At 61.7% G+C, this 57,671-nt stretch carries 49 protein-coding genes and 1 other RNA gene (2 of these 50 cut by a window edge); 34 read left to right on the top strand and 16 right to left on the bottom strand.

The annotated features are described in order from the left end of the window. The 3 genes from HK439_RS14650 to HK439_RS14640 all read left to right on the top strand — a co-directional run. Positions 1 to 249, top strand: partial view of a DMT family transporter gene (locus tag HK439_RS14650; RefSeq protein ID WP_209011821.1) — the 3' end only. 762 nt of this gene lie to the left of the window's left edge; only the last 249 of its 1,011 coding nucleotides appear in the window; its start codon lies beyond the left edge, outside the window; it ends in the stop codon at positions 247 to 249. Beyond that, a complete protein-coding gene (locus HK439_RS14645; RefSeq protein ID WP_190292259.1) occupies positions 246 to 956 on the top strand; it encodes a DUF4386 domain-containing protein in 711 nt (236 codons plus the stop codon). The genes HK439_RS14650 and HK439_RS14645 overlap by 4 nt, the downstream gene beginning before the upstream one ends. A gap of 115 nt (positions 957 to 1,071) precedes the next feature. Continuing rightward, entirely contained in the window at positions 1,072 to 1,485 is a 414-nt protein-coding gene (locus tag HK439_RS14640; RefSeq protein ID WP_190292258.1) for a PACE efflux transporter, read from the top strand. 39 nt (positions 1,486 to 1,524) lie between these two features. Here the strand turns inward: HK439_RS14640 and HK439_RS14635 are convergent, their stop codons facing one another. From HK439_RS14635 to HK439_RS14625, 3 genes are all read right to left on the bottom strand, one after another. Then, positions 1,525 to 2,277 carry an SDR family oxidoreductase gene (locus HK439_RS14635; RefSeq protein WP_190292257.1) on the bottom strand — a complete coding sequence of 251 codons (753 nt, stop codon included), beginning with the start codon at positions 2,275 to 2,277 and terminating at the stop codon, positions 1,525 to 1,527. An 82-nt stretch (positions 2,278 to 2,359) separates the two neighbouring features. Next, positions 2,360 to 2,983, bottom strand: a complete 624-nt coding sequence (locus HK439_RS14630; protein ID WP_190292256.1) for an FMN-binding negative transcriptional regulator — start codon at positions 2,981 to 2,983, stop codon at positions 2,360 to 2,362. A 72-nt stretch (positions 2,984 to 3,055) separates the two neighbouring features. Beyond that, positions 3,056 to 3,652, bottom strand: a complete 597-nt coding sequence (locus HK439_RS14625) for a TetR/AcrR family transcriptional regulator (RefSeq protein ID WP_209011820.1) — start codon at positions 3,650 to 3,652, stop codon at positions 3,056 to 3,058. A gap of 102 nt (positions 3,653 to 3,754) precedes the next feature. Between HK439_RS14625 and HK439_RS14620 the strand changes: the two genes are divergently transcribed. The 6 genes from HK439_RS14620 to sbmA all read left to right on the top strand — a co-directional run bounded on the left by HK439_RS14620 (position 3,755) and on the right by sbmA (position 9,124). Continuing rightward, on the top strand, positions 3,755 to 4,567 hold the full coding sequence (locus HK439_RS14620) for an MBL fold metallo-hydrolase (protein ID WP_190292255.1): 813 nt from the start codon (positions 3,755 to 3,757) through the stop codon (positions 4,565 to 4,567). Between the two features lie 15 nt (positions 4,568 to 4,582). Continuing rightward, positions 4,583 to 4,774 (top strand): DUF1127 domain-containing protein, encoded by a 192-nt coding sequence (locus HK439_RS27365; RefSeq protein ID WP_190292254.1) that lies wholly within the window; start codon positions 4,583 to 4,585, stop codon positions 4,772 to 4,774. 10 nt (positions 4,775 to 4,784) lie between these two features. After that, positions 4,785 to 5,234, top strand: coding sequence for an ester cyclase (locus HK439_RS14610; RefSeq protein ID WP_190292253.1), 450 nt, complete (start codon positions 4,785 to 4,787; stop codon positions 5,232 to 5,234). A gap of 220 nt (positions 5,235 to 5,454) precedes the next feature. Continuing rightward, positions 5,455 to 7,026, top strand: a complete 1,572-nt coding sequence (locus tag HK439_RS14605) for a metallophosphoesterase family protein (RefSeq protein WP_190292252.1) — start codon at positions 5,455 to 5,457, stop codon at positions 7,024 to 7,026. After that, positions 7,023 to 7,658 carry a LysE family translocator gene (locus HK439_RS14600; RefSeq protein WP_190292251.1) on the top strand — a complete coding sequence of 212 codons (636 nt, stop codon included), beginning with the start codon at positions 7,023 to 7,025 and terminating at the stop codon, positions 7,656 to 7,658. Before HK439_RS14605 ends, HK439_RS14600 begins: the two co-directional genes overlap by 4 nt. 209 nt (positions 7,659 to 7,867) lie before the next feature. After that, positions 7,868 to 9,124 carry a peptide antibiotic transporter SbmA gene (gene sbmA, locus HK439_RS14595; protein ID WP_190292250.1) on the top strand — a complete coding sequence of 419 codons (1,257 nt, stop codon included), beginning with the start codon at positions 7,868 to 7,870 and terminating at the stop codon, positions 9,122 to 9,124. A gap of 25 nt (positions 9,125 to 9,149) precedes the next feature. On the opposite strand, the gene HK439_RS14590 is transcribed toward sbmA, so the two are convergent. Next, positions 9,150 to 10,064 (bottom strand): LysR substrate-binding domain-containing protein, encoded by a 915-nt coding sequence (locus tag HK439_RS14590; protein ID WP_190292249.1) that lies wholly within the window; start codon positions 10,062 to 10,064, stop codon positions 9,150 to 9,152. 224 nt (positions 10,065 to 10,288) lie between these two features. On the opposite strand from HK439_RS14590, the gene katG reads away from it, so the two are divergent. Continuing rightward, positions 10,289 to 12,460 (top strand): catalase/peroxidase HPI, encoded by a 2,172-nt coding sequence (gene katG, locus HK439_RS14585; RefSeq protein WP_190292248.1) that lies wholly within the window; start codon positions 10,289 to 10,291, stop codon positions 12,458 to 12,460. Positions 12,461 to 12,541: 81 nt separating this feature from the next. Here katG and tsaA read toward each other — a convergent pair whose 3' ends face one another. Next, positions 12,542 to 13,066, bottom strand: a complete 525-nt coding sequence (gene tsaA / locus HK439_RS14580) for a tRNA (N6-threonylcarbamoyladenosine(37)-N6)-methyltransferase TrmO (protein WP_190292247.1) — start codon at positions 13,064 to 13,066, stop codon at positions 12,542 to 12,544. 308 nt (positions 13,067 to 13,374) lie between these two features. On the opposite strand from tsaA, the gene HK439_RS14575 reads away from it, so the two are divergent. From HK439_RS14575 to HK439_RS14540, 8 genes are all read left to right on the top strand, one after another. Next, a complete protein-coding gene (locus HK439_RS14575) occupies positions 13,375 to 14,460 on the top strand; it encodes a DUF2336 domain-containing protein (RefSeq protein WP_190292246.1) in 1,086 nt (361 codons plus the stop codon). A 189-nt stretch (positions 14,461 to 14,649) separates the two neighbouring features. Beyond that, positions 14,650 to 17,031, top strand: coding sequence for a mechanosensitive ion channel family protein (locus tag HK439_RS14570; RefSeq protein ID WP_209011819.1), 2,382 nt, complete (start codon positions 14,650 to 14,652; stop codon positions 17,029 to 17,031). 150 nt (positions 17,032 to 17,181) lie between these two features. Continuing rightward, positions 17,182 to 17,751 (top strand): hypothetical protein, encoded by a 570-nt coding sequence (locus HK439_RS14565; protein ID WP_190292245.1) that lies wholly within the window; start codon positions 17,182 to 17,184, stop codon positions 17,749 to 17,751. A gap of 212 nt (positions 17,752 to 17,963) precedes the next feature. After that, a complete protein-coding gene (locus HK439_RS14560) occupies positions 17,964 to 18,974 on the top strand; it encodes an ArsR/SmtB family transcription factor (protein ID WP_190292244.1) in 1,011 nt (336 codons plus the stop codon). 2 nt (positions 18,975 to 18,976) lie between these two features. Next, the gene (metF, locus tag HK439_RS14555) at positions 18,977 to 19,891 is read left to right on the top strand and encodes a methylenetetrahydrofolate reductase [NAD(P)H] (RefSeq protein ID WP_190292243.1); all 915 of its coding nucleotides are present in this window, start codon (positions 18,977 to 18,979) and stop codon (positions 19,889 to 19,891) included. 22 nt (positions 19,892 to 19,913) lie between these two features. Beyond that, a complete protein-coding gene (metH, locus tag HK439_RS14550) occupies positions 19,914 to 23,639 on the top strand; it encodes a methionine synthase (protein ID WP_328804168.1) in 3,726 nt (1,241 codons plus the stop codon). 116 nt (positions 23,640 to 23,755) lie between these two features. After that, positions 23,756 to 24,355 carry an FMN-dependent NADH-azoreductase gene (locus HK439_RS14545; RefSeq protein WP_190292241.1) on the top strand — a complete coding sequence of 200 codons (600 nt, stop codon included), beginning with the start codon at positions 23,756 to 23,758 and terminating at the stop codon, positions 24,353 to 24,355. A gap of 764 nt (positions 24,356 to 25,119) precedes the next feature. Then, positions 25,120 to 26,163 (top strand): DUF2336 domain-containing protein, encoded by a 1,044-nt coding sequence (locus HK439_RS14540; RefSeq protein ID WP_209011818.1) that lies wholly within the window; start codon positions 25,120 to 25,122, stop codon positions 26,161 to 26,163. A gap of 7 nt (positions 26,164 to 26,170) precedes the next feature. Here HK439_RS14540 and HK439_RS14535 read toward each other — a convergent pair whose 3' ends face one another. After that, entirely contained in the window at positions 26,171 to 26,797 is a 627-nt protein-coding gene (locus HK439_RS14535; RefSeq protein ID WP_190292239.1) for a LysE family translocator, read from the bottom strand. A gap of 109 nt (positions 26,798 to 26,906) precedes the next feature. Here HK439_RS14535 and HK439_RS14530 point away from each other — a divergent pair, with 109 nt between their 5' ends. Further along, the gene (locus HK439_RS14530; RefSeq protein WP_190292238.1) at positions 26,907 to 27,692 is read left to right on the top strand and encodes an extensin family protein; all 786 of its coding nucleotides are present in this window, start codon (positions 26,907 to 26,909) and stop codon (positions 27,690 to 27,692) included. 155 nt (positions 27,693 to 27,847) lie between these two features. Here the strand turns inward: HK439_RS14530 and HK439_RS14525 are convergent, their stop codons facing one another. After that, positions 27,848 to 28,279 (bottom strand): BA14K family protein, encoded by a 432-nt coding sequence (locus HK439_RS14525; protein ID WP_190292237.1) that lies wholly within the window; start codon positions 28,277 to 28,279, stop codon positions 27,848 to 27,850. A gap of 241 nt (positions 28,280 to 28,520) precedes the next feature. Here HK439_RS14525 and HK439_RS14520 point away from each other — a divergent pair, with 241 nt between their 5' ends. Then, positions 28,521 to 29,291 (top strand): HugZ family protein, encoded by a 771-nt coding sequence (locus HK439_RS14520; protein ID WP_190292236.1) that lies wholly within the window; start codon positions 28,521 to 28,523, stop codon positions 29,289 to 29,291. On the opposite strand, the gene HK439_RS14515 is transcribed toward HK439_RS14520, so the two are convergent. The 6 genes from HK439_RS14515 to HK439_RS14490 form a co-directional block, all read right to left on the bottom strand. After that, entirely contained in the window at positions 29,288 to 30,013 is a 726-nt protein-coding gene (locus HK439_RS14515) for an STAS/SEC14 domain-containing protein (protein ID WP_190292235.1), read from the bottom strand. The genes HK439_RS14520 and HK439_RS14515 overlap by 4 nt on opposite strands. 242 nt (positions 30,014 to 30,255) lie before the next feature. Beyond that, complete coding sequence (locus tag HK439_RS14510; protein WP_190292234.1) at positions 30,256 to 31,221, bottom strand: molybdate ABC transporter substrate-binding protein; 966 nt, start codon at positions 31,219 to 31,221, stop codon at positions 30,256 to 30,258. A 116-nt stretch (positions 31,222 to 31,337) separates the two neighbouring features. Further along, on the bottom strand, positions 31,338 to 32,588 hold the full coding sequence (locus HK439_RS27255; RefSeq protein WP_190292233.1) for a PhnD/SsuA/transferrin family substrate-binding protein: 1,251 nt from the start codon (positions 32,586 to 32,588) through the stop codon (positions 31,338 to 31,340). Positions 32,589 to 32,744: 156 nt separating this feature from the next. After that, on the bottom strand, positions 32,745 to 34,493 hold the full coding sequence (locus HK439_RS14500; protein WP_190292232.1) for a methyl-accepting chemotaxis protein: 1,749 nt from the start codon (positions 34,491 to 34,493) through the stop codon (positions 32,745 to 32,747). Between the two features lie 415 nt (positions 34,494 to 34,908). After that, positions 34,909 to 38,493 carry a hydantoinase B/oxoprolinase family protein gene (locus tag HK439_RS14495; protein WP_190292231.1) on the bottom strand — a complete coding sequence of 1,195 codons (3,585 nt, stop codon included), beginning with the start codon at positions 38,491 to 38,493 and terminating at the stop codon, positions 34,909 to 34,911. Between the two features lie 225 nt (positions 38,494 to 38,718). Further along, on the bottom strand, positions 38,719 to 39,405 hold the full coding sequence (locus HK439_RS14490; protein ID WP_190292230.1) for an MBL fold metallo-hydrolase: 687 nt from the start codon (positions 39,403 to 39,405) through the stop codon (positions 38,719 to 38,721). Positions 39,406 to 39,606: 201 nt separating this feature from the next. Here HK439_RS14490 and HK439_RS14485 point away from each other — a divergent pair, with 201 nt between their 5' ends. From HK439_RS14485 to arsH, 7 genes are all read left to right on the top strand, one after another. Continuing rightward, positions 39,607 to 40,602, top strand: coding sequence for a TRAP transporter substrate-binding protein (locus HK439_RS14485; protein WP_190292229.1), 996 nt, complete (start codon positions 39,607 to 39,609; stop codon positions 40,600 to 40,602). 71 nt (positions 40,603 to 40,673) lie between these two features. Next, positions 40,674 to 41,231 (top strand): TRAP transporter small permease, encoded by a 558-nt coding sequence (locus HK439_RS14480; protein ID WP_190292228.1) that lies wholly within the window; start codon positions 40,674 to 40,676, stop codon positions 41,229 to 41,231. Next, positions 41,231 to 42,535 (top strand): TRAP transporter large permease, encoded by a 1,305-nt coding sequence (locus HK439_RS14475; protein ID WP_190292227.1) that lies wholly within the window; start codon positions 41,231 to 41,233, stop codon positions 42,533 to 42,535. The genes HK439_RS14480 and HK439_RS14475 overlap by 1 nt, the downstream gene beginning before the upstream one ends. A gap of 56 nt (positions 42,536 to 42,591) precedes the next feature. Then, complete coding sequence (locus HK439_RS14470; protein ID WP_190292226.1) at positions 42,592 to 43,125, top strand: winged helix DNA-binding protein; 534 nt, start codon at positions 42,592 to 42,594, stop codon at positions 43,123 to 43,125. Positions 43,126 to 43,222: 97 nt separating this feature from the next. After that, a complete protein-coding gene (locus tag HK439_RS14465; protein ID WP_190292225.1) occupies positions 43,223 to 43,555 on the top strand; it encodes an ArsR/SmtB family transcription factor in 333 nt (110 codons plus the stop codon). A 4-nt stretch (positions 43,556 to 43,559) separates the two neighbouring features. Beyond that, positions 43,560 to 43,964 (top strand): arsenate reductase (glutaredoxin), encoded by a 405-nt coding sequence (gene arsC / locus HK439_RS14460; protein WP_190292224.1) that lies wholly within the window; start codon positions 43,560 to 43,562, stop codon positions 43,962 to 43,964. After that, positions 43,961 to 44,701, top strand: coding sequence for an arsenical resistance protein ArsH (arsH, locus tag HK439_RS14455; RefSeq protein ID WP_328804167.1), 741 nt, complete (start codon positions 43,961 to 43,963; stop codon positions 44,699 to 44,701). Before arsC ends, arsH begins: the two co-directional genes overlap by 4 nt. Positions 44,702 to 44,704: 3 nt before the next feature. On the opposite strand, the gene HK439_RS14450 is transcribed toward arsH, so the two are convergent. Further along, positions 44,705 to 46,891, bottom strand: coding sequence for a putative bifunctional diguanylate cyclase/phosphodiesterase (locus HK439_RS14450; protein ID WP_190292223.1), 2,187 nt, complete (start codon positions 46,889 to 46,891; stop codon positions 44,705 to 44,707). Between the two features lie 283 nt (positions 46,892 to 47,174). On the opposite strand from HK439_RS14450, the gene HK439_RS14445 reads away from it, so the two are divergent. The 4 genes from HK439_RS14445 to HK439_RS14430 all read left to right on the top strand — a co-directional run bounded on the left by HK439_RS14445 (position 47,175) and on the right by HK439_RS14430 (position 50,154). Next, complete coding sequence (locus HK439_RS14445) at positions 47,175 to 47,867, top strand: TerB family tellurite resistance protein (protein ID WP_190292222.1); 693 nt, start codon at positions 47,175 to 47,177, stop codon at positions 47,865 to 47,867. Then, positions 47,864 to 48,628: an N-acetylmuramoyl-L-alanine amidase gene (locus tag HK439_RS14440; RefSeq protein ID WP_190292221.1), complete on the top strand. Its 765-nt coding sequence runs from the start codon at positions 47,864 to 47,866 to the stop codon at positions 48,626 to 48,628. Before HK439_RS14445 ends, HK439_RS14440 begins: the two co-directional genes overlap by 4 nt. A gap of 262 nt (positions 48,629 to 48,890) precedes the next feature. Further along, on the top strand, positions 48,891 to 49,484 hold the full coding sequence (locus HK439_RS14435) for a lytic transglycosylase domain-containing protein (protein WP_209011817.1): 594 nt from the start codon (positions 48,891 to 48,893) through the stop codon (positions 49,482 to 49,484). A 280-nt stretch (positions 49,485 to 49,764) separates the two neighbouring features. Further along, positions 49,765 to 50,154: a hypothetical protein gene (locus HK439_RS14430; protein ID WP_190292220.1), complete on the top strand. Its 390-nt coding sequence runs from the start codon at positions 49,765 to 49,767 to the stop codon at positions 50,152 to 50,154. A 35-nt stretch (positions 50,155 to 50,189) separates the two neighbouring features. On the opposite strand, the gene HK439_RS14425 is transcribed toward HK439_RS14430, so the two are convergent. Beyond that, complete coding sequence (locus tag HK439_RS14425; RefSeq protein ID WP_190292219.1) at positions 50,190 to 51,797, bottom strand: Na/Pi cotransporter family protein; 1,608 nt, start codon at positions 51,795 to 51,797, stop codon at positions 50,190 to 50,192. 247 nt (positions 51,798 to 52,044) lie between these two features. Between HK439_RS14425 and HK439_RS14420 the strand changes: the two genes are divergently transcribed. After that, the gene (locus tag HK439_RS14420; RefSeq protein ID WP_190292218.1) at positions 52,045 to 53,586 is read left to right on the top strand and encodes an AMP-binding protein; all 1,542 of its coding nucleotides are present in this window, start codon (positions 52,045 to 52,047) and stop codon (positions 53,584 to 53,586) included. Between the two features lie 27 nt (positions 53,587 to 53,613). Here HK439_RS14420 and HK439_RS14415 read toward each other — a convergent pair whose 3' ends face one another. Further along, entirely contained in the window at positions 53,614 to 54,201 is a 588-nt protein-coding gene (locus HK439_RS14415) for a TetR/AcrR family transcriptional regulator (protein WP_190292217.1), read from the bottom strand. Positions 54,202 to 54,579: 378 nt separating this feature from the next. Between HK439_RS14415 and HK439_RS14410 the strand changes: the two genes are divergently transcribed. Next, complete coding sequence (locus HK439_RS14410; RefSeq protein ID WP_190292216.1) at positions 54,580 to 57,285, top strand: DUF2339 domain-containing protein; 2,706 nt, start codon at positions 54,580 to 54,582, stop codon at positions 57,283 to 57,285. Between the two features lie 47 nt (positions 57,286 to 57,332). Beyond that, an RNA gene (rnpB, locus tag HK439_RS14405) (RNase P RNA component class A) lies at positions 57,333 to 57,671 on the top strand; it runs 49 nt beyond the window's last position.

The following is a 57,671-nucleotide window of genomic DNA, read 5'->3' as shown; positions in this document are numbered from 1 at the left end:
GCCGTTCTGGGCCAGACCCTGAGCCTGGTGCAGTGGCTGGGTGCGGCCGTCGTCCTCGCCTCGGTCTGGGCCGGTCAGCATGTGGGACGCGCCCGGCCCGGCTCCGGACATTCAGGCTCCGAACGTACAGACCCGGAACCTTCCGGCCGCGCCCTTTTTGCCAAGTGCAATTCCGTCGAAGCGGTGGTACCTGATACTGTAGGCGGTGGACTGGGGTCCCTTGAACGACAGTACGAAGCTTCCGAATGACCGATTCCGATTTTCCACCACCCAGCGGGCCGGTTCCCGGCGGACGCCTCGCCGGCGTGCTTTATCTTGTAATCATTGCCTGCGGCATCGGGAGCGAGGTTTTCCTGCGGGCGCCGTTGATGGCGGCAGGCGGACTTCCAAGCGTCAGTCCCGCGGAAGTCGCGAGCAGTCTGCGCTGGAGCCTTGCCGCGGACACGATCATGGTGCTCGCCGATGTGGCGCTGGCGCTCGTCCTGTTCCAGCTCCTGAAACCGGTGAACGCGGCAGCTGCAATGGCGGCCATGGTGTTCCGTCTTGTCCAGGCCGCGATCCTGGGGGCCAACCTGCTCAGCCAGCATATGGCGGTCCTCATCCTCGAAGGCGCCGGGCTCCAGGGCATGGGGCCGGGCGCGCCGGCGCGGCTCTGGCTTGAACTGCACGGGGCGGGCTACGACATGGGCCTGTTCTTCTTCGGCATCAATTGCCTGATCACCGGGTACCTGCTGTTCATCTCCGGCTGGCTGCCGAAAATTTTCGGCATCGGGCTGGTCGCCGCCGGCCTGGTCTATCTTACCGGCAGCACCCTGCGCGTTCTCGCCCCCGCTCTGTCGGACGATTTCGCACTCGCCTATGCGATCCCGCTGGCCGCCGAACTCGCCTTCGCCCTGTGGCTTGTCGTCATGGGGCTCGGGCCGAAGCGGGCCAAGGGGCAGAAGCAGCCGAGCTAGGCCTCCCTTGCCAGCAGGGCGCGCTCTGGATATTCCTTTTTTCAGAGGACGACCTCTGCCGTCCGGGCAAACAGTTTCATCGGGACGCCCCGATCATCCGATTGGGGCTTTTTTCATGCGCACGACACCGGACCGGATCCGCCACGCCGTCAGTTTCGAGATCATCGGCCTCTTGCTGGTGATGCCGCTCGTCTCCTGGCTGTTCGGCCTGCCCATGCAGGAAACCGGAGTGATCGGCATCGGCGGCTCGATGGTGGCCATGCTGTGGACCTACCTGTTCAATCTGGGCTTCGACCTGGTGCTCAGGCGCTTTACCGGGCGCACGGACAAGGGCCTTATCCTGCGTGTCTTTCACGCGGTGCTTTACGAGGTGGGGCTCGTGCTCGCCCTGATGCCGGCGATCGCCTGGTATCTCGGCATCACGCTTTGGCAGGCGCTTTCGATCGACATCGTCTTTGCCCTGTTCTTCATGGCCTATGCGTTCTTTTTCAACCTGGCCTACGACTGGCTTTTCCCGGTGCCGGAATGAAACCCATTCCGGCACCGAAGATCGGACGGGATGCCTTCGTCAGGTCTTGTTGATGGAATTGCCGCCGTCGGCAAGCAGGGCCGCGCCGGTCACGAAGGACGACTGATCCGACAGAAGGAAAAGGGCTGCCTGCGCGATTTCCTCCGGCTCCGCCATGCGTTTGAGGGCGTGAAGTCCGCGGACGAACTCGTGAAACGCGGGGTCGTCTCCGGCCATGTCCGTCTTCGTACCACCGGGCAGGAGCGCGTTGACGCGAATGCCTTCGGGCCCGTGTTCGGCCGCGAGAACCTGCGTCAGCCCGACCAATCCGGCCTTGGCGGCCGCATAGGCCCCCATGCCCGGAAAGCCGACGGTGTGGCCGACGAAGGAGGAGGTGAAGACGATTGAGCCGCCCTCCTGCTTCTTCAGTTCGGGAATTTGATACTTCGCCGCATGGAAGGCGCTGGTCAGGTTGGTGGCAAGCACCTGGTGCCAGTTGTCTGCGGACATGTCCGGGACCGGTCCAAGCGCCCCGGTTGTCCCTGCGTTGTTGAAGGCGCCGTCGAGCCGGCCGAAGCGGGAGACGGCGAGATCGACGAGGTCCTTCGCAAACCTCTCCTCGCAGACGTCCCCGGCCAGCCAGGCCGCCTTGCCTCCCGCTGCAGTGATCCGCTCCGCCTGCTCTTTCAGAAGGGGAGCGCGCCTGGCGCCGAGCACGACATTCGCGCCCTCGCCTGCGAAGAGAGCGGCTGCCGCAGCGCCGATGCCGCTGCTCGCTCCGGTGATGATGATCGTCTTTCCGTCCAGGGGCATTTGCGTTCCTCCGATGTGTTGGGGACCATCGGTTTAGGAACTTGAGGGGGCCCGAAGCGACCCGATTTGCGATGACCGGATTTTAACGCGGGATCAGAGCGGCCATTTCACGGGCCTTTGGGTCGGCTTCCTCGGAAAGGCCCTTCGCCACGCCGGCACGGTCCGCATCGGGCTTGTTCTGGCTGAACTTCTGCTTTCCCTCCAGCCGCGAGATTTCAAGCCGGAGGCCGACGATGCCGCGCATTTGCGCCTGGACGAATTTTTCGGGCGCATCGGAGACCGACCAGGGCGCGGATCTGTTTTTCTCGTTCCGGTCGGTCAGGCCGGTCAGGACCTCCAGAAGCCGGTCCGGGTCTTCGAAGAATTCCGGTGTCCCATAGGCATGGACCGCGCCGTAATTCCAGGTCGGGACGACCTTGTGGTGCTCTGCCTTGGATGCGTACCAGTTCGGGCTGATATAGGCGTCCGGACCTGGGAAGATCACCAGCGCTTCCGCCTGCGGCGCCAGTTTCCACTGCGGATTGGGGCGGGCCAGATGGCCGTAGAGCGTGCCGTTCGGGCCTTCGCTTTCCTTCAGGATCAGCGGCAGCGGCGTTCCGATCAGGCCGTCTTCGGTCATGGTGACCAGCGTGGCCAGTCCGGTGGCCCGGATCATGCCGTGAATGGTGGCGAGGTCTTCCTGGGCGAAAGCGGGGGGCGTGTACATGGCGGCCGTCTGGTTCTTTCTCGTTAAATCGGCAGGAAGGCTAGCTGAAAAAGCCGGCCTGGATAAGAGGGGTTAGTTCCGCTCAGTCCCGGTAAGCCAATCCATGACCAGGCCGGCTTTCTCCTTTTCGCTCAGGCCCTGGCTTTCGAGATCGGCCCAGGTCGCAAATTGCAGTCCATGCCGGACCGTTGCGGCGAGAGCCGGATTGCTGCCCTTCGGATCGAGCGCGGCGATCAGGTCGTCGCCGACCGATTTCAAGAAGGCGGCGATCTCGGCCATGGGCTGCTGAAGGGCAGGGACCTCGTCGACATCGCGGTAAGCGGCGGTCCACATCCGATCGGTGCGTGAATAGTAGCCGTAAAACGCGCTGATCGCGGCTTTGAACCGGCTGCGTGCATCCGCGATGTCGGCCCAGTCCCCGGGATCGGGAGGTGGATTCAGGCTCAGCCAGTGGGACGTGCAGGCCTGAAACACGGCGGTCTCATCAGGGAAGTGCCGGTAGACCGTCAGGCGCTGGACCCCGGCCCGTTCGGCAATGGCGCTGATGGTTGTCGCTCGCGGGCCGACTTCCTCATGCAGGTGCATCGCCGCTTCGACGATCTTTTTCCGTGTTTCTTCCTGGGATTTTGCGCGATCGCGCATCCGATAGGTGCGTTTGGCTTCACTCATTCAGTGAACATGACTGATCATTTAAATATTGACAAGGAAATTCTCCATCGCTAAATGCAAAATTGAATGAACAATTATGTTCATCGAAAATGGAGAGTTGAAATGGAAACATTGACTCAGCCGACCCAGTCCCCTGTGCAGAGCGTCACGGGGAACTGGATGGCGCTGCAATCGACCTTTCCTGTGCCGGGGCTCGGCGTCTTGCCGGTGAATGCGTTCTTGCTCAAAGACAGTGAACCGCTGCTGGTGGATACCGGGCTTTCCGCCCTGTCGGACGATTTCATCGACGCACTGGCCAGCGAGATCGCACTCACCGATCTGCGCTGGATCTGGCTCAGCCACACGGATCCCGATCATATCGGCAATCTCGATCGGATCCTGGACCTGGCGCCCAACGCCCAGGTGGTGACCAATTTTCTCGGGGCCGGGAAGATGGGTCTTCTGGGAACCGGCTCGCCGGACCGGTTCCGGCTGCTCGAACCGGGCGAGGTCTTCGAAGCCGGCGGACGGCGCCTTCACCAGGTCAGGCCGCCTTATTACGACGCGCCGGAGACCATGGGGTTTTTCGATGAGACGGACCGGGTGCTGTTTGCCGCCGATGCCTTCGGCGCTCTTTTGCCGGAACCGGCCACAAGCATCGAGCAGATCGCCGCAACGGACCTCAGGGAAGGGTTGGTCGGCTGGTCCACCATCGATGCGCCATGGCTGGCCCAGATGGACCAGGCAACACTCGCAGGCATCCTCAAGGAACTCGAAAGGCTCGATCCGCGCCACGTCCTGTCAGGGCACCTGCCGGTCGCGCATGGCATCCAGTCGCTGACCGACATTCTGCGAACGGCCTATGGCCGCGGATCGTCTTCCGCCGTCAATGCCGATCATGCGGCCGAAGTCGAAGCCGTGCTGAACGCTCGATAGATCGGAGGGAAACCGATGAGTCTATTGCCGAAAATCGGGAGGCCCCGGCGACGCGCGCGGTCCGGACTGTTTTCCGGCCTGATCTGTCTTGCGGCACGCGAAGTCCGCCTCCGCCGCGATCACTCGCAGCTTGAGGCCATGAGCGATCGCGATCTGGCCGATATCGGCCTCGATCGCGGTCAGCTTCATGGCGATCGAACTCTTTGAAGGAAAAACAATGTCCACGAACAAGATTGAACGGAACGAAACCACCGTCCAGCGCTTTCTGGCAGGCACCCATTCCCCGGATATCGAGGATGTTGCTGTCATCGATGACACCGTCGTACCCCACATCGTTTGTCACGGATTTCCCGGATTTCCGGGGGGCGAATTCGAGGGGCGGGAGAAATACAAGGCCTTTTTCCGCTTCTTCAGGCAGGCGTTCACCGACATGGAATTTACGACCCACAAGACGCTGGCGACCGAAGACTTCGTGTCCGCTCACTGGCAGATCTGGGTGACCCACAGCGAGGAGTTCCAGGGCATTGCGCCCGACAACGCGCGCGTGACCGTCGATGGCGTCGCGCTTTATCGGATGGAGGACGGACAGATCGCCGAGACCTGGCTCACCATCAACGAACCGCTGCTGATGTCGCAGCTCGGCAAAGGAAACGCCCGTGCGGCATGAGCCGCGCCGGAGGCGCCCGCATCAGCGTGCGTCTCCGGCCGGTGCCAGATGACAGGCGCTGCGGGGGAGGATTGCCGGGGCAATACGCGTATAAGTCGTGTTTTCTTCTCATGTACCGGAAGCGTGCTATTGTGCCGGAGTTGATCCGGCGGTTCCCATGTGTCGCGGTATTCCTCCGGCATGAAATGTTTTGCCGCTTGCCAGAACTGGACGAATACTCATGCGTGGTTTGATACCTGTTGCGCTCTTTACGTTCGCGCTTGCCGTTTTGCCCGCATCGTCCGCCCTGGCCCAGGTCCCGCCCGCCAATATCCCCCCGCTTCCGAAAGCCTCCGGTCCGAAGACGCCGCTGCTTGCGGCCTGGACCCAGTTCGTCAACGATTCAGGTTACGGAAAGCAGGCGGCGCGGGCCATCCAGGCCCGGTTCGTCGTCATGGGCGACCTTGCCGATTGCGACGGCTATGTCGCCGCAGGCCCGGCTGGACAAACGGTGGCGGCCGGACTGCGCGGGCATCTGCAGGGCTTCAATCCGGCAAACGGCGAGGGCTTTACGGTGACGATCTGCACCGCAGACCTGCCGGAAACCTGGGATGAGGCGCGGATTGAAAACACCGCCGCAGGGATGCTCACCGTTTACCCGTCCGGCAAGGAGGCGACCCTGCCCGGTCCCGCGGCGCTGACCGGGAAAACACCGCTTTCCGGTGTTGTCATGGGCGATACCGGCTGCCGGGGAAAATACGGCAATCCTGCAAAGCGGTTCTATCAGGACTGCAAGACCGACTGGCACTTTCCGGAAGTCATTGCGGATGCGGTCAGCGATGACCCTGCCTTTGTCCTCCATGTCGGCGACTACCATTATTTTTTCGAGGACGACGGCGGCTATTGGGACCAGGACGATGGCCGGGACCGGTTCGAATACTGGCTGCAGGAGTTCCTCATTCCTGCCCAGCCGCTCCTGATGAAGGCGCCCTGGATTCTGGGGCGCGGGAACCATGAGCGCTGCGAGCCGCATCGCTGGTTCGGCGAAGGCTGGCACGTGCTGTTTTCCGGCACCTCGCTGGAAGGCGCCAACGGATCGCTGCTTCGGCCCTGCTATGACCCCGATCCGTCGGGCCACGACTGGGTGGTGCCGAGCTGGGCCGTGGACCTCGATTCCAAGGCCGATCCCTGGCGGGTCGTGGTGATCGATTCAAACCAGCCGGCAGACGCCCGGAACGGATTCCTGCAGGCCGCCGCCCTGACAGAGGCGCATGAGGGACATGCGCTCTGGCTGTCGCATTATCCGCCGGTGAAGATGATTTACTACAAACCAGATCCCGACTACGGCAATGCGGGCATCAAGGCCGATGCGGCCGATGCCATGGATTGCGACGCGCCCTACGCCTGCCGCCCGAGGCTTGTTTTCTCCGGCCACCAGCACCTCTACCAGCGGATCACATGGAAAGATCAGGCCGCGGCGGAAAGCCTGCCGCAAATCGTGATTGCCGGGCATGGTGGAACCAGGATCGATCCGAACGGCTTGCCCGGCTATGCCTACGGCCCGAATGCCAATCCATCGATCAGTTGTACGCAGACATTCCCCGACAAGTTGCCGGATTCGGGCGACCCTTTCGGCTTCGGGTCCGGCGAGGCGGCCGCACTGCGCACGTCCAGCCAGAACGGATATATTGCCATTCGACGCGATCGGAAGGCGGCCGGGGATATCGGATGGACGGTGACGCCGAAATGGATCGGCACGCCTCCGGCTTTTCCGAATGCGCGTGTTGCTTGCGACGGAAAACCCCTCCAATGATCCTTCTTTCCACGCTCCTGCAGCTTTCGGTGATCCACATCCTGATGGCCATGATCCCCGGACCGAATACGGTGGTGGTGAGCTATTGTTCGGCGACCGTTTCCAGGCGGGCCGGGCTGGTGGCGGTGGCAGGCGTATCGTCGGCGACCTTTCTCTGGGTGCTTCTGAGCCTGCTCGGCGCCGGGGCCATTCTGGCGCAGGCGGGCGACGCCTTCCGTATTCTGCGTCTCGCCGGTGCGGCCTATCTCGTCTATGCCGGGATCCGCATGCTGATGTCGGGCGGCAGCCGGTCGAACACAGTTCCCCGGCAGGTCTACCGCTCGCCGTTCAAGGCCGGCTTCCTGACGACCCTCAGCAATCCGAAATCGGCGGTGTTCTGGACCAGCGTCTTTGCCCTGGTCCTGCCCGCCGGCGCACCGGTCTGGTTTTACGCAGCGGTTTTGGCGCTGATGACGGTCCAGTCGGCGCTCTGGTACGGCGGTGTAGCTCTGCTTCTGTCCACCAACCTGATCCGGACCTGGTATGCCCGGCTCGGGTCTTCGCTCGACAGGGTTGCGGGCGGCTTCATGGTGTTCTTCGGTCTGAAGATCGCCAACGACGTGCGCGCCGAGATCGCCGCCAGAATGGTCTGACGCCAGCCTCTGTTTCGGCCCTCCATTTTCCATGAGACGGCTTTGGCAAGGAGATTGCCGGTTCCGCCATGGATATTTGCCGCAAGCCTTAGATTTCGCCTGTGGTTTCTTTCCAAATATTAATTTTAAACGGTCGGATCTTGCCGCAATCTGGCGCCATTACGAATGTGCTGCTGTGATTCATTCGGCTCCTGAGACAGGATACTTCTGTGCTTCAATCCTTCTTCCCCAAGCCCAAACTGTTTTTTGGTTCCGCGATCCTTTGGTCGCTCGCCGCCATTCTCGTCTGGTACGGATATGCCGATACGCTCAGCGGGCCGCTCGGCTTCGGAGTGACGCCGGAAGGCACGCCGCCGCCTGTCGGCCTGAGTTTTTTCGTGACACCGGAGTTTCTCTGGTTCTACGTCTATTACGGAATTTGCACGCTCCTGTTCGGCAGCTTCTGGTGGTTTTTTTCGCGAAACCATCGGTGGCAGCTCTGGTCCATATGGGGCTCGTCGCTGATCATCTTCACGACCTATTTCTCCGTTCAGGTTTCGGTTGCCATCAACAACTGGCGCCGTCCTTTCGGGGATACGCTGCAGAACGCCCTGCAGGGCGATAAAGGCGTGACCGCGGGCGACTTTTACGCGCTGATGATCAGTTTCGGCGAGATTGTCTCCATCAATGTGACCCTCTTTATCCTGACCCGGTTTTTCGTAAGTCACTACGTGTTCCGCTGGCGGACCGCGATGAACGAATATTATGTCGCCAAATGGGCAAATGTGCGCCATATCGAAGGGGCCTCGCAGCGTATCCAGGAAGACACGATGCGGTTCGCGTCGATTATGGAAGGGCTGGGCGTCTCCATGATCGATGCCGTCATGACGCTGATCGCCTTCCTCCCGGTCCTGTTCAGCTTGTCCGGCTATGTGACCGAGCTGCCGATTGTCGGCGCGATTCCCGCTCCGCTGTTCACAATGGCTATTGTCTGGTCCCTTTTCGGCACTGTGCTTCTGGCGGTGGTCGGCGTAAAATTACCGGGCCTTGAGTTTCACAATCAGCGCGTCGAGGCTGCATACCGCAAGGAACTGGTCTACGGCGAAGATCATGAGGATCGCGCGGCGCCGATCACACTGGAAGAGCTGTTCGGGAATGTCCGCCGCAACTACTTCCGGCTTTATTTCCACTATGTCTATTTCAATCTGGCGCGCGCCATCTACCTGCAGGCGGACAACATATTCGCCTATTTCCTCCTGATCCCGACGATGGTAACCGGCACCATTACCTATGGTATCGTCCAGCAGATCCTGACGGCTTTCGGACAGGTGTCGTCCTCTTTCCAGTATCTGGTCAATTCCTGGACCACGATCATCGAACTGCTTTCGATCTACAAGCGCCTGCGCGGTTTCGAAGTCTCCATCGCCGAGAGGGAAGCCATCCCGCCGAGCAGTGGCGGGGATCTTGAGCCGGAGCCGCCTCAGTAGCGCTATCGGACCAAGCCGTTTTCCCTCACCCCGCCATCCGGCAGCCGGCTTCGCTCACCGTTGCCTTCAGGGTCTCCAGAAGGCTCTCGAAATCCCGGATCCGGGGAGAGGACTTGCGCCAGACGAGGCCGACGGTTCTGGCCGGCTGGGGCTCCTGGAAGCGCAGCAGATCGACCCGGTCGTCGCGCACTTCCACATCGGCGCAGATTTCCGGCAGCAGGGTGACGCCGTAGCCGGCGGCGACCATCTGCATCACGGTTGCAAGGCTGGTCGCGCCCAGTGACGGCGCCTTGTCCGGTACGGGAAGGTTCTGGCAATAGTTGAGCGCCTGGTCGCGCAGGCAATGACCTTCTTCCAGGAGCAGCAGGCTGTCCGGTCTGATCTCCTCAGGCGAAACCCGCCGGCGCAGGTCGCAATCGGGCTCTTTGGCCCGGGCAAGAAGAAACCGGTCGATGAACAGCGGTTCCGCCCTGAGAAGGGCGTTTTCGACCGGCAAAGCGATGACGATCGCGTCGAGCTGGCCCGCGAGCAGTTCTTCCGTGAGCGTTTCGGTGAGCGTTTCGCGAATCGTCAGCTTCAGTTCCGGATGGGAGCGTGCAAGCGCCGGCAGGATTTTCGGCAATAGATAGGGCGCGATCGAGGGAATGATGCCGAGGCGCAGGGCGCCGGCAAGCGGCTGGGCACGCTGGCGGGCGTAGTCCGTCAGGTCGGCCACCTCGGTCAGGATCTTGCGCGCGCGCGTGACCACTTCCTCGCCCTCATGGGTCAGGCGCACCGAGGTCGGCAGCCGTTCGACTAGCTTCACACCGAGGTTTTCCTCCAGGTCCTTGATCTGCATGGAAAGGGCCGGTTGGGACACGGCAACCGCGTCCGCCGCCCTGCGAAAATGCAGGTGCGTGGCCAAGGCGTCGAGATAACGTAATTGTCTCAAAGATATCATGGTCGATAAGAATAACTGATTGCAGTTTGGAATCAATCCAATTGGATCTGACTGTCATGGTGGTCCTATATTTTTCTCACAGTCCAACGGACGGGAGGACGACGTTCGCGGATTTGCGGTGGGAACCGCTACCAAACGGGTGCGATCGCGAACAGCACGAGGAGCCAGGTAGATCCGGTCGGAGCTATCTCGAAAATTCCGTAAGAAATTGATTGGAGAACAAGATGGACGCTAAAGTCGAAAAGTCAGGTGGATGTCCGGTGATGCACGGCGGTCTCACCGAAACCGGTGCATCGGTGATGGACTGGTGGCCGAAATCCCTGAACCTGGACATTCTTCATCAGCATGACACCAAGACCAATCCGCTGGGCAAGGACTTCAACTACCGCGAGGAGCTGAAGAAGCTCGACGTGGCAGCGCTGAAGAAGGACATGCATGCGCTGCTGACGGAAAGCCAGGACTGGTGGCCGGCCGATTGGGGTCACTACGGTGGCCTGATGATCCGTCTCGCCTGGCACTCGGCAGGCTCCTACCGTCTGGCGGACGGCCGTGGCGGCGGCGGGTGCGGCAACATCCGTTTCGCGCCTCTGAATTCCTGGCCGGACAACGCGAGCCTCGACAAGGCCCGGCGCCTGTTGTGGCCGCTGAAGAAGAAATACGGCAACAAGGTCTCCTGGGCCGACCTGATCATTCTGGCCGGTACCATTGCCTACGAAAACATGGGCCTGAAGACCTTCGGCTTCGGCTTCGGACGCGAAGATATCTGGCATCCGGAAATCGACACCTACTGGGGTGCGGAAAAGGAATGGCTGGCGCCCAGTGACAACCGCTATGGCGATGTCGCCAAGCCGGACACCATGGAAAACCCGCTTGCCGCCGTGCAGATGGGCCTGATCTACGTGAACCCGGAAGGCGTGAACGGCCAGTCGGACCCGTTGAAGTCGGCGGCGCAGGTGCGCGAAACCTTCGCCCGCATGGCCATGAACGACGAGGAAACCGCGGCTCTGACCGCCGGCGGCCACACCGTCGGCAAGGCACACGGCGCCAGTGACGCCGGTGCGCTCGGTCCGGAGCCGGAAGCAGCCGGCATCGAGAACCAGGGCATGGGCTGGATGAACCCGAACCAGCACGGCAAGGCCAGCGAAGCCGTCACCTCCGGCATCGAAGGCGCCTGGACCACCAATCCGACCAAGTTCGACATGGGCTATTTCGACCTGCTGTTCGGCTATGAGTGGGAGCTGACCAAGAGCCCGGCCGGCGCCAACCAGTGGCAGCCCGTCGGTATCAAGGAAGAGGACATGCCGGTCGATGCGAGCGATCCGTCCGTTCGCCGCATGCCGATGATGACCGACGCCGACATGGCCATGAAGATGGACCCGGACTATCGCGCCATCTGCGAAAAGTTCATGGCCGATCCGGAGTACTTCAAGGACACCTTTGCCCGCGCCTGGTTCAAACTGACCCACCGCGACATGGGTCCCAAGGCCCGTTACGTCGGTCCGGACGTGCCGGCGGAAGACCTGATCTGGCAGGATCCGATCCCGGCCGGTCCGACCAACTACGACGTCGGCGCGATCAAGTCCAAGATTGCGGCCAGCGGCCTTTCCGTCGCCGAAATGGTGTCCACCGCATGGGACAGCGCCCGGACTTACCGCGGGTCCGACATGCGCGGCGGAGCCAACGGCGCCCGTATCCGTCTCGCCCCGCAGAAGGACTGGGAAGGCAATGAGCCCGCCCGTCTCGCCAAGGTCCTTGGCGTTCTGGAGCCGATCGCGGCGGAATACGGCGCAAGCATCGCCGACGTGATCGTGCTGGCCGGCAGTGTCGGTATCGAGCAGGCCGCAAAGGCCGCCGGTTACGACGTTTCGGTTCCCTTCGCTCCGGGCCGTGGTGACGCGACCGACGAAATGACCGACGCGGAGTCCTTCGACGTGCTGGAGCCGCTTGCCGACGGCTTCCGCAACTGGCTCAAAAAGGACTATGTGGTCAGCGCGGAAGAGATGATGCTCGACCGGGCCCAGCTGATGGGCCTGACCGCGGCCGAAATGACCGTCCTGGTCGGCGGCATGCGCGTTCTGGGCACGAACCATGGCGGCACCAGGCACGGTGTCTTCACGGATCGGGTCGGTGCGCTGACCAACGACTTCTTCGTCAACCTGACCGACATGGCCTACAAGTGGGTCCCCGCGGACAAGGGCGTCTATGAGATCCAGGACCGCAAGTCCGGTTCCACCAAGTGGACTGCGACGCGGGCGGATCTCGTCTTCGGCTCCAACTCGATCCTCAGGGCCTATTCGGAAGTCTATGCCCAGGACGACAGCGCGGAGAAGTTCGTCAAGGACTTCGTTGCGGCCTGGACCAAGGTCATGAACGCCGACCGCTTCGACATTGCCTGATTGAAGGCAATCTGCCGGTCATGCAGCCGGTAAACGTTTGGTGCAACTTGAGGGGCGGACCCATCATCCGCCCCTTCTTTTTTAGAGGTCTGGAGAGCGCCGGTCCGGATGGGTGCGGTGCTCGTGCCAGCCGACGCGGGCGTCGGGCACGGAATCGTTTTTGGCGAAATACGGCTTGATGTCGATCAGCGGTGTGCCATTCAGGCAATCGAGGCCGCGGACCTTCAGGACCGGTCCCTCGCGGCCGATCAGTTCTACCACCGAGAGCGAAACCGGATTGGGGCGGATCGGGGTGCGGAGCGCAAAACAGCCATGGGTGGTGCTGTCGAAGGCGGGCGCCTGGACGATCAGGTCGCGCCGGGCCTCATGCATCCAGTAAAGAACGATCAGGTGGCTGCAGCTTTCGATCGACTGCAGTCCCGGTTCATAGTCAGCGTCCAGCGTGATCTCGCAGACCTCGGTGGAGGCGCTGCCGCTGCGCGGGCAGGCATGGCGGTCGGTCCAGGGCGTCTTGATCCGGCCGATGAACACAAGCCCGGCATCGGGTTTCAGGCCGCCGGGATCCCGGGAAAGGGCGATTTCTCCAGGGCGTGGGGCGTCAGACATCGGCAGTCTCCAAACTGGTAATTTTTCCTGATCTTTCCGGTTTCCCGGACGCAGAGCAAGCCGTCCACGAGAGAAAATATTCGTCTTTTTGCAAGAATTATTTGGCCGATTTTCGCCTTCCCGGACATAGTGATTTTCGCTGAAAATTATTTCATATCAATAGCTTGCCTAGGATATGGGCAATGTATATCGAATTACGCGCAAGTTTTAACAAAAAACATTTCGATTTCCCGGTTTTGCGTTTTTTTCTTCTTTAAAGCTGCCCTTCATCTTCGTGTCAGATTTAGTCTTCAATCGGGTAACGAACCATGTCTGATGCGTTGAAAACCGAGCTGGTGAACTTTTCGGAGCTTTCCGGTGAAGCTGGCAGCGCCCGCCGAGCGGAGCTGGCACGTCATGTGGCCACCTTGTTCGCGCTGACTTCCGACCGCTGTTCCGATGAACAGGTCGATATATATGACTCAGTCCTGATCCGGCTGGTCGATATGGTCGAGACGGAAGTGCGCAGGTTTGTCGCCGAACAGATGGCGGGTCTGCGCCGGGGGCCGGAGGAAACGATCCGCAGGCTCGCCGACGATCAGATCGAGGTCGCGGAACCGCTCCTCAAGAAATCCACCGTGCTGCGCGACGCCGACCTCGTGCGGATCGCCGACACCAGCGGCAACAGCCATCGCCTGGCGATCGCCCATCGCGATGTCCTGTCGGAAGAAGTGACCGAAGTACTGGTTCGCCGCGGCGACCTACGTGTGAAGCGCAAGATCGCCAGCAACGAAGGCGCGGTTCTTTCCGATGCCGCGATGATGACCCTGATCGGCGATTCCGCTTCCGACGCAACGCTGCAGTCCTCTCTGAGCGAGCGGGGAGACCTGGCTGAATCGCACATACGGTCGCTGGCCGCCGTTGCCGGCGAGGAAGTTCGCCGCCGCCTGAATGCCCGCGGTCAGACCACGACCGCCGAGCGCCTTGACGAGGCAACCGAGATTGCCGCGCAGCGTATGTCCAACCAGTACTGGCTCGGCCGCTACGATTTCGAAACCGCCCGCAGCCGGGTTCTGCTGCTGGCCAAGCGCGGCATGGTCTCCGAGGCGACGCTCCGGCGCTTCGCTTCCGAGGACCGGTTCCCGGAAGCGGTCGCCGCGTTCGCCTGGCTGGTCCGCTGCGGCGTGGAAGAGGTCAGCCACTGGATGGTGCGTTCCGATCCGGAGCCGTTCCTGATCACCGCCAAGGCGAGCGGCCTGTCGGCGATCACGGTCGGAGCCCTGCTGTCGATCGGCCCCTGGCGCCATCGCCTGTCGCTGGACGACCGGAGCCGGGCGATGAAAACGTTCGAACGCATGACCGTTGGCGATGCCAAGCGCAAGATGGCCCACTGGAACCATACCGTCCTGCACTGATCAGCCGATTGTATATCCCCGCAAACTGGCAGCCTGACCCTCCGGTCAGGCTGTTTTTGTTTTTGAGCCGCGCTTCTTCGGGGCAGGGGGGCTCCATCCGTCATGCACGTTAAACCATTCGTTGGTATTGGACCGGCTATGCTGACTTGGGGTAATTTGCATTTCGGCCATGGGGCGGGAGGCTGCCGAATGAATAAGTTTTTCAATTTCCGGACCTTGTCGCAGCCGCGAGCGGTTCTGGGATTTGCCTTAGCAATCCTTGTCATTGCGGCGGGTGTGTTCGTGTCCTTAGGGCAGGTCAGCCTGACAACGCCGGCCAATGCGCAAGCTGCGGTCCTTAAGCAGATCCTCAGCCAGGAGAGCGAAAAGGCGCCGGCCAAGGCACCATCCGAAGCCGCGGCGCCTGCCGCATCCGATAGCGGGAAGGCCGGGGCGGCGTCGAACGGGACGATGCCGATGGTCGAAGGATACCTTGACCGGATTTCCCGGGCGCAAACCGTTTTCAACTCCGTCCTGGAGGCCGCCCCCGGCTTCCCCGCAGCCTTTGTGTCCGCCATCAATTCCCACAATCCGTCCGCAGGTGCGGGATGGGTCTGGACGGCGCTCATGAATGCCATCATCGCCGGGCTGCTCGGACTGGGCGCGCTTCACCTGGTGGACCGCTGGGGCCGGAAGCAGTTTGCCCGGTTCTATGACGAGGAGGTCGTTCACCGGGCGGAGAAGATTTCCTACCTTTATCTTCGTGCGATCCTGATGGTGTTCGGGCTCGTGGCCTTCATTCTGGTCGCAGGCGCCGTCGTTCTGCTGTTGCACCGCGGGGTGGAAATCTCCGGCCGCACCTCGCTCGTGCTCCTGGGCGTCATGGCCCTGGTGCTTTTCGTGCGCATCATCATCCGTACGATCCTGGCGCCGGATTCGCCGCGACTCCGGCTGCTCAAGATGTCCAACGGACAGGCGTGGGGCCTTTATCTGAGCCTTGTGATCGGTGCGGCGGCTGTCGGTCTGTTCCTGGGCTTCAGCCTCTGGATGGGATTGCTCGGGCTGCCGGCCAGGGCGCAGAACCTGTCCCTGATTGCCGGGTCGCTCCTGTCCACCTTGATCCTGAGCGGCATTGCCATTGCGTACCGGCGGGTGATCGGAGACCTGATCAGAGGCAGCCAGGGAGAAGAAGCCCCCTTGTGGCGCCGTCTGCTCGGGGGCAGCTGGCACCTGATCGCGGTCGCCTATTTTGTCGTTGCGTGGGCCACAACGGCAATCCGGATGCTTCTGGACCTTCCGTCCGCATCCGGCCTCGTCGGAGCGCCGATCCTGTCGATGATCTCGGCCGCCGCCGTCTACGGCCTGCTCATTCTGCTGATCGACAAGCTGCTGCTGCCGCGCCTGGATACGGCCAAGGTTCAGGCTGCAATCGCCGAAGACATCCGGCGCATGGAAAAGTCCGAGGGCGAGGGGGACGCCGACGACCCGCACAGTGTCGAGGCGCAGGCCTTTGCGGAGGCCACGGATCGTGAAGCCGCGCGCCTGCCCTTCCGCGAATTGCTCGATCATGGCGCTCTGCTGCTGGCGGCATTTATCGGTATCGATCTGCTGGCCAACAGCTGGGGCGTATCGTTGTCATCGGAAGGCAGTTTTTTCGGCGGGTTTATCGATGTCCTGCTGGTGACCTTCCTGGGCTATATGGCCTATCGCGCGGTTGCGCTGGCGATCGATCTGCAGATCGCCAAGGAAAGCCCGGACGCCGGACACGACAGCGAAGCGGAGATCGGCGGTGCGGGAGAAAGCCGGATCGCCACCCTGCTGCCGATTTTCCGCAACTTCCTGCTGATCACGATCGTCGTCATCTCGGCGATGATCGTCCTGTCGGATCTGGGCGTGAATATCGCGCCGATCTTTGCCGGCGCCGGCGTCGTCGGTCTCGCGGTCGGTTTCGGGGCGCAGACGCTCATCCGGGATATTTTTTCCGGCGCGTTCTACCTGATCGACGATGCCTTCCGGAAAGGGGAATACATCGATATCGGCAGCGCCAAGGGCGTTGTGGAGAAGATTTCCATCCGCTCCATGCAGTTGCGCCATCACCGGGGCGCACTGACGACGATCCCCTTCGGCGAAATCCAGCATGTGCAGAACTTCTCAAGAGACTGGGCGTTGATGAAGCTGGCGTTCCGGGTCACCTATGACACGGATGTCGAGAAGATGCGCAAGATCATCAAGAAGTTCGGCCAGCAGCTCATGGAGGACGAGGAATACGGACCGATGTTCCTGCAGCCGCTGAAGTCGCAAGGCATCATGTCGATGGAAGATTCGGCAATGGTCGCCCGGGTGAAGTTCATGACGAAGCCGGGCAAGCAGTTCATCCTGCGCAAGGTCATCTATGCCGGGCTGCAGGATCTGTTCAGGGAGAACGGGATCAAGTTCGCCCATCGCCAGGTTACCGTTCATGTGGCCTCGGACAATGAAAACGCGGCGGGTGATCAGCCCGCTGTCAGCGAGGCGGCCAAGGCAGCGGCTGCCGGTGCTGCTGCCCAGGCCATGTTGGCGGACGAGGAAGACAATCCGGAGCACCAGACCTGACCACTCCCGGCCCGGCCCGTTGCGGATGTCGAACCTGGAGTTGTTGAGCCTGGTCAATTTCCGCGGGCTCCGCTTCCGCTACTCTCCTGCATGACACAATTGCTGCGATCGCCGCCAGGCGATTGCAGGCGGTTCGATGGGGGTGACGACATGTTGCGAAAGTTTGTTCTGGCGGCGGCTATCGGATTTTCTCTGCTTCAGCCGGCTTTTGCCGGAGATCTGGTGAATACGGCGAGCGAGGCGGAAGCCGCGCTCGATGCCGGAAAGAGCACGGAAGCGGTGCAGCTCATGCGCGAGGGACTCATCGAGGCCTGGAAGGCTGCGCCGCTCAGTATCGACAAGGCGCTTTTCGTCAAGGAACGGGCTGCCGGTTTTGGCCTCTACGAACCGCGGCCCGATGCGGTCTTTGCCCAGGGTGAGACAATACTTCTCTATCTGGAACCGATCGGATTTACCTGGAAACAGGAAAACGACATCTACCGGTCGGACATTGCCGTGGACTTCGAACTTCTCTCGCCGGATGGGGATATTCTTGCCGGCAAACGGGATTTCGGAGAGTTCAAATTCGCCAGTCATGCGTTCAATACGGAATACATGGCGAATATGACCGTGAACCTGACCGGTGCGCCCAAGGCCAAATATATGCTGCTGATAACCTTGCGCGACCAGCTCAATAGCGATCAGAGCGCTTCGGTGCAGTTGCCCTTCGAAATAAGGTAGGCTTTCCCTTTTGCATTTCCCGGTTGGGGCGCCGGCGGTCAGTCGGCGCCTTTTTCTCGTTAAATTGGAAGGTCTTACATGCTGCGATCCCGCGGCAATGTCTTCAGAATGCATTCACTTTCCTGACAAGGCCCGACCATTCATCTCTTGCTTCGGCTGAGTTGTTCGTATAAAGATATCTTTATATCAACGTACGAGGCTTGACGGCTGAGATGGCGGACGAACAGACACTTTCGGTAGACGCGACCTTGAACACGCTGCGGGCGATCGGGGAGGCGACACGCCTGCGCCTGATTGCCCTGCTTGCCGAGAGCGAACTGACCGTCAAGGACGCTACCGAAATCCTGCGCCAGAGCCAGCCGCGCATTTCCCGGCATCTGAAGCTGCTGGCGGAAGCCGGCCTGATCCTGCGCTTTCCCGAAGGCGGCTGGGTCTACTACCGTCTGGCGGACGGCCCGGCGGGGGATATCGCCCGCGATCTCGTGGCCCGGATCTCCGCCGAAGACCCGATCCTGATCGGCGACCAGGAGCGGTTCAAGGCGATCCGCAAGGCCAAGGCGGAGGAAGCGGCCGCCTATTTTGCCTCCAAGGCGCTGACCTGGGACCAGGAGCGCTCGTTGCATGCCGCGGATACCGACGTCGAAAAGGCAATGCTGGAGGCGCTCGGCGACAAGCCGTTCCAGACGTTCCTCGATCTCGGCACGGGCACCGGCCGGCTGCTGGAACTGTTGTCCGACCACTATGTCTCCGCGCTTGGGATCGACGCCTCCCATGACATGCTTGCGGTCGCACGTGCCAATCTTTCGCGCGCCGGTCTGAGCAAGGCCCAGGTGCGGTATGGCGACATCTATGCCCTGAACGTTCCGCCCCGATCCTTCGACGTGGTCGCGATCCATCAGGTGCTCCACTTCCTCGATGATCCCGCCCGTGCGCTGGCGGAAGCAGCCCGGGCGCTGCGGCCCGGCGGGCGTCTGCTGATCATCGATTTCGCGCCGCACGAACTGGAATTCCTGCGCGAATCCCATGCGCACCGCCGTCTGGGCTTTGGCCACGAGCAGATGGAGCGCTGGCTGGAAACCCTGGATCTCGATCTGGAACAGGTCACCGACCTGACACCACAAGAAAACGACGACACAAAATTGACTGTGACACTCTGGCTTGCGCAGGACCGGCGCGTTGTGACCGACCTGCCCGTAGCCGATCCCACCCGAGAGGTTGCCTGACCATGACACAAGAATTTCTGACGCGGCGTTCGCGCCTGGCTTCCTCCTCGCCGATCACGGCGTCCTTCGAATTCTTTCCGCCCAAGTCGGACAAGATGGCCGAAAATCTCTGGTCGGTCGCCGAGCGGCTGCAGCCGCTGGGTCCGTCCTTTGTCTCCGTGACCTACGGGGCCGGCGGAACGACGCGGGAAACCACTCACAAGACCGTCGCACGGTTCCTCAAGGAAACCGACCTGCGCCCGGCGGCCCACCTGACCTGCGTCGGAGCGTCGAAGGCAGAGGTCGACGAGGTGATCCGGGACTACTGGGACCTGGGCGTGCGCAGTCTCGTCGCCCTTCGCGGCGATCCGCTCAACGGCATCGGAGCGCTCTACGAACCCCAGGCGGACGGCTATGCCTATGCCTCCGATCTGGTGGCGGGCATCAAGAACATCGCGGATTTCGACATTTCGGTTTCCGGCTATCCGGAAAGGCATCCGGAAAGCGCGGACTGGCAGAGCGAAATCGACAATCTGAAGCGCAAGGTCGATGCCGGCGCGAACCGGGTCATCACCCAGTATTTCTTCGATAACGACATGTTCGAGGACTATCTGGAGCGGGTCGCCAAGGCGGGGATCTCCATTCCGGTGATCCCGGGCATCCTGCCGATCCACAATTTCGAGCAGACGATGACGTTCTCGGCCAAATGCGGCACGTCGATCCCCGACTGGCTGGCGCGCCGGTTTGCCGGCCTCCACAACGATCCGGAAACCCGCAAGCTGGTCGGAGCCGGTATCGCCTATGAGCAGGTGATGGACCTGGTCGACCGGGGCATTTCCGACTTCCACTTCTACACCATGAACCGGGCCGATCTGACCTATGCGATCTGCCATATGCTCGGCATGGGACCGCAAGCGCGGGAAAAAAAGGCCGCCTGAAAGGCGCCGAAAGGGCAATAACGTGACAAAAACCGATACCTTTGACCGCGTGACGAACGCGGCGGCGAGCCGCATTCTGGTGCTGGACGGCGCCATGGGCACCGAAATCCAGAACCTGAAGCTCGACGAGGCCGCGTTCCGCGGCGAACGGTTCAAGGACTGGGCTTCGGACCTGAAGGGCAACAACGACCTGTTGAACCTGACCCATCCGCATGCGATCCGGCAGATCCACCTCGATTACCTGAAGGCCGGAGCGGATATCGTCGCCACCAACACGTTCTCCTCCACCACCATCGCCCAGGCGGACTACGGTCTGGAGGAAGTCGCCTACGAGCTCAATCTGACGGGTGCTCAGCTTGCCCGGCAGGCCTGTAACGAAGCGGAGGCGGAAGATCCGTCCCGCCCGCGGTTCGTGGCCGGAGCGCTCGGCCCGACCAACCGGACGGCGTCGATCTCTCCTGACGTGAACAACCCGGGTTTCCGGGCCGTGACCTTCGACGATCTGCGCAAGGCCTATGGTGAAGCGGCCCGCGGACTGATCAAGGGCGGCGCCGACATCCTGCTGCTTGAGACCATCTTCGATACGCTCAACGCCAAGGCGGCGCTTTTCGCCATCGACGAGGTGTTCGAGGAGCTGGGCAAGACCCTGCCCGTCATGGTGTCGGGGACAATCACCGATCTCTCCGGCCGCACGCTGTCCGGACAGACGCCGGAAGCCTTCTGGAATTCCATCCGTCATGCGAATCCGGTCACCGTCGGCCTGAACTGCGCGCTGGGCGCCAAGGAAATGCGCGCCCATCTGGCGGAGCTTGCCCGCGTGGCGGACACGCTGGTCTGCGCCTATCCGAATGCGGGCCTTCCCAACGAGTTCGGCGAATATGACGAGAGCCCGGAACACATGGCCGGGCTTCTGGAAGAATTCGCCGCGTCCGGCCTGGTCAACGTGGTCGGCGGCTGCTGCGGGACGACGCCTGCGCACATCAAGGCGATCGCCGATGTGGTTGCCGGCAAGGCGCCGCGCGCCATCCCGGAAATTCCGCGTCACATGCGCCTGTCGGGTCTCGAGCCCTTCGTGCTGACTCCGGAAACCAACTTCGTCAACGTGGGCGAGCGCACCAACGTGACCGGGTCCGCCCGGTTCCGGAAGCTGATCAAGGAAGGCGATTACGCAACCGCCCTGGAGGTCGCCCGCGATCAGGTGGAAAACGGCGCGCAGATCATCGACGTCAACATGGACGAGGGCCTGCTCGATTCCGAGGAGGCCATGGTCACCTTCCTCAATCTGGTGGCTGCCGAGCCGGACATTGCCCGGGTTCCGGTGATGGTCGACAGTTCCAAATGGACCGTGATCGAGGCCGGGCTGAAGTGCATCCAGGGCAAGGGCGTCGTCAATTCCATTTCCATGAAGGAAGGCGAAGAGGCCTTTATCGAACAGGCCAAAAAGGTGCGCCGCTACGGCGCGGCCGTCGTCATCATGGCCTTCGATGAAAAGGGACAGGCGGACACGTTCGAGCGCAAGATCGAGATCTGCGGACGTTCCTACAAGATCCTGACGGAAAAGGTCGGATTCCCGCCGGAAGACATCATCTTCGACCCGAACATCTTTGCCGTGGCCACCGGCATCGAGGAGCATAACAACTACGGCGTCGACTTCATCGAGGCGACCGGCTGGATCCGGGAGAACCTTGAGCACGCCCATGTGTCTGGCGGGGTCTCCAACCTGTCGTTCTCCTTCCGCGGGAACGAAAAGGTGCGCCAGGCGATGCATTCGGTGTTCCTCTACCATGCCATCCACAAGGGCATGGACATGGCCATCGTCAACGCCGGCCAGCTCGCCGTCTACGACAAGCTGGAGCCGGAGTTGCGCGAGCTTTGCGAGGACGTGGTTCTGAACCGCCGTCCCGACGCCACCGACCGGCTGCTGGAAGCGGCCGAGCGCTGGAAAGGCGAGGGCGGCCAGAAGAAGGAAGCCGATCTGACATGGCGGACATGGGACGTTGCCAAGCGTCTGGAACATGCGCTCGTCAACGGCATCGCCGATTATGTGGAAGAGGATACCGAAGAAGCCCGTCAGGCGTTCGACCGGCCGCTGCATGTGATCGAGGGGCCGCTGATGGACGGCATGAACGTCGTCGGCGATCTCTTCGGGTCGGGGCAGATGTTCCTGCCCCAGGTGGTGAAGTCCGCCCGTGTGATGAAAAAGGCCGTCGCCTATCTGATGCCCTTCATGGAGAAGGAAAAGGAAGAACTCGGCCAGGTCGGAAAGTCATCCAACGGCAAGATCCTGATGGCGACGGTGAAGGGCGACGTGCACGACATCGGCAAGAACATCGTCGGCGTGGTTCTTCAGTGCAACAATTTCGAGGTGATCGACCTGGGCGTCATGGTGCCGGTCGCCAAGATCATGGAAACGGCGCGGCAGGAGAAAGTCGACATCATCGGTCTCAGCGGGTTGATCACGCCGTCGCTCGACGAGATGTGCCATGTGGCAGCGGAACTGGAGCGCGAAGGCTTCGATGTGCCGCTGATGATCGGCGGCGCAACCACCAGCCGGATCCATACGGCGGTGAAGATCCATCCGAACTATGAGCGCGGCCAGGCGATCTACGTTACCGATGCAGGTCGGGCGGTCGGGGTCGCCAGCCGGCTGATGAACCAGGAGCAGCGCAAGAAGCTCTATGCGGAAGTCCGCGAGGAATACACCGATATCGCGGAAAAGCATGCCGGGCGGACCCAGGCGCAGCGCGTCAGTCTCGAGGAAGCGCGCGCAAACCGGTTTGCGATCGATTTCGCCGCCGCGCAGCCCGTCCGGCCGAAGATGCTCGGCACCAAGGTCTTCGACGACTTCCCGCTTGAGGACCTGGTTCCGGTTATCGACTGGACGCCGTTCTTTTCGACCTGGGAGATCAAGGGGCAGTATCCGCAGGTTCTGACCGACAACCGCTACGGTCCGGCTGCCAAGGCGCTATATGACGACGCCCGGCGGATGCTCGACGAGATCGTGGAGAAGAAGCTGCTGACCGCACGCGGGGTCGCGGGACTGTGGCCTGCGGCCGCACGAGGCGATGATATCGTGGTCTACGGGGATGAAAGCCGCAGCGCGGACCGTGCGATCCTGCACAGCCTGCGCCAGCAGATGGCGCGCACCGCCGGCGGCCGTGCAAACCTGGCGCTGGCCGATTTTGTCGCGCCCGAGGAGAGCGGCATTGCCGATTATATCGGCGGCTTTGCCGTCACGGCCGGCCACGGCGAGGAGGAACTGGCCCGGCACTACGCCAATGCCGGTGACGACTACAACAAGATCCTGAGCCAGGCCCTGGCGGATCGGCTGGCGGAAGCCTTTGCGGAAAAGCTGCACCAGATCGTCCGCACCGAGCTGTGGGGCTACGCAGCGGATGAGAACCTCTCGGCGGAGGATCTCATCGCGGAGAAATACCAGGGCATCCGCCCGGCGCCGGGCTATCCGGCCCAGCCGGACCATACGGAAAAGGAAACCCTGTTTGCGCTGCTGGATGCGGAAAAGGCGACCGGGATCGAGTTGACGGAAAGCTTTGCGATGAGGCCCGGCTCCTCGGTGTCCGGGCTCTATTTCGCCAATCCCGAAAGCCATTATTTCGGCGTCGGCAAGATCGAGCGCGACCAGGTTGCCGATTACGCCGCCCGCAAGGGCTGGGACCTTGGCCTCGCCGAACGCTGGCTCGCTCCCATACTGAATTACGATCCGCGACGCATGGAGGCGGCCGAGTAGGGCGTCGAACAGGGAACGCACTGTTCAATATATCGAATATAGTATCGTCTGATAGCGCTTCTTATCTCCATTTTCAGTGAACAAAACGCCTTCGGGCCGCTGAAATGGAGAAGATCATGTCTCATCAGACGATACTGAAAATCGACACCTCCGGCCGCAAGGACGGCTCGGTGACACGCGAATTGAGCGACGTCCTGGTCACGAAGCTTCTGGAAGGGGCGCCGGACGCGCGGGTTCTGACCCGCGACGTCTCGACCGGACTGCCGGTTATCGACGAGGCCTGGATCGGGGCGAACTTCACCGACCCGGCCGAACGAAACGCCGAACAGCGCCTGAAACTTGCCCTGTCCGATACGCTCGTCAACGAACTGAAGAGTGCGGACACGATCGTGATCGGCGTCCCGGTCTATAATTTCTCGCTGCCCGCATCGCTCAAGATCTGGATCGACCTGGTCGCCCGTGCCCGGGAAACGTTCCGTTATACGGAAAACGGCCCGGTCGGCCTTCTGGAAAACAAGAAGGTCTATCTGGTGGTCGCATCCGGCGGTGTGAAGGTCGGTTCCGACTATGATTTCGCCACCGGCTATCTGCGCCATGTGCTGGGTTTTCTGGGCATCGATGATGTGACGGTCATTGCTGCAGATCAGCTGATGAGCAACGAGAATGCGCGCGAAGGGGCCCTTTCGGCCATTGGCGCAGCGGCGCAGGCTGCCTGAACAACGCGGAAAGCCGGCTGTGGAAGCCGGCTTTCGCATCTTCGGTTTTCAGGCCGGATTTTCAGGAATGACCGGCAGCAGTTCACGTTGCCGGAGAATATTATTCCCCGGGCTCAGCCGCCCCATGCACCGGTTAACTTATTTAAGGAAAAGCGCCCGGCGATTTCTTCGCCTCAGGCAGTGTGTTCCGCCTTTTGTATTCTCAGGTCCAGATTGCCATGCGGCTCGGGTATCAATCAGAAGATGCCGAGCACGATTGCCGTCAGAAACAGGAACGCGACAAAAAAGGCAATCATATTCAGGTTGCGTGTCAGGATCATATTGGCCTCCCGATTACCTTCTCGAACGATCAGACTGTAGGGGACAGCGTGCCGGTTGCGAAGGAAAAAAGATGCTGCATCGCAGCAGGCCTGTTGAATGTACGGAGGCCGTCCGCCGCGGCGGGCTTTGACGACCGGCGCGGATTACTTCGTTTCGGATAGTATCTCGACTCGATTGTATTTTAACAATTCTTCATTCAATGGTTGTATTGAGGTAAGCCCAATCAATAGATTTTTTGATCTAAGTGCCTCGAGTGCGTTGGATTATCGTTAATAATTTTTTCCAATAATAGTAGCGCAATGTTAACGCGCGCCGGCTAATCTTCCGAAGATGGGAGTGAACCGCGCCAGGGAAGATCAATGCTGACCAAGCTTTCCCAGCTTGCAAAAGACAGTAGCACGGGTGGACGCAAAAGTCTGGTTGCGGCTTTGACAGACCTTTTTGTGTCCACGGAGTCCGATCAGGCCGAGCAGGTCAGCCTGATGTTCGGCGATATCGTGATGCGCGTGCTGGGCCAGCTTGAAGACGAGGCCCGCCGGGCGCTCGCAAAGCGGGTCAGTTCCCATGCATCCGCTCCCCACGACCTCATGGTCAAGCTGGCCAAGGACCAGATCGATGTGGCCCAGCCGGTGCTGGAGGAGTCTCCGGTCCTGCAGGCGGAAGACCTTGCGGAGATCGCCTCGACCGGCTCTCAGGATCACCTGAAGGCGATTGCGGGGCGGCAGAAGGTCGAGGAAATCGTGACCCGCGTCATCGTGTCGCGCGGCGACAATCAGGTCCTGACGAAGGTTGCCAATAACGCCGGCGCCAGTTTCAGCGAGGAAACATTTCTCCGGCTGGTCGATCGTTCGATGGCCTATCCGGCCATTCAGGAAGCGCTGATCAATCGTACCGACCTGCCGGATGATGCGGCACGGATGCTGGTGCCGTTCCTGTCCGAGGAACTGACGGAACGGGTCAAGGAACTCGGCGCTGACAACACGCTGGTCATGGTGATGGCGGAACGGGCCGCAGAGGAAGTGGCCGCGCGCGCGCGGAGGCTCTCCGAAGCCAAGGAGCAGTCGGATCAGCTGATCAGGGACGTCCAGAACGGCAAGGCCAAGCTGGACGACGCGGTGCGGCTGTTCGCACGCTCCGACAGGGCGACGGAACTGGGCATCCTGCTTGCCAAGGTCAGCCATCTTCCGGTCGCTGCCGTCTCGAAGCTGGTCTACAGCAAGTCGGACAAGCCGCTCATCATCATCTGCAAGGCGAATGGTGTTTCCGAAGATGCCTTCAAGAACATCCTGACCATGCGCGCCCGGCACCTGGGCATGTCAGGTCTGGCAGTCAATGACGCCATCCAGCGCTACAAGCAATTTACCGATGACGCTGCGAGCCGGTCGCTCATTGCCATCCGCGAGAACGCGGAAAAGAACATGAAAAAGCAGGCCGAACCGGAAGATAATTCCGCAAAGAACACGGTTGCGTTTGCGGTGAAACGCTAGAAACGGCTCAAGTGGAGCTGCGTTGCAGCGTTGCCGTCATGAAGGCGGCGGACATCAGGAAACCTCCCCCGACACGATTGATCAGACGGACCAGCGACGGGCTGCGCATCCGTTCGCCGATGGCGGCTGCCGCCAGGGCGTAAACGGCGGCATTGGCTATCCCGAGTACGACGAACGTGGCCCCCAGCAGGAACAGCTGCGGGGCGATCGGCGCGTCCGCCACGACGAAATGCGGCAGAAAGGCCATGAAGAAGACGATGCCCTTCGGATTGAGAGCCGTAACGATATAGGCGTGCCGGAACACCTTGAGCGGCGGGACCCGGGCCACAGTGACCGTATCGAGGCCATGGGCGCGGGCGCGCCACATTTTCAGTCCGATCCAGAACAGATAAGCCGCACCGACCCATTTGAGGACCGCAAACAGGCTGGCGGATGCCGCCAGGAGCGCGCCGAGGCCCAGAAGCGAGGCCGTCGCGGCGGTCGCGTCACCCAAAGCCACGCCGAGCACACTGGCGGTCGCCGACCGGCGTCCCTGTGCCAGGGCGTAGCTGATGACCAGCATGATGGTCGGGCCGGGGATCGCAAGCAGGATCAGTGTTGCAACCACATATGCCGAATAGAGTTCCAGTGTCATGGCCGTCTCTTGATCTGATCTGGCTATGGGTCGCCAAATCGACGTATTTTGCTGTGTTTGCTATCGGTAGCGCAGGACGGGTTTGAAGGGAAGGGGACGGATGAACGCCATGGGCCGAGGACAGCGCCGGTGTGCCGTAATTTTCCTGGCTGCCGCAATACTTGGCCTGCCGGTTCCCGGCTACGGCTTCGTCGTGCCGTCGGCGGCACCGGTGCCGGACAAACGGCCTGAACCGGAAAGTTCAGTCGCTCCCGTGCCGTTGACGAAACCGGATCGCTCCGTCGTGCCGGAGGGGCAGTCTCCTGAAGCCGAAGCGGCGGAAGAGACGCCTGCGGCCGCGCCGGTCCCGTGTACCCTGAAATTCGGCGACACTGTCGATCTGCCGGCCGTGGTCGGGGAAGACGGTTGCGGATTCTCATCCGCCGTCCGTCTGGCCGGGGTGAACGGGAAAGCGGACGTGGGGTTCGTTCCCGAGCCGACAGTCAGCTGCCGTTTTGCCGGGGCACTTTCAAAATGGCTGGAAGAGGATCTGGCCGGGATCGCCCTGGAAACAACCGGGGAGCGGTTGAAGGCGGTTCATGTCGGTCCGGGTTACCAGTGCCGCCGCAGAAACAACCTGAAGGACGGCAAGCTGTCGGAACATGCACTGGGCAATGCGCTGGACGTGCTCGGCTTCGAGTTCATGTCGGGCGAGATCGTTACCGTGGAGAACGACTGGTCCGGTGAGGAGCCGGACAAGGAGGCGAGCAGAAAATTCCTGCGTGCAGCGCATGATGCGGCCTGCAAGCGCTTCACCACCGTGCTCGGGCCGGGCGCGGATGCCTATCATCAAAGCCATATCCACGTGGACATCGGTTGCCACGGCAAGACCTGCACCTATCGCATCTGCCAGTAAACCGGCGAAGGAACCTGAACGGGCGAAGGGACCGCCGGGGAGAGCGGTCCCTTGCTGCCGTCGGGCAATGTCCAGGGCAGGACCCTGGTGGCAGGTGGGCAGTTCGGCTGTCCTGTTGCCGGAGGGGATTTCATGCCATGGCGGCACAGGCCCGGTTACTGGCAGAACTTCTGTTCGCCCCGGTAGGTCGTATAGGTGCCGGTCGACGGATTGAACGTGCGGTACTTGCTGGAGCAGTAATCGTACCAGGCCGGGCTCCAGGGCTGGTAGCCGTAGCCGGAAACGCGGCCCGGATAAGGTGCCGGCGGATAGTAGTTCGGTGCCGGTTCCGCATAGCGCGGCTGGCTGGTCGCGCCCAGCAGGATGGCGCCGGCGGCAAGGCCGATGATGCCTGCGGCAACGGCTGCACCGACATCATTGTTCTTCTTTCTGCGACCGTCATGGTGCCGCCGGGGCTCATGGTGGTTCCAGCCGCCGCGGTGATTGTCCCAGCCGCCGCGAGGACCGGCTTCGGCGGTGGTCATGGCCGGCACAAGCAGGGCGCCGGTGAGGGCGATTGCGAGAACGCGTTTGGAGATCGTGGTCATCGTCTTGGCTCCTTGGGGCGGCTCCGAGGTTTGTGTCGGGGGTTCGTGTCGGGTCGCCGTGATTTGATGAGACGACTTTGCCTGAACGGCACTGAACCGATCCTGAGGTCCGCGTTCATCTGCCGTTCAGGTTTCTGAAGCCGCTTCCGGCTGCGGAAAATGCCTTCACTCATTTCGGCGGAGTGCTATGGTCCGGCCCGGCGGGGGAGAGGACCCACCTGGACGCATTCAAGGAGATGCCATGACGGCCCCGAACCAGGAACCGGAAAAGAAGAAGGACGTTTTAAGGGAAACGGACGACGCCGCGCGACGCCTGGCAGGGGACCTGATCCGGACCGCGCGCTTCGGCGCGCTTGCCGCGATCGAGCCCGGGACCGGCCATCCGCTTGCAAGCCGGGTCGCGCTGGCCACCGATATCGACGGTACGCCGGTGATCCTCACGTCCACGCTTTCCGGCCATACGGCCGCCATTCTGGCGGATCCGCGGTCATCGCTGCTTGTTGGCGAACCGGGCAAGGGGGATCCACTCGCCCATGCCCGCATCACCCTGTTTACCGAAGCCCGCCGTATCGAGCGCGGCAGCGACGACCATGCCCGGCTGCGGCGGCGCTATCTGGCGCGCCAGCCGAAGGCGGAACTCTATGTCGATTTCGGCGACTTCGCCTTCTTCCGTCTGGAAATGGCGCGCGCCAGCCTGAACGGCGGGTTTGGCAAGGCCTATGAACTCCAGTGCGAGGATCTGGCGCTGCAGGGTGACTGGCAGCAGTTTGCGGATATGGAGGCCGGAGCGGTCGCCCACATGAACGAAGACCACAGCGACGCTGTGAAGCTCTACGCGGAGGTGCTGTGCGGCGCTGACCCTGCGAACTGGCGGCTTGCCACCCTCGATCCGGAAGGAATGGACCTTGTCGCCGGCGACGAGGTCCGGCGCCTCTGGTTCGATGAACCGATGCAGGCGCCGGATCAGCTGCGCGGGGTGCTGGTGGACCTGGCGAAAAAGGCGCGGGCCTAATCGGCGATCCATTCTTCAGCTTCGGCAAAGTCCTTGCCTTCGAAGTATTTCACCTCGGCATCCGAAAAGACGGAAAAGACCCGGCGGGCGAGGGGGAGGAAGAAAGCATCGCCGACGACGGCGACCTTCTTCGGCGCCCGGCGGTGTTCACGGACCAGGGAAAGATGGGTGCCGAGGGCGCCAAGGCCCTGCCAGCCGTCGAAGTCGCGCAGGTCCAGCAGCAGCTTGATCCGGCCGACATCGGCAATGATCGCATCCAGGTCGCCGCCGATATTCTCGTAGGCGCTGGTTTCAAGCTTGCCCTGCAGCCTGACCTCCACCCGGTCTCCGTCGCGTTTGGCGACGTGAATGGAGCCGAGGGATTCGGCAAGCCAGCGGCGGGCGTCATCGTGTTCCGATAGGTCGAAGGTCCTGATCGGACAGGGCATGGCAAACCCGACGACTCGGATGGCGGTTTTCACCCAGCCGACATCACTGACGACCGCAACCCGGTCGAAGCCGGACCAGTGGCGCAGGCCCAGCCGCGTATCGTCCCAGGCCGCGTCCAGCGAATAGCCTTCGAAGTCCGGTCCGATCTGCATGAGAATTCGAATGCGGTCGTGATCCTGCAAGGCCTTGTCGATGGCCGGTGTCAGGATGTGGTCGTAGTCGCGGCCTGTTATCTTGCCGGTCAGCTTGAATTCCAGGGTTCCTTCAGGGCGTCCCGGTATTTCCTCGATCATGGAGGTTCTCCCTTGTGTGCGAGCCCCCCTCTGCGGAACGGGAGTATGATGCGGTTGCGCCAAACATCAATACACTTGGGACGGAGAAACGGCCACTGCCGGGCGTGCCGGCACGACCGGCTTCAAAGGTTTTTTCAAATAATACCGCCGGTTCGAAAACCGGCGGTATGCTTCAGATCGTGGATGATGAGGCGTTTTGCATGGCCCTGCGGTCCTTGGCCGCCGGGCCTTTTTGCAACGGATCAGCTTTCCGGGATCGGCCGGAGCGAGAGTTCTTCCTCGCTTGCTGGAACGAAGCCGTACTTGGCGTAGATGTCCTGGGCTTCCGAGGTCTGCAGATAGTCCAGGAATTTCGCAGCGTTTTCCTGGTTGCGGCCGGTTTTCAGCGGGCCGATGGCATAGTTCACCTTCTGGGCCATGTTCAGGGGCGCGGAAATGGCGACGCCTTCGATCGCGCGGTCGGTCGCGATCGCATGCAGGATCTCCGACGTCCAGACGATGCCGACATCCGCTTCACCCTTTTCGATGAGGTAGGGGGTTTCGCGGTGGTGGCGCGATGTGAACCAGGTCTTGCCTTCGATCGCCCAGCAGCTCTTGCATTCCGCGTTGGCTGTCACCTTTTCGTAAATGCCGAGCTCCTTGAGCATTGCCGACCCGTAGAACTTGAAAATGCCTTCGGTCAGCGGATTCGGCAGGGATTTGACGAGATCGTCACGGGCCAGATCCTCCGGGCCCTTGATCCCCTTCGGGTTGCCTTTGGCGACCATCAGTTCCAGCTTGTTGTGGATGTAGACCATGTAGTCGTCCATCAGGCCCTTTTTCTTCAATTGCTTCAGGTGGCCGAGGTTCACGCTGGCATAAAGGTCCGGGTTCTGGGCGGTTTTCTGGCCGTCGATCTCCCCCTGCTTGAGGATCTGGCCTTTCAGGATCTGACCCGGCGGGATGGTTTCGACATAGATGCTGGAAATGCCGCTGTTCCTGGACTGTAAGTCCTTGATCAGCTCTTCCATGACCATGAACTGGTTGCCGGCCAGATACATGACCAGGTCGGCGGTGTAGGAATCGCCGATCTTGCCGTATTCGATCGTGCCGTTTGACTGGAAGGTGCGGTAATCGTGAGACTGGCCGGCGTCTTCGGCCGAATGGGCTGCAAGCGGCAACAAGGCGGCAAGGGCCGTCACGGCCAGCGCGTTGAATGCTGTCCTCATTGGTTTCCTCCTGGGTGATGTTTTTTCGCGGATCTTGTGCCCGCTGCCAGAAGGCTAGTCTGGAGGCCCTCAGCGCCGATAGCTGGTGCGGTGCCGATTATTCCCTAGGACTCTCCCTAGGTTTGCTTGTGAGGCAGGCCCTGGCCGCATTCGAGGGCGATCCGGACAAGGTCGGCAACCGTGTCCGCCTTGAGTTTTTTCATGACATGCCCGCGATGGAATTCCACCGTCTTGGGAGAGATGCCGAGCTGGCGCGCCATTTCCTTGTTTGTCCGGCCGCGGACAATGAGATCGAGCACCTGGTGTTCGCGGCGGGTCAGGGCGGCCAGCCTTGTATCCTCGCCTGCCATCGCCGGTCCCCGAGGAGCATGGGCCAGCCGGGGGCGCCTGATGCGCCCAAGCAGAAAGGCGATGAAACCGGTCAGCGCGGCAAGCGTCAGCCAGACAGTCAGGTTCGCGGAGGGCTGCTGCATCTGCGGTGCGGCATGTCCTGCGATCGTATCGAGAACGGAACGGACATCCTTGTCGTTCATCGGCGTGTTCCAGCCGCCGTAGTTTCCGGCAAGAGCGGCCGGGTCGCCCGGCGACATGGACAAAAGGGCGATTGCCGCTTTCCGTTTCAGTTCGGGGGAAACCTGTGTGGTCGCCGCGAAGGTCCATTCGGGAAAAAGGTCGGTGGAAAGCTGGTAATCGAAGCCATCGATGATGTGCGGGTTCAAGACCTTGATCTGGTTCATCCGAAGCCGGTCCTCGGCCACCATGGCCTCGATGATACCGGTGCGGACCGTGCCGAAATCGACGTCGCCATCGACCACGGCCCGGACGATCTTGTCCTGCGGAAAGCCGAGGAAATTGATCGCCTGAAAATCCTGTTCGGGATTCAGACCGTTGTACATCAGGGTGTCGGCGGCGATCTGGTAGCCCCCGAATGCATCCGGTGCGACGGCTCCGAAGGTTTTGCCCTTCAGATCTCCAAGCGCATGGATGTCGTCACGGTCGGCGCGGGTGAAAATGACCGAGCCGAATTTGTTCGGCCGGTCCTCCCCCTCTGACCGGTTGCGCTGCAGTGTTGCCAGGGGAGACAGCGGGAATTCGGCGGCCGTGGCGACATAATGACCGGGATTTGTCAGCAGGAAATCAAGTCTGCCGGCGGCAAGGGCCGCCTGCATGCCTTCCAAGGTCAGCGGGACAAGGCGCACCTCTTGCCGGAGCTGTTCGATCAGGTACGTAGCCGTCGCCTGCCAGCGGGAGCGGGCATTGTTTTCGCCGCGATGCGCGAGCACGCCGAAGGTCAGCGGCTTTGCGCAGGCCGGAAGCGCAAATCCGAAAAGAAACAGGAAAACGATGCAGGCTACGCGCCTGCCCACCGCATGCATGACGTCTCCCCCCTCTGTTTTTTGAGGCAGTTTAGCGCGGGCCCGCGAAAAAGGCGACCGGCGAGCTTATCGGCCTGCCGGTCCTTGGGGGCATACAGAGCGGGGAAGGTTGTGTGCAGGCTTGCCGTATCTGAGGCGCGACGCCGGTCAGGCTGCGCGGATATTCAACAGGAAGCCGTCGAGTTCCTTTTGAAGTTGCGCGGTCTGGCTGGAGAGCAGACCGACCGTATCCATGACCTGCTGGGCGCCGGCGCTGGAATCGGTCGCGCCGTGGCTGACATCGGAGATGCTGGTCGTGATGTCGCTGCTGCCCTGGGCCACATCGGTCACGCAACGGGAAATTTCGGCGGCTGCGGAATTCTGTTCCTCCACGGCCGAGGCGATGCCGGTGATCTGCTGGTTCATGTCGGTGATCGCATCGACAATGGCCATGATGGCTTCCGCAGTCTGGGCGGAGCCGGTCTGCATGTCCTTGATCTGGCGGCTGATCTCCTCGGTCGCGCTGCTCGTCTGGTTGGCGAGGGCCTTCACCTCGGAGGCGACGACCGCAAAGCCCTTGCCTGCATCGCCCGCGCGTGCCGCTTCGATGGTCGCGTTCAGGGCCAGGAGATTGGTCTGATCGGCGATGTCGTTGATCAGTCTGACAACGTCGTCGATGCTCTGTGCGGCATGAGACAGGCCTTCGACCGTCTTGTTGGAGGCGGCGACACGCTCGTTGGTCGCGCTCGCAAGCTCCATAGCCGAACAGGCCTGTCGGCTGATTTCCTGGATCGAGGTGACCAGTTCTTCCGTCGAGGCGGCGACCGACTGAATTCCGGTGGAGGATTGTTCTGCGGCACTCGCGACACCGTTGGCGCGCTCAGAGGTCTGAACCGCTGTGGCGGACATCCGGTTGGCGGTGATCGCCAGTTCGTTCACGGCCACGCCGATCCGGTCGGAGACCGATTTGACCGTGTTTTCCAGTTCGTCGGCCATGCGCAGGGTGACTTCCCGTTTCTCCCGCTCGATGCGTTCTTCCTCTTCCCTGGCCTGGGCCTGAAGACGTTTGATCTCGATGGTCTTTTCCCGGAAGTTGGCGAAGGTCCGCGACAGCTGGCCGATCTCGTCGGCGCCGCCCGTCTTCAGTTCGATCGAGGTGTCGTCCTCGGCAAGCCTGTTCAAGGCGTGGGTGACCAGCTTGAGCGGGCGGCTGATCGATTTGATGGAGATGATGAGCGACAGGCCGATGCCGACCAGGATGGAGACGAGCGAGACGATGACCAGCTGCCAGATGCCGGCGCTTTCATGCTGTTCGGCCGTCAGGGCCGCTTTTGCGGTGAAGGCCTGCAGGTCGGTCATCAGCGCAACCATTTCCTGATCGAGCCTTTCCTCTTCCGCTTCCACCGCTTCGGCAAGCGTGCTCGCCTCGTCGATTTTGCCTGCCTCGATCAGCCTGGTGACCTGGCGGGCATCCGCGTTAAAGACGTCATGCTCGGACCTGATTTTGTCCAGGCGCGCAAGGACGGCCTGAAACTTGTCGTTCATTTCCGTTGTCGAGGCATGTTCGAGGCCGCTTCGGGCGAGTGTCTCCGCCGAGGCAATGACCTCGTCGACGTCGCCGGCGAGTTCCTCGAAGCGTTCCACGCTCGTCCGGAAACCCTTTTCGGCGTCGCGGCTCTTGATGCCGCCGAAACGCAGCATCCGCTCCAGCATGACTGTTTGTTCCAGCTGATGCGCCGTGACCGCGCTCACGGTTTCCGTGAGAGGGATATCCTCTTCGGCAATTGCAGTCAGCTCGCCGCCGATCCGGCTCATCTGATAGATGCCGACAACAGCGACGATGACAAGCGCGGCGCTTAATAGAACGACCAGTGACAGGATCTTGGACGATACCGACCGAAAAGCGATGAATTTCATGGTGACCCGTCTCTTCAGCTGAGCTCTTTGAGTGATTTAGCGCATTTAAACGTAAGAAATTTCGGGAGAATTATCTCGATCATCAAAAGATAGGTAAATTTTACAATAAACTATCTTCCAATCTTGAGTATGTTCCTCGAAATTCTAGCGATATCTACCGTTTCGCATGCATAATCATCTGCGTAACTGTGGTTTCTATTCTGTTAAAATTCTGAGTATTCCTGGTGGAAATTTCTATCAGAGCGCGAAAATGGAAATGGGACGGATTATTGGTGGGCAACGGTTTTCTGCCGGCATTGCGCGGCCGGATAGACTGTGGTCTCAACGCTCAGTCCGCTGTTCACGCCAAAACGTCAAAAAGAAAAACCCGGGACACGGAAGTGCGCCCCGGGTTGCATAAAAGCAGTCTAATGGTTCAGGCCTTGCCCCATCCCCCCGACGTCGGGGTGATGACGGTGACGGCTTCGCCCGCGTCCAGTATGGTCTGGTCGCAGCCTTCCAGCACCTCGACCTTGCCGTTCAGGCGGCGCACCTCGGTGCGGCCGAGTTCGCCGTCGCTGCCGCCCTCCAGGCCCCTGGGGTGGATGGTGCGGTGGGAGGCGAGGATGGCGCAGTCCATTTTTTCCAGGAAACGCAGGGTGCGTTTCGTGCCGTCGCCCGCATGCCACTTGCCGGTTCCCCCGGATCCCTTGCGGATATGGAAGTCCTCCAGAAGCACGGGGAAGCGGAACTCGAGCACTTCCGGATCGGTCAGGCGCGAGTTGGTCATGTGGACATGGACACCGTCGGTGCCGTTGAAACCGGGACCGGCGGGCGAGCCGGAGCAGATGGTTTCATAGTACTGGTAGGTGTCGTTGCCGAAGGTCAGGTTGTTCATGGTGCCCTGGCTGTTGGCCATGGCGCCCAAGGCGGCAAAGAGCGCGTTGGTGACGTGCTGCGAGGTTTCCACGTTGCCGGCAACCACGGCTGCCGGATAGGACGGCCTCAGCATGCAGTCGTCCGGCAGGACGATGCGGATCGGCTTGAGGCAGCCGGCGTTCATCGGAATGTCGCCTTCCACCATCACGCGGAAGCAGTAGAGCACGGCCGCGCGGGTCACCGGCTCAGGCGCGTTGAAGTTGTTCGGCTTCACGCCGGAGGTGCCGGTGAAGTCGACGGTCGCCTCGCGGCTTTCCTTGTCGACGGTGATCTTCACCTTGATCACCGAACCCTGATCGGTCGGATATTCGTACTCGCTGTCCTTCAGGGCCGAGATCACCCGTCGGACGCTTTCCTCCGCGTTGTCCTGGACGTGACCCATATAGGCCTGGACCACGTCGAGGCCGAAATGGGAGACCATTTTCCTGAGTTCCTGGATGCCCTTTTCATTGGCCGCGATCTGGGCCGACAGGTCGGCGACGTTCTGGTGCGGATTGCGGGCCGGGTAGGGGTGGTCGGTCAGAAGCTCCACCAGCTCCGCCTCGCGGAAACGGCCCTGGTCGACGATCTTGAAATTGTCGAAGAGAACGCCTTCCTCGTCCACGGTGGTGGCGCGCGGGGTCATGGAGCCCGGCGCGGAACCGCCGACATCGGCGTGGTGGCCGCGCGAAGCCGCCCAGAACAGGATCTCCTTGCCGTCGTCGTCGAAGACCGGGGAAACCACGGTGATGTCGGGCAGGTGCGTGCCGCCGTTATAGGGCGCGTTGAGCGCGAAGACATCGCCCGGTTTGATCTTGCCCTTGTTGAGCTTGATGATCGTCTCCACCGAGCGGTCCATGGAGCCCAGATGCACCGGCATGTGCGGTGCGTTGGCGACCAGGGCGCCGTCGTGGTCGAAGACCGCGCAGGAGAAGTCGAGCCGTTCCTTGATGTTCACCGAATACGCGGTGTTCTGCAGGGTCACGCCCATCTGTTCGGCGATGGACATGAACAGGTTGTTGAACACCTCCAGCATGACCGGATCGGCATGGGTGCCGATGGCCTCGGTACGTGCGAGCGGAACGACGCGGTTGAGGATCACATGGTCCTTGGCGTTGATCTGCGCCTGCCAGCCGGGCTCGACCACGACGGTCGCATGCGGTTCGATGATCAGCGCCGGACCGTCGACGGTCATGCCGGGTTTGAGCGCATCGCGCTTGTAGATGCTGCCCTCGTGCCAATCGCCGTCGGAGAAGAATTTCGTCGAGGTGACTGCTGCGGGGATTTCTCCTGAAAGCCCCAGGTCCGGTTCGGAAATGCCCGCGCCGCCGCCGAAGGTTTCCACCTCCAGCGCCTCGACGACCACCGGCTTTTCCTCGTAGGCGAAGCCGAACTGCTTTTTGTGCGCTTCCTCGAAAGCGTAGCGCATGGCATCGATACGTGCGAGTTCGACCGGCAGCGGCGTGTCGGTGCCCTCGTAGCGCAGGTGCACGATGGCGCGGGTCTGGCGTGCGTCGGGGCCGATCTCCTGGGAAGCGAGTTCGGCTTCGGTCTGGTGGGCGAGTTCGTCGCGCAGCTTGTCGAGTTCCGGCAGGAGGTTCTGCTCCAGCCGCTTGACCACCGCCTGCTGGCGGCTGGCGCTGATGTCGGCAAGGCCCATGCCGTAGGCGGACAGGATGCCGGAGAAGGGGTGCACGATGACGGTGGTCATGCCGAGCGTGTCGGCGACCATGCAGCCGGTCTGGCCGCCGGCGCCGCCGAAGCAGGTCAGGGCGTATTCGGTGACGTCATAGCCGCGCTGGACGGAGATCTTCTTGATGGCGTTGGCCATGTTTTCCACGGCGATCTTCAGGAAGCCGTCGGCGACGTCCTCGGGTGAACGGCCGTCGCCGATCTTTTCCGCCAGCTCGGCGAATTTCGTTTTGACGGCGGTTTCGTCCAGCGGTTCGTCCCGGTTCGGACCGAAGATCTTCGGAAAGAAGTCCGGAGCCAGCTTGCCGGTCATCAGGTTGGCGTCGGTGACCGTCAGCGGACCGCCGCGGCGGTAGCAGGCCGGACCCGGGTTGGCGCCTGCGGAATCCGGGCCGACCTGGAAACGGCCGTCGCGGTAGTGAAGGATCGAGCCGCCGCCGGCCGCGACCGTGTGGATCATCATCATCGGCGCGCGCATGCGCACCCCGGCGACTTCCGTCTCGAAGGCGCGCTCATAGTCGCCGTCGAAGTGGCAGACGTCGGTCGAGGTGCCGCCCATGTCGAAGCCGATGATCTTGCCGAAGCCGGCCATTTTCGAGGTCTCGACCGCGCCGACGACACCGCCGGCCGGGCCGGACAGGATCGCGTCCTTGCCCTGGAACAGGTCGGCGGCGGTGAGGCCGCCGGACGACTGCATGAACATCAGTCGCGGGCCTTCGCCCAGTTCCTCCTGCACCTGGTTCACATAACGGCGCAGGATCGGCGACAGATAGGCATCGACGACGGTGGTGTCGCCGCGGCCGACCAGTTTCATCAGCGGCGAGACCTCATGGGAGACCGAAATCTGCGGGAAGCCGATGTCCCGGGCGATTGCCGCAAGCTTTACCTCGTGGTCCGGATAGGCATAGGCGTGCATCAGCACGATGGCGATGGACCGGATGCCGTCGTCATAGGCCGCTTGCAGCGCGGTCTTCGCGCCGTCGACGTCGAGCGGGGTTTCCAGGGTGCCGTCGGCACGGACGCGCTCGCCGATCTCGTAGACCTGCTCGTAGAGGAGTTCGGGCTTGATGATTTCCTTGGCGAAGATGTCGGGCCGGGCCTGGTAACCGATCTCCAGTGCGTCGCGGAAGCCCCTGGTGATGAACAGCGCGGTGCGCTCGCCCTTGCGTTCCAGCAGGGCGTTGGTGGCGACCGTGGTGCCCATCTTGACGGTGGCAATCTCGTCGGAAGGGATCGCAGCCCCGGCTTCGATGCCCATCAGTTCGCGGATCCCCTGAATGGCGGCATCGCGGTAGGCTTCGGGATTTTCTGACAGCACCTTGTGGGGGTGGATACTGCCGTCCGGCGCACGGCCGACGATGTCGGTGAAGGTGCCGCCGCGATCGATCCAGAAATCCCATTTCGCCGTCATGTTCATACCCTCTTTTGATTGTCGTCGTCCTGCCGGCATGGCTACCGCACTCGGGCGTGCCGTCTCAATTCTTTCCTGCCGTTGCCAGCTTCCGTTTGATCCAACGTTGACATTTTATCGATAAATTGTCGATGAAAAAATGACTATGATCCAGGATTTTGCTGTTTTGCCCCTTTCAAACGGATATCCGGCGACCGCACCGGCGCCATGGATCGCATAACGTTTCTAGCGGATCAGGAGCGGCATCTCCTGGAGGTCGCTCCAGGACAGGTTGCCGTCCTCATCCTTGAAGAGCGTCGGATGATGGCCCGGCACGATCACCTTGCCCCGGCGAAGCACTTCCCGGATTGCGGCCTTGCCGCGTTTCTGCGGATCGATCTCCATGTCCGGAATGCCGGAAAGCGCCTCACGGGCGGTCTTCAGGGCGTCGGCGGCGAGAACGACCGGTCCGTCTGCGGCGGCAAGTTCCAGCGAGATATGACCCGGTGCGTGGCCCGGGGTCGGGAAGGCGGTCACGCCCGGCAGGATTTCCGCCTCGCCATCGATCAGCTGAACGTCACGGTCTGAAAGCAGGGCAGGCAGGTAGCGCGGTGTTGCCGGATCGTCCTCAAACGGCGTTTCGACATAGTCACGTTCGTCGCGGCTCATCAGGATCGGCGCATTGGGGAACAGGTCCAGGTTCAGGACATGGTCGAAATGTCCGTGGGAGAAGACCAGGAGGTCGATGTCGTCCAGGGCGAGGCCACGCGCCGCGAGCCCCTCGCGCAGCAAGCGGCGGGTGGTGCCGTGGCCGCAGTCGAACAGCGCCCGCTTGCCGCCGGCTTCCACGAGCACGATGGAAGAGATGCCGAAGAACCCGCCTTCGAAGGCGAGACTGGAGCCTGGAACCAGGATTTCGTAGCGGACGGTCATGGCTTCTTCTCCCTCAGGCTGCGATTGCCGTATTTGAGAATAATGTAAACAGTCACAATTTGTCGATAAATCGTTGATATTTCTTTCCGCCGGGTCTAGCCTGTCATCTGGACCCGGTTTCGCCGTCTTGTCAAAGGGACGGAACGGCGTCGTCGGGTCACCGAACGAGGACAAAAGTCCCGCTTCCAAGAGGAGAGTAACATGCTGCTTTCACGTCATCTTTCGAAGGCAGGCGTCCGCCTTGCCGCTGCTGCCGTCATCGGTCTGTCCGGTCTTGCTTCCGCTTCCGCCCAAACGAAATGGGACATGCCGACGCCTTACGGCGACAGCAACTTCCATACCGTCAATATCGCGGAATTCGCCAAGGACGTCTCCGACAAGACCGGCGGTTCCCTCAGCATCCAGATCCATTCCGCAGGCTCGCTGTTCAAGCATCCGGAAATCAAGAACGCGGTCCGCAAGGGCCTGGCGCCGATCGGCGAAGTGCTGGTGTCGCGCCTTTCGAACGAAGACCCGGTCTTCGGCGTGGACTCGGTGCCGTTCGTGGCAACCTCCTATGACGATGCCTGGAAGCTCTATCAGGCGTCCAAGCCGTTCCTGGAAAAGAAGCTCGCCGATCAGGGGCTGCAGCTGCTCTTTGCCGTGCCGTGGCCGCCGCAGGGCATCTACGCCAAGAAGGATATCAACACCATCGACGACCTGAAGGGCCTGAAGTTCCGCGCCTATAACGCGTCGACCGAACGGATCGCCCAGCTGGCCGGCGCCGTGCCGACCCAGGTGGAAGTGCCAGACCTGCCGACCGCCTTCTCCACCGGCCGGGTCGAGGCAATGATCACCTCTCCGTCGACCGGTGCCAACTCCAAGGCCTGGGACTACCTGGACCATTACTACGACGCCCAGGCCTGGCTGCCGAAGAACATGGTGATCGTGAACAAGAAGGCCTTTGACGGCCTTTCCGACGCTGAAAAGGTCGCCGTCATGGACGCTGCCGCCACTGCCGAAACCCGCGGCTGGGAAGCCTCCAAGGCGGAAACCGCCGAAAAGACCCAGATGCTGAAGGACAACGGCATCGCGGTCGCCGCTCCTTCCGAGGCGCTGCAGGCGTCGCTGAAGGAAATCGGCAAGACCATGGTTGCCGAATGGCAGGACAGCGCCGGTGCCGACGGCAAGGCGATCATCGAAGCCTATTCCAAATAAGTGATTGCGTAAGGGAGCCGGGCGAATGCGCCCGGCTCTGATGCTTCCTGTCTGCGCGGGAGACCCTGCCGATGCGCGCCTTTCTCAACGGGCTCTACCGTCTGGCCGGCGGACTGGCCGCCGCCTGTCTCGTTACAATTGCCAGTCTTGTCGTGATCCAGGTGTCCTGCCGGCTCATCGACGGGTTTCGAAAGCTGATCGGCCTGGAGCCGCTCGGCCTCCTGGTTCCCTCTCTTGCCGAAATTGCCGGTTTCCTGCTGGTCGGCGCCTCGTTCCTGGCGCTCGCCTCCACGCTGCGCATGGGCGACCACATCCGGGTCTCGATCCTGCTGCAGCAGGTATCCAAGCCGGTCGCGAAGGCCTTCGAAGTCTGGTGCCTCGGCGTTGCGCTGGTTCTTGTCAGCTTTTTTGCGTGGAATGCGGCTTTGCTGGTCTACGACAGCTACCTCTACCACGAGGTCTCCTTCGGCATTATTCCCATTCCGCTGTGGATCCCCCAACTGGTCATGACGGCAGGGCTCGCCGTTTTCGCGATCTCGATCCTCGACGATTTTCTGCGCGCGGTGCGGGGCAGGCCGGCCAGTTATCAGGCCGCCGATCGCAGCGACGCGATTGAGGGAGTGGAATAATGGATCTCTCCCTTGTTGCCCTGTGTCTGGGACTGGGCATGCTGGCGGCGCTGGCCACCGGCATCTGGGTTGCCATCGCGCTTTTCGGCGTTGCGCTGATCGCCATGATGTTGCTGGTGTCGGCGCCGGCCGGCTCGGTGCTGGCCACCACCGTTTGGGGGGCTGCCAATTCCTGGGACCTGACCGCCCTGCCGATGTTCATCTGGATGGGCGAGATCCTGTTCCGTTCGCGCCTGTCGGAGGACATGTTCGCCGGCCTGTCGCCGTGGATGCGCAACCTGCCCGGCCGGCTCTTACATGTGAATATTCTCGGCTGCGGGATCTTTGCCGCGGTCTCCGGCTCGTCGGCGGCGACCACCGCGACCATCGGCAAGATGTCGCTGCCGGAACTGAAGCAGCGCGGCTATGACGAGAGAATGGCCATCGGCACGCTGGCCGGGTCCGGCACGCTCGGTCTTCTGATCCCGCCGTCGATCATCCTGATCGTCTACGGGGCCGCCACCGAGCAGTCGATCGCACGGCTGTTCGTCGCCGGTGTCGTTCCCGGCGCCATGCTCTGTGTGCTTTTCATGGGCTATGTGGCGATCTGGGCGACCCTGAATGCATCGAAGATGCCGGAGAAGGAGCCGCAGATCCCGTTCTGGGACCGGGTCAAGTCGACCCGCCGCCTGTTCCCGGTGATCGCCCTGATCGCCGGCGTGATCGGCTCGATCTATGCAGGCCTTGCCGCGCCGACCGAAGCAGCCGCCATCGGCGTGGTGCTGTCGCTGCTGTTGTCCTGGGCCTCCGGCACGCTGACGAAGAAGAGCTTCACCGACGCCCTGATGGGGGCGACGCGGACGTCCTGCATGATCGCCTTCATCCTGGCCGGCGCCGCCTTCCTCACCGTTGCCATGGGCTTTACCGGCATCCCCCGCGAACTGGCCGGCTGGATCGGCTCTCTCGGCCTGTCGCCGCTGCAGCTGCTTGCCGCGCTCACCGTGTTCTTTATCGTGCTCGGCTGTTTCCTCGACGGGATTTCCGTCGTGGTGCTGACCACGTCGGTGATCCTGCCCATGGTCGAACAGGCTGGTCTCGATCTGATCTGGTTCGGCATCTACCTGGTGCTGGTCGTGGAAATGAGCCAGATCACACCGCCTGTGGGTTTCAACCTGTTCGTGCTGCAGGGAATGACCGGCCACAACATCTTCAAGGTCGCGCGGATGGCCCTGCCGTTCTTCCTGCTCATGATCCTGGCGGTCGTGCTGATCGTGACCTTCCCGGAACTGGCTCTGTGGTTGCCCCAGAACATGATGTCGCATTAGAAGGGGCGCAGGAACCAGCCGGTTGCGAGGCGGTTGGGAGGACAAGGAAAAAGCCAATGAGTGACAAGACGCCCGACCAGCCCCCCAGCATCGGCCCTGTCGTGTCGTCGGCCCATCTGGCTTCCGGCGCCATGCCGGCGGTGTCGGAAGTCGAGTTCGCGGTGACCATGATGGTCAATGCCTATCACCGCTGGATGGTGCGGTGCATGTCGGCGTCGGGCACCGAAGGCATGAGCCCGCTCGACGTTCTTGTCCTGCACACGATCAACCACCGCGACCGCCCGAAGACGCTGTCGGATATCTGCCTCGTGCTGAATATCGAGGACACGCACACGGTGACCTATGCCATGAAGAAGCTGGAAAAGGCCGGTCTCATCAAATCCGGCCGGCGGGGCAAGGAAAAGACGGCGGAAATCACCGAAAGCGGCGAAACCGCCTGCCTGGAATACCGCCGTCTGCGGGAAGCGCTGCTGATCAAGCCGATGAAGGCGCTGGGCCTCGACGAGAACGAACTGTCCCGGCTTGCGGCGACGCTGCGTCTCGTCTCCGGCAACTACGATCAGGCCGCCCGCGCAGCTGCCGCCATGTGACCCGAAACAGCCGAAATTGAACGACCCGTCCTGGAACAGGTGTTCCTGGATGCAATCCTTCGATTGAATTTTCCAAGTATTCTTGTAATGTCGAAATATGAAGGATGACACCGCCATCGCCGCGCTTGCGGCCCTTGCCCAGGAAGACCGGCTTGCGGCCTTCCGGCTTCTGGTGAAGGCCGGGCCGGACGGCATGGCATCGGGCGAGGTCGCGGAGACGTTGTCTGTGGCGCCGACGCGGATGTCCTTCCATCTTTCGGCACTCGAACGCGGCGGGCTGGTGACGTCCCGGCGCGAGGGGCGCCGGATCTATTATGCGGTCTGTTTCGACCGGATGCGCAGTCTGCTTGGCTTCCTGACGGAGGATTGCTGCCACGGCAGACCGGAAATATGCGGCGTCGCGGCGCCGGCCAACGAAGAGGTTACCTGACCCCATGACGATGACCATCTACCACAACCCGAAATGCGGCACCTCGCGCAACACGCTGGAAATGATCCGCAAGGCGGGCGTCGAGCCGACCGTGATCGAATATCTGAAAACCCCGCCGAGCCGCGACGAACTGGTCGGCCTGATCAAGCGCATGGGGCTGCCGGTGCGCGATGTGCTGCGCCAGAAGGGAACACCTTACGACGAACTGGGACTGGCTGAGGACAAGTGGTCTGATGACGAGCTGATCGATTTCATGATGGAGCATCCGATCCTGATCAACCGGCCGATCGTGGTCTCCGAGAAGGGCGTGCGCCTGTGCCGGCCGTCGGAAACGGTTCTGGAACTCCTGCCGCAGGACATCGGGGACTTCATCAAGGAGGACGGCGAGGTGGTGAAAAAGGGCGCGTGACGGTGACGACAGAAAAGCCCGACTGTTCCGATCTTCCCAATATCGCCTCCGGGCACTTCCGGCCGATCGACCGGCAGAAGCTGGAAACGCCTGAAGATCTGAACCATCCGCCGCGGATCCTGCTGCTCTACGGGTCTTTGCGCGAACGCTCCTACAGCCGGTTTCTGGCGCAGGAAGCCGAACGGCTGCTGCAGGCCTTCGGCGCGGAGACGCGGATCTTCGATCCCTCCGGTCTGCCGCTGCCGGACGATACCGGGCCGGATCATCCCAAGGTGCAGGAACTGCGCGAGCTGAGCGCCTGGTCGGAAGCCCAGGTCTGGTGTTCGCCGGAACGTCACGGGGCCATGACCGGCATCATGAAGACCCAGATCGACTGGATCCCGCTCAGCCTCGGCGCGGTTCGCCCGACCCAGGGCAAGGTGCTGGCGCTGATGCAGGTTTCCGGCGGGTCCCAGTCGTTCAATGCGCTCAATCAGATGCGGGTGCTTGGCCGCTGGATGCGCATGGTCACGATCCCGAACCAGTCATCCGTCCCCAAGGCCTTCCAGCAGTTCGACGACGACGGGCGGATGAAACCGTCCGGGCTCTATGACCGGGTGGTCGATGTCATGGAGGAACTGATGAAGTTCACGCTGCTCCTGCGCGGTCGGAAGGACTATCTGGTCGACCGCTATTCGGAGCGGAAGGAAACCGGTGCGGAGCTGATCGCGCGGGTCAACCGGTCGGGAGCGAGCTGACACTCAACCTGTGGCACTGACGGAAGGCTGCGGCTGTTCGTTCCGGTCTTCGTCCGTGGCTTCGACTTGCGCTTTCGCCTCAGCTTCGCCTGCCTGCGTGGCGCTGCCATGGGCTTTGGTGTGGGCCATTGCCGGGCGCGGGTCGTTGCGGGCCATGAAGTCGGCATGGGCTTCGACCGATCCGGGACGGCCGAAGAGGTAGCCCTGGACGAGGTTGCAGCCTGCCGCGCGCAGCAACGTGACCTGTTCCTGGTTTTCCACCCCTTCCGCGGTGATCAGGACATCGAGAGAGCGGCCGAGGCCGATGATCGAGGTGACGATCGCATCGGTTCCGGCGTCCTTGCCGAGGTTATGAATGAACGACCGGTCGATCTTGATCTTGTCGAACGGGAAACGGCTCAGATAGCTCAGCGACGAATAGCCGGTGCCGAAATCGTCCATGGCAATCGACACGCCAAGGTCGCGGATCTGGTTGAGCGTTTCGACGACCGCATCGGTATTCGAAATCAGCAGGCTTTCCGTGATTTCGATTTCCAGGCGCGACGGATCGAGCCCGGACTCGCGCAGGGCGCGTGCCACCTTCTTGTGGGTTTCTCCGGCCATGAACTGGGCGGCGGAAACGTTAACCGCAATGCGAAGGTTCTTGTCCGGCCAGCCGGCCGCTTCCTGGCAGGCGCGCGTCAGAACCCAGTCGCCGATGGCTTCGATCAGGCCGCTGTCTTCGGCAACCGGAATGAAAATGTCGGGCGAAATCGAGCCCTTCGTCGGATGCTCCCAGCGGATGAGCGATTCGTAGGCCTTGAGCTGATTGTCGGTCAGCGAGTATTGCGGCTGGAACAGGAGCTCGAACTGATCGAATTTCAGGGCCTTGACCAGGCCGGCCTCGATTTCCTTGCGCTTCAGAGCATCGGCGTCCATCTCCGGCGTATACCAGGCGAAGGTCGAGCGTCCGGAATGTTTCGCCCGGTAAAGGGCAAGGTCGGCGCAGTGAAGCAGGCGGGAAGACCGCCAGTTGCCGTCGCTCGCGCGGGCGATGCCGATCGACAGGGAGATCTTGATTTCCTTGCCGTCGATGACGCAGGGGTGCTTCGTTGCCGCCAGCATGTCGGAGGCGAGCTTGGTCAGGCGGGCCACGTCGGAAACCGACTGGATCATGACGGCGAATTCGTCGCCGGACAGGCGCGCCACCAGGTGGTCGCTGTAGACAGCGCGCAGGCGGTCGGCGATGATCTGGAGAAAGATGTCGCCGGTCGCATGGCCGTAGGTGTCGTTGATTTCCTTGAACTTGTCGACGTCGATCAGCATCACGCCCATGTTGCTCGCCTTGGCATGGGCCAGACGCAGGGATTCGTTCAGGCGTGCGTTGAACACCGCGCGGTTCGGCAGTCCGGTGAGGGCGTCGTGGTGCGCCAGAAATTCGATGTCGCGGTTGGTCTTGACCTGGTCGTGGAAGCGCATCCACAAAAGGAAGGCGGCAAACAGGAACGATGCCAGGCACAGCGCCGCGATGACGCCGCTGCTGATCAGGGTAATGATCGACAGGCTTTCGATCCGCTTGGTGTTGTCCAGGAGGACCACCAGGGCGCCCCGGACCATCCCCTCCGTGTCTCGTTGCGGGAAAATCAGGAAGGATGCCGCTTCGAGCTTGCCCCACCAGGTCAGCTCGACGTCCGCATAAGGGCCGGTTTTCAGCTCGACCTGTTCCAGTGCCGTCTGCAGCCCGAGGCGGCGGATGTCATATGTCGCGCCCTTGGTGTCTTTTGAAAAGGCTGCGGCCAGGAGGTCGGCGAAGCGCGGACCCTGTTCGATGTCGGTCAGAGAGACGAAGCGATTGGCGACGACATGGGAAGGCTGCAGCGCCGCGGACATGAAAGAGAGCAGCTTTTCGGACATCTGCAGGTCCGGAATCCGGATCGATTTGTCGCTTTTCTCCGCGGCGCCGGTTTCCGTCTTGAGGCGCAGGCCCGCTCCCGTCGGCGCGCTTTCCGGCAGCATGGAGTAGAAGTCGTCCGTCAGCCCGGCCGAGACGACGGCCGAGGGAACCAGCGCGGCCGTCTGTTCGATATTTCGAACCAGCAACCAATGGGTCAGCATGCGGTTGCTTGCATAAACACCGAACGCAAGCAGCAGAACGAGCGCCATTGTGACGCTGAAGACGACCGTACTGCTTCTGGCGGAGCCATTCTTCATTTATTCGAAAACTCTGTAAAACTGACAATCGTCCACAGGCTACAGCGGATAGGTTTAGCCATCGTGAATCTCCGCAATTTCCCTTGCGTCGGCGAATCGGATTTTTAAAAGGTTTGAAACCGACCTTGCCGGAATGCCAGAATTGGGACGGAATGACATTCACCCCTTCTTTTCATCCCAGCAACCCGCCGATAAAACCTGATGAACCCAACGCGAAACATGCGTCGCCGGGCATGGCGGGGATGGTGCCGGGCGGGGACAGACGCAAAGCCAGGAGCCGGATGTGAGCGTTTGGAGCAGTTTGGAGACGATTGTCGCCGCCATTCAAACGGGCGGCGCGCAGGTCGTCGACCGCCTGGTGCAGCTGGTGCTCTCACGGCCGGAAGGCGCGAACCGGGTGGGCTTTACGGTTGCCATGATCGCGCTTTCGGCCAAGATGGCGAAGGCCGACGGTGTGGTCACGGCCGATGAGGTCCTGGCTTTCCGGGAGCTCTTCCATGTGCCGCCGGGCGAAGAGCGCAATGTGATCCGGCTGTTCAATCTGGCGCAGCAGGATGTTGCCGGGTTCGAGGTCTATGCCAAGAAGCTGGCGGATCTGTTTCCCTATGACCGAAAGACCCTGCTCGATATTCTGGACGGCCTGTTCTACATCGCCAAGGCGGACGGTGTCGTTCACCAGGACGAGATCAGCTATCTTGCGCGGGTCGCAGAGGTGTTCGGCCTCGATGATCGCGAGTTCTCCAGGGTTCTGGCCCGCCATGTGCGGGAAAACAGCGACCCTTACGAAGTGCTCGGACTCGGGCCGGATGCAAGCAACGAGGACCTGAAGACGAAATACCGGAGCGAGGTGCGCGATACCCATCCGGATCGTCTGATCGCGCGCGGCGTTCCAGAGGAATTCGTCCAGATTGCCAATGACCGGCTGGCGGCGCTGAATGCGGCATGGGCGCAGATCTGCGCGGAAAGAGGCCTATGAGCGTTGCCACCGATACCGGCGTGAAGGCCAGGGTTCACCCCTCACCCAATCACAACGAACGGGCCGGCGGCGGGCCGATCGACATGCTGATCCTGCATTATACCGGCATGCCCGATGCCGAAGGCGCGCTGCGGCGGCTTTGCGATCCGCGCGCGGAAGTGTCGGCCCATTACATGGTTTACGAGGACGGCGCCATCGTCCAATGCGTGCCGGAGGCAAGGCGCGCCTGGCACGCCGGCAAGAGCTTCTGGAAAGGCGAAACGGACATCAATTCCCGCTCCATCGGGATCGAGATCGTCAATCCCGGCCATGACGGTGGATATCCGGATTTCCCGCAGGCCCAGATCGACGCCGTGATCGAACTGGCCCGGGATATCTGCAACCGTCATTCCATCCCGCCGTGGCGCGTGCTTGCGCATTCGGATGTGGCGCCGGACCGGAAAGCGGATCCGGGCGAGAAATTCCCATGGGCACTCCTGGCGCGCCACGGCATCGGCCATTATGTGGATCCGGTTCAGGCGTCCGGCGGCATCTTCATGCAGGAAGGGGACAGCGGACAGCCTGTCGAGGCGATCCAGTCGATGCTTGCCATCTACGGCTACGATGTCGGGATCAACGGCGTCTTCGATGAGCGGACCAGACACACCGTTGCCGCCTTCCAGCGCCATTTCCGGCAGGAGAAGGTCGACGGGATCGTCGACCAGGCGACCGTCGAAACCCTTCACGCCCTGCTCGCCGCGCTGCCGTCTCTTGGCGCCTGAGCATGTTTTTCAACGTTTGAGCGATATCGGTCTTTTGCCGGATCCCTGCCTTATTCTGCCCCGTCTTTGCCAGAAAGAGGGCAAGTTCCGCGTGAATTGCGTAAAAATTCAAGCTAATCGTCGTGATTTTTTGTAATAATTTGAAACATTTCGTGAATTGAGCGGGCCGATTTTCGTCCCATAGCGCGGTCATGTCTCTGCCCGTCAAATTAATTCCTCAACTACGCAAACAAGAACAAGGGCACAACGAATGTTGCGGTCTATGAAAACACTTGTCGGAGCGCTTTTCCTCTTTGCCTCCGCCTTCTCCCTTTCCGCGTATGCGGGCGGCGCTTCTCAGGCGGAAGACGCTTCTTCCGCCGGTCTGAAAACCTTCATTTCAGGTAAATTCGGGAACGAAGCCGAAGTTCCGGAAAAAATCACCGTCGCAAAGAAAGGCCGGCATGCCCGTGCTTCTACGCGGGCCAAGGCAGCGGCGCATTCCAAGAACTACGCCCGGCTCATCCGCAAGGCGGCACGGAAACACGGTGTGCCGGAGCGGGTTGCAATGGCCGTGGTCCAGGTCGAAAGCAACTTCAACCCGCGTGCCCGGGGCAGCGCAGGCGAGATCGGGCTGATGCAGATCAAGCCGGCCACCGCGCGCGGACTGGGGTTCAGGGGCAAGGCCAGGGCGCTCTACGATCCGCAGACCAATCTTGAATGGGGCATGCGCTATCTTGCCGGCGCGCACAAGCGGGCTTCCGGCGATCTGTGCGGGACGATCCTGCGCTACAATGCCGGCCACTTTGCAAAACGCATGAATCCGGTAAGCAGCCGGTACTGCAGCAAGGTTAAGGCTATCCTCGCCTCAACCTGACGTAAGTACTCGGTTCGAATAAACTCTTCGGCCTGCCCAGAGTATTTCTGAGCAGGCCGTTTTTATTTCCCGATCAAAATTTAATTTCGCAAATAAAAGCAGAAAAATCGCACTGATACTTTGATGTGCGGAGTTCTACGTGCAGACGACAGCGCCAGAATGCTTATGATGCTCCGGTGGGAGTGAGCATACCCTTATGCCGGCAAAGACAATAACCGTCGGGGCCGATGGGAAGGCCGTAATCCAGGCACATGGGTATCGGGTCTCAGGAGGAAAAGCCATGAGGATGTTCTGGATCGCTTTGGGCGTTATGGTGTTGTCGATTTTTTCCGGGCCTGCCGGTGCCGCAGATCTGGCCGGGCAGGAGAGGGGAGTGACGGACGGTCCGCCGCTGCTGGCGCAATCGGAGCGCACCGATCAATCCGCTTCCCAACCGTCGGCCAAGCCTTTTGCCCCGGTATCGTCATGGATCGGGGCCGCCGTTGCCCAGTCCTGTCCCTCGGCCGATCCCGGCGAGGCCCTGTGCGGCTATTTCAACGGATATTGCCGCTACTGCGATACCAAGTATCCGCACTACTGCCCATCCAACAACACCTGCTACCAGTATTTCACCGGCGCGCAGGAGGCTTGCGGCAACAGCTACGTCATCTGCGGCGGGCCGGTGCAGTAGACCGGCCTCGGCCGTAACCAAGCTAATCTTCGGTTTCAAGCCTGGCTTCCGCGGGGAGGGGGGGCTGGCGGGAATGCACCCTCCGCGACGAGCTGGTGATGGGACATTCGCCAGATGTGATAGGTGACCCTGTGCAGCCAGCGCATGGCATCGAGGCGTGCCATGGCATCGTCGGTCGCGATTTCGTCCCGTGAAGCCCGGTCGATCGTCTCGGACCGATAGCTGTGCCGGCTTTCGCGCAGTTCCTTCCTGAGAAGATTGAAGTGGACCGATGTCTCCGGTGTCAGGTCTGCGGCCGTGGCCGCGTCGAGGGCATTCCGGAGTTTGGTGGCCTTCTTGTGCAATACCGGATCCGCATCCAACGTCGCGATCCGCTCGGACTGACGGCAGCGGTGCAGCAGACGTTCCAGATGATCGAGATTGTGAAACAGGGCGCGATGTTCGTCGTAAAGCGGTCCGTCGGCCGGTTGCGTATGGATTTCGGAGGCGAAAGACTGCGTCGTCTCTATGGCTTGCTGGAGGGTTTCCAGTTCCCGTTCCGGGTGGGCCGGTTTCGGTTTTCCCAAAAAGCGGGAAAGGCTCGTCATAGCGCTCCGGTTGATGTCTCTCACCGTGACGCGCGCTGCATCCAGTGCGGCGGCCGGGTCCTTCAGCAGGCGTTGGTCCAGGCGGGCCGTCAGATCCGGGCCGCGTGCGGGAACCAGAAACATGACCAGGCGCGCGAACTGCGGTGTAACGCCGATTACGATCAAAACGCCGAGGATATTGAACAAGCTGTGAAAGGCGACAAGACCGATCTGGGGATCGAAGCCGATCGGGCTGGCTTGCAGGTGCCGGGCGATATGGCCGACAAGGGGCAGAAGGAAAAAGGCGATCACGCCGGTAAGCAGATTGTAGATGACGTGGGCATAGCCGGTTCGACGGGTCGCGACGGAGCCGCCAACGGTGGCAAGTGCCGCGGTGGCCGTCGTTCCGACGTTCATCCCGACGACGAGCGCGGCGGCCTGCGGGAAGGTGATTGCGCCTGCTGTGAGCGCGACCAGGGCCGTGGCAACGCCTGCGCTGGACGATTGGGCGACAATCGTGATGGCGGCGCCGATCAGGACAAGCTCAAAGCGGCCGAACCATGTGTCGCCGGGGAAGATGTCGGGACTGACGCTGCCTTCGAAAAAGGCCATGCCGTCCTGAAGGGCGCTGATGCCTATGAACAGGAGGCTGAATCCGGCGAGCACCGTTCCGAATGTTTTCCAGGTTCCGGGGCCGAAAATCTTCAACAGCACGCCGATGAATACGAGCGGCAATACGATAACGTCGAGCTTCAGCTTGAAACCGAATATGACGACCATCCAGCCGGTGAATGTGGTGCCGATGTTGGCACCGAAAATGACCCCCAGCGCCTGAGGGAAGGTCATGAGCCCGGCACTGACGAAACCGACCGTGGCAACGGTGGTTGCGCTGGAAGATTGCAGAAGGGCGGTCACAATCGCTCCGGTGACGGCCCCGCTTCGCGGCGTTTTCGTCGACGTCTTCAGGACCTGCCGAAGCCTGTTGCCGGCCAGCGACCGAAGGCCGTTGGTCATGAGCTGCATGCCGAGCAGAAACAGGCCAAGGCCGCCTAAAGCAGTCAGAACGGACGTGTACATTTAGTGCTTCTAGCCAATTCGTTGTCATTGTTTTAATTGCAAGATTACCCTCATGCGGCTTTCCGGTCGACGGTCGGGCAAACGAGAGCCTAGCAACAGGAGGATAACGAAGCGTATTCCGTCCGGTTGCGGCATCTGAACAATTTTTGGCGTCTTCGGACTGAAGATCGTCACTTTCCGGCGCTGGCGCCTTTTGCATAATTAAACACAAGAGCGGCGGCTTGACGCTGCCGATTGGGAGGATTGCATGAATGTCGCCATCTGGCTTCAACGGACCGCGCAGCTCTATCCGGAACGTCCGGCGCTTTATTCCGGCGACCGGTTGACGGCGACCTATTCGGCCCTTGGCGAACAGACTTGTAGGCTCGCCGGAGGACTAACGGACAAGCTCAGGCTGCAGCCGGGCGATCGGGTCGCCGTTTATATGCCGAACGCTCCAGAGTATTTGGCCCTGCTTTATGCGGTCTGGCATGCGGGCGGGGCCGCGGTTCCGATCAACTACAAGCTCCATCCCAAGGAAGCCGCCTTCATCGTGGAAAATGCCGGCGCCAGGGCAGTCTTCGTGGCGTCCGCCGCGGCCGCGCTGGATCTGCAGGCCGCTCTCGATGACCATACTGACGGCCCCGAACTCATCGATCTCGAAGGCGAAAGCTTTCGCGAGCTGCAGGCCGCGCAATCTCTTCCGGAGCCGGCGACCCGTGCCCGGGACGATCTTGCCTGGCTGTTCTACACGTCAGGAACGACCGGCCAGCCCAAGGGGGTGATGATCACCCACGGCAATATCCATGCGATGAGCTTTTCCTATTTCGTCGATGTGGATGAGGTCCGGACGGACGATGTGGCGCTTTACGCCGCTCCCATGTCGCACGGCGCCGGTCTCTACAATTTCATGCATGTACTGCGCGGCGCCGCCCATTCGGTGCCGGAAAGCGGCGGCTTCGATCCGGCGGAAATACTGGCGCTGGGGCGCTCCCTGAAAAGCGTTCACATGTTTGCCGCACCCACCATGGTGCGCCGCCTCGTCGACCGGGCGAAGGCGGAAGGGGCTGACGGGGAGGGCATCCGGACCATCGTCTATGGCGGCGGGCCCATGTACGTGGCCGATATCGAGGACGCGGTCGCGGCCATGGGGCCCCGGTTCGTGCAGATCTACGGCCAGGGCGAATGCCCGATGACGATCACCGCCCTGCCGCGGAACATGGTCGCCGACCGCTCCCATCCGCGCTGGCGCGAGCGGCTGGGGTCGGTGGGCTTTGCGCAATCCTGCGTCGAGGTCCGGATCCTGAAGGAAGACGGAACGCCTTGCGCGGTCGGCGAGGACGGGGAGATCGCGGTTCACGGTGCGGCCGTCATGGCCGGGTACTGGCAGAACGGGGAAGCGACGGAAAAGTCCCTTCGCGACGGCTGGCTGTGGACCGGGGATGTGGGCCGGATGGATGCGGACGGCTTCGTCACCCTGACGGACCGGTCGAAGGACGTGATCATCTCCGGCGGCACCAACATCTATCCCCGCGAAGTCGAGGAAGTCCTGCTGCAACTGGAGGACATTGCCGAGGTTTCGGTGATCGGCAGTCCCGATGCGGAATGGGGCGAGGTGATTGTCGCCTTCGTTGTTCCGCGGGACGGGGCTCAGCTTTCCGAGGCCGAACTGGACGCCCATTGCCTTGCCAACATGGCCCGGTTCAAGCGGCCCAAAACCTACCTCTTCATCGATGCGTTGCCCAAGAACGCCTATGGCAAGGTCCTGAAGACCGACTTGCGCCAGCGGCTTTCGGACACCAGGACCTGAATCCTTTCAATCCAACCGTGAAAGGCGCTAGGCCTGCTCGATGAAATCGGCGGCGGTTTCCGCGGCAAGCAGGATCGATTCAGTGTCGACACCTGCCTTCGCCATGGCGTTGAGGCCGAACAGGACAGATGTCATGTAGGCGCGGATTGCATCGGCATCCATCCGCATTTTCCGGTCGGACTGTTCGACAAGCAAGGACGCCTTGCCGGCAATGCGGATCATGACGTACTCGGCCATGGATTGCAGCTTTTTCGCATGGTCCGGGCAGAGTTCGGGAGGGGCGCAAATGGCGGAAAGAAGCAGGCAGCCGCGCCCTTTGTTGCTCGTCATGAACGCGCCGACCTGGCGCAGCAGGCCGGAAAGACCGGCGCGCGGATCCGGGTTTTGTTCCAGATCGCCGACGACAAGCTTCGTGACCTCTTCGACATAGCGTTCCATGGCCGCGATGAAGGCATTTTCCTTGTTGCCGAAGGCCCCGTAGAAACTGCCGCGCTTGATACCGACCGCCGCCTGGAGGTGGTCGATGGAGGTCGCCTCGTACCCGCGGCTCCAGAATACCTCGACGAAGGCATCGATTGCAGTGTCGTTGTCGAAACTTTTCGGGCGGCCTGCCATTTTTGCTCCATCAAAAGGCCCGTTAAACCGGGATGACCGGTATCGATCTCTCACATGTCGGATCGGCTCAACTCAATATCACCTCGGGGCAATACCCAGGCCAACTCACACTTCGGTGAGGGTTTGGCTGCGATTGCCGGCGTCTTTCTGGGCGGAGAACCTCAAAATTCCTGCAAGCGAATATGTAAACTCCGAAATATCGTTGTTTTCGTTCTCCCTGTGAAGCACGTTGCAGTCGAAAGCGACGGTGTAATCGGCGTATTCTCTTGAGGGCCGGGCCGGTTCACTGCAATAAATTGTCCGGAGCGAGGAATCGGCGGCTTCAAGATCCGGGAAATTGTCCCGATGCTTCTGGCCGAACCGTGAGGGAGACGGGCTTTGGAGGTTATTTTCGGTCTGGTCGTTCTCACGGCTCTGTTTTTTATCATTCTGCTGTTTGTACTCGCCTATCAGGTTACCAGTTTGAACCGAAAGTTCCGCAGGCTTAAGGCGGAACTGGACCTTCTGAAATCCGGGATCGGCGGCGACCGTCCGAAAGCCGGACCTGAACAGAGGCCGGACCAGGCAACCAGCCCGGCCGCCGAGACGGCGTCACCGGACAAAGAAGCGCCGGCGGCAGTGCCGCCCGAATATTCCGGAGCCACCGCCGAAGTGCCGGAAACTCCTGCTGCAACAGCCGGAGCGCCGGGGCGCGAAACGCTCATCGGGGGCAAATGGACCGTCTGGGCGGGCGGTGTCACCCTGGCCCTGGGCGGCGTGTTTCTGGTGAAATACGCGATTGAAAACAGCATTCTCGGTCCCGAAGCCCGGCTCCTCCTCGGTGCGCTGTTCGGCCTTGTTCTGCTTGCTGCCAGCGAATGGAGCCGGCGCAAACCGGGCCAGTTTTCCCTTCCCGGTTTCGAGGTGGCCAACATACCGGCAACCCTGACGGCGGCCGGCACGGTGGCGCTTTATTCGGTCACCTATGCGGCCCACGGTCTTTACGGGTTTATCGGTCCCGGGCCGGCCTTTCTTCTCCTCGGCGCGCTGGCGTTGATGACAATGCTGGCCGCCCTGCTCCATGGGGCCGGGCTTGCGGCACTGGGTATCCTCGGCAGCTATGTCGTGCCGTTCATGGTCAATGCACCACGCAGCGCCCTTCTTCCGGTCGTCTTGTATGTTCTGGCCGTGTCGGCGGCCGGAGTGGCGATCGGCAGGTTCCGCCTGTGGCTCTGGCTCGCCGGCAGCGCGATTGCCGGTCTCATCGGTTACGGGCTTCTGTTTGAAATCGCAGCCGCTAACGGCGACAGGCTGTTGCTGATCCTTTATGCGGCGGGCGGGATTGCGATTGCCTATTTCGGCTTCGTCTGGAAACTGCATCCGGCCGATCCGCAACAGACGGAACCGGTCGACTATGCGGCGACGGTCGTCCTGTCGATTTTTGCCCTGCCATTGGCCGCGCATGTCCAGTTCCCCCATGCGGGCGGCGCCTATCTGGCCGAGGCCGTCCTTCTGATCGTCCTGCCGTTTGCGGCCGTCTATTTCCATTCGGCTTTGCGCCTTGTCCTGTTCGCGCCGCTGCTCGCCGCGCTCTGGTCGTATTACCGCATGGGCGTGCCTCTCAATGTCACCGACGTTCTCGTTGGCCCCGACTACGGCGCCTGGCCCGGGATCATCACGCCGTTGCCGGCAGAATACCGGGAGGCGTTTTCTGAGTTCTCGCTCTACGGCGCCTGCGCGGCCTTGTTCATGATCGCGCTGGCGGCCGTCGGCTCCTGGCGTTCCGCGGCCAGGACATACCTTGCCAGCGGCGCGGCGCTGGGCGCGCTGGGCCTGCTGTCGATCGCCTATCTGCGGGTCGAGAGCTGGCAGGTTTCCTGGAGCTTCGCCGGCCTGGCACTTGCCATCGGCATCGCGTTCTTCGTCATCGCGGACCGGCTGAAACGCGGTGCCGGGGTGCCGGAAGGAGAGGGGGCGTGCGTTGCCGCCTGGCTGGTCGGCGCCCTATCGGCACTCACTCTTGCCGCCTGTTTCGCCCTGGAGGAAGCGGCCTTGACGGTTGCGCTCGGCCTTCTGGTGCCCGCTTTCGCCGTCGTTTACCGGCGCTATCCGGAGAAGGCGCTGAGATTTTTGACCGCCTTTGCCGTGATCCCCTATGTGCTGCGCCTGATCTGGGATCCGTTTATCGTCGGCGAGGCTCTGGGCACGACGCCTTTCTTCAACGCGCTGCTCTACGGCTACGGCGTTCCCTGTCTCGGGTTCGTCTTGTCCGCCTATCTCCTCACTGCCAGGGGGCACGACAATTCCGCGGGGCGGATGCAGGCCATTGCCATCGTCTCGGTGGTGATCACCCTGGCCATACTGGCCCTGCACTGGGTGGATCCGCATTTCCGCTTCGACGCCTGGCAGGCGAAATTCCAGGCGGCCGCGATGCTGGTCATTATCGGCGGTGCGGTTTCGCTGGGCCTTACGCGCTTCCTGCCGGGGGAGCGCGGGTCCGTTCTGGAGCAGGCGTCCATCTGGATCGGCGCGGCCGGCATGGTCTATGGCGCGCTGGAGCTGTTCGTCGAGTTCAATCCGCTTGTGACCGGCGCTCCCGTCGGCGAAGGAATTTTCGTCAACTGGGTGAGCTTTGCCTACGGTCTGCCTTTTCTGCTGTTCGGCATTCTTGCCCGGCAGGCGTGGCGGGTTCGGCCGAAGCCCTATGTCATGGCCGTTGCCATTTTTTCGGCCGCGATGGGATTTGCCTTCGTCAATCTCACCATCCGCAACATTTTCAGCCCGGATCACCTGGTCGCCGTGCCGGTTTCGGACCTGGAAAACTACGTCTATTCCATCGTCTGGCTTGTGGTCGGTGTCGCCTGTCTTCTCGCCGGCCTGGTGCGGAATTCCCTCTTCCTGCGTCAGGTCTCCGGCGCGGTGATCGGTCTGGTGGTGCTCAAGGTGTTTCTTATCGACATGTCGGCGCTGGAAGGCGTCCTGAGGGCGCTCTCGTTCATCGGGCTCGGTCTGACGCTGATCGGCATCGGCTACCTCTACCAGAGAATGCTGTTGCGGCCTTCTGCGGAGACCCGGGACAGCGAAGCAGGGGCAGCGGACTTTTAACGCGGCCTTGCTTGACCTGATGTGCATTCCCAAATAAGGCAGCGGAACCAGTCGGCCGGACAGCCGCTGCCGCAAGCGCCGAAAGGCCGCGGTGGAGGAAAGTCCGGGCTCCACGGAGACACGGTGCCGGGTAACGCCCGGCGAGGGCGACCTCAGGGAAAGTGCAACAGAAAGCAAACCGCCGCGGACCTGTCCGCGGTAAGGGTGAAAGGGTGGGGTAAGAGCCCACCGCGCCACCGGCAACGGGGGCGGCACGGTAAACCCCACCGGGAGCAAAACCGAATAGGGGCAGCATGGGCGCAAGCCCGGCCGGTTTCCAGGCTTGCTGCCCGGGTTGGTTGCTAGAGGCGTCCGGCAACGGGCGTCCCAGATGAATGGCTGTCACG

The organism is Roseibium aggregatum (genome assembly GCF_014692675.1).
GTDB classification, from domain to species: Bacteria; Pseudomonadota; Alphaproteobacteria; order Rhizobiales; family Stappiaceae; genus Roseibium; species Roseibium aggregatum_C.
The sequence above is the reverse complement of the archived record's forward strand: the minus strand, read 5'-3'. Positions and strand labels throughout refer to the sequence as shown.

Bases quoted from the DNA above. Each gene is read 5' to 3' on its own strand.
- HK439_RS14560 (WP_190292244.1), top strand. From the start codon at position 17,964: ATGGCGGACGAACAGACACTTTCGGTAGACGCGACCTTGAACACGCTG.
- HK439_RS14620 (WP_190292255.1), top strand. From the start codon at position 3,755: ATGGAAACATTGACTCAGCCGACCCAGTCCCCTGTGCAGAGCGTCACG.
- HK439_RS14525 (WP_190292237.1), bottom strand. From the start codon at position 28,279: ATGACCACGATCTCCAAACGCGTTCTCGCAATCGCCCTCACCGGCGCC.
- HK439_RS14640 (WP_190292258.1), top strand. From the start codon at position 1,072: ATGCGCACGACACCGGACCGGATCCGCCACGCCGTCAGTTTCGAGATC.
- tsaA (WP_190292247.1), bottom strand. From the start codon at position 13,066: ATGTCTGACGCCCCACGCCCTGGAGAAATCGCCCTTTCCCGGGATCCC.
- HK439_RS14535 (WP_190292239.1), bottom strand. From the start codon at position 26,797: ATGACACTGGAACTCTATTCGGCATATGTGGTTGCAACACTGATCCTG.
- HK439_RS14515 (WP_190292235.1), bottom strand. From the start codon at position 30,013: ATGATCGAGGAAATACCGGGACGCCCTGAAGGAACCCTGGAATTCAAG.
- HK439_RS14625 (WP_209011820.1), bottom strand. From the start codon at position 3,652: ATGAGTGAAGCCAAACGCACCTATCGGATGCGCGATCGCGCAAAATCC.
- HK439_RS14500 (WP_190292232.1), bottom strand. From the start codon at position 34,493: ATGAAATTCATCGCTTTTCGGTCGGTATCGTCCAAGATCCTGTCACTG.
- HK439_RS14565 (WP_190292245.1), top strand. From the start codon at position 17,182: ATGTTGCGAAAGTTTGTTCTGGCGGCGGCTATCGGATTTTCTCTGCTT.
- HK439_RS14475 (WP_190292227.1), top strand. From the start codon at position 41,231: ATGGATCTCTCCCTTGTTGCCCTGTGTCTGGGACTGGGCATGCTGGCG.
- HK439_RS14645 (WP_190292259.1), top strand. From the start codon at position 246: ATGACCGATTCCGATTTTCCACCACCCAGCGGGCCGGTTCCCGGCGGA.
- HK439_RS14450 (WP_190292223.1), bottom strand. From the start codon at position 46,891: ATGAAGAATGGCTCCGCCAGAAGCAGTACGGTCGTCTTCAGCGTCACA.
- HK439_RS14575 (WP_190292246.1), top strand. From the start codon at position 13,375: ATGTCTGATGCGTTGAAAACCGAGCTGGTGAACTTTTCGGAGCTTTCC.
- HK439_RS14465 (WP_190292225.1), top strand. From the start codon at position 43,223: ATGAAGGATGACACCGCCATCGCCGCGCTTGCGGCCCTTGCCCAGGAA.
- HK439_RS14495 (WP_190292231.1), bottom strand. From the start codon at position 38,493: ATGACGGCGAAATGGGATTTCTGGATCGATCGCGGCGGCACCTTCACC.
- HK439_RS14485 (WP_190292229.1), top strand. From the start codon at position 39,607: ATGCTGCTTTCACGTCATCTTTCGAAGGCAGGCGTCCGCCTTGCCGCT.
- HK439_RS14480 (WP_190292228.1), top strand. From the start codon at position 40,674: ATGCGCGCCTTTCTCAACGGGCTCTACCGTCTGGCCGGCGGACTGGCC.
- HK439_RS14430 (WP_190292220.1), top strand. From the start codon at position 49,765: ATGAGGATGTTCTGGATCGCTTTGGGCGTTATGGTGTTGTCGATTTTT.
- HK439_RS14440 (WP_190292221.1), top strand. From the start codon at position 47,864: ATGAGCGTTGCCACCGATACCGGCGTGAAGGCCAGGGTTCACCCCTCA.
- HK439_RS14590 (WP_190292249.1), bottom strand. From the start codon at position 10,064: ATGATATCTTTGAGACAATTACGTTATCTCGACGCCTTGGCCACGCAC.
- HK439_RS14605 (WP_190292252.1), top strand. From the start codon at position 5,455: ATGCGTGGTTTGATACCTGTTGCGCTCTTTACGTTCGCGCTTGCCGTT.
- katG (WP_190292248.1), top strand. From the start codon at position 10,289: ATGGACGCTAAAGTCGAAAAGTCAGGTGGATGTCCGGTGATGCACGGC.
- HK439_RS14510 (WP_190292234.1), bottom strand. From the start codon at position 31,221: ATGAGGACAGCATTCAACGCGCTGGCCGTGACGGCCCTTGCCGCCTTG.
- HK439_RS14470 (WP_190292226.1), top strand. From the start codon at position 42,592: ATGAGTGACAAGACGCCCGACCAGCCCCCCAGCATCGGCCCTGTCGTG.
- HK439_RS14530 (WP_190292238.1), top strand. From the start codon at position 26,907: ATGGGCCGAGGACAGCGCCGGTGTGCCGTAATTTTCCTGGCTGCCGCA.
- HK439_RS14425 (WP_190292219.1), bottom strand. From the start codon at position 51,797: ATGTACACGTCCGTTCTGACTGCTTTAGGCGGCCTTGGCCTGTTTCTG.
- HK439_RS14420 (WP_190292218.1), top strand. From the start codon at position 52,045: ATGAATGTCGCCATCTGGCTTCAACGGACCGCGCAGCTCTATCCGGAA.
- HK439_RS14610 (WP_190292253.1), top strand. From the start codon at position 4,785: ATGTCCACGAACAAGATTGAACGGAACGAAACCACCGTCCAGCGCTTT.
- HK439_RS14520 (WP_190292236.1), top strand. From the start codon at position 28,521: ATGACGGCCCCGAACCAGGAACCGGAAAAGAAGAAGGACGTTTTAAGG.
- HK439_RS14635 (WP_190292257.1), bottom strand. From the start codon at position 2,277: ATGCCCCTGGACGGAAAGACGATCATCATCACCGGAGCGAGCAGCGGC.
- metF (WP_190292243.1), top strand. From the start codon at position 18,977: ATGACACAAGAATTTCTGACGCGGCGTTCGCGCCTGGCTTCCTCCTCG.
- HK439_RS14490 (WP_190292230.1), bottom strand. From the start codon at position 39,405: ATGACCGTCCGCTACGAAATCCTGGTTCCAGGCTCCAGTCTCGCCTTC.
- HK439_RS14545 (WP_190292241.1), top strand. From the start codon at position 23,756: ATGTCTCATCAGACGATACTGAAAATCGACACCTCCGGCCGCAAGGAC.
- HK439_RS14630 (WP_190292256.1), bottom strand. From the start codon at position 2,983: ATGTACACGCCCCCCGCTTTCGCCCAGGAAGACCTCGCCACCATTCAC.
- HK439_RS14435 (WP_209011817.1), top strand. From the start codon at position 48,891: ATGAAAACACTTGTCGGAGCGCTTTTCCTCTTTGCCTCCGCCTTCTCC.
- HK439_RS14415 (WP_190292217.1), bottom strand. From the start codon at position 54,201: ATGGCAGGCCGCCCGAAAAGTTTCGACAACGACACTGCAATCGATGCC.
- HK439_RS14570 (WP_209011819.1), top strand. From the start codon at position 14,650: ATGAATAAGTTTTTCAATTTCCGGACCTTGTCGCAGCCGCGAGCGGTT.
- HK439_RS27365 (WP_190292254.1), top strand. From the start codon at position 4,583: ATGAGTCTATTGCCGAAAATCGGGAGGCCCCGGCGACGCGCGCGGTCC.
- arsC (WP_190292224.1), top strand. From the start codon at position 43,560: ATGACGATGACCATCTACCACAACCCGAAATGCGGCACCTCGCGCAAC.
- HK439_RS14600 (WP_190292251.1), top strand. From the start codon at position 7,023: ATGATCCTTCTTTCCACGCTCCTGCAGCTTTCGGTGATCCACATCCTG.